Raw genomic sequence first — 54800 nt, 5'->3', positions numbered from 1 at the left:
TGAAAACCATTTGACATCCCTTTCCGGATATGAAGTTTAAAATCCATGGAAGTTTCGCAAAAAAAATGAAAGGGTATAGGATGAAAGCACTTGCCAGTGATTTTACACAAAAACTAGGACTTGACTTTTCATAGCCTCGATGAAGGACAGAAATCAGATTTACCGAAGGGATTTGTCTTTCATCACCCCGATGAAGGACAGAATTCAGACTTTCTGAAGGAAGTAGTCTTTCATAACCCGGATGAAGGACAGAATTCAAATTTACCGAAGGGATTTGTCTTTCATCACCCCGATGAAGGACAGAATTCAGATTTTCTGGAGGAAGTAGTCTTTCATAGCCTCGATGAAGGACAGAATTCAGATTTTCTGAAGGAAGTAGTCTTTCATCACCCCGATGAAGGACAGAATTCAGATTTACCGAAGGGATTTGTCTTTCATAGCCCCGATGAAGGACAGAATCCAGATTTTCTGAAGGGATTTGTCTTTCATAACCCGGATGAAGGACAGAATTCAGATTTACCGAAGGAAGTAGTCTTTCATAACCCGGATGAAGGACAGAATTCAAATTTACCGAAGGGATTTGTCTTTCATCACCCCGATGAAGGACAGAATTCAGATTTTCTGGAGGAAGTAGTCTTTCATCACCCGGATGAAGGACAGAATTCAAATTTACCCGAAGGAAGTAGTCTTTCATCACCCCGATGAAAGACAGAATTCAGATTTTCTGAAGGGATTTGTCTTTCATAGCCTCGATGAAGGACAGAATTCAAATTTACCGAAGGGATTTGTCTTTCATCACCCCGATGAAGGACAGAATTCAAATTTACTGAAGGAATTTGTCTTTCATAGCCTCGATGAAGGACAGAATTCAGATTTTCTGAAGGAAGTAGTCTTTCATAACCCGGATGAAGGACAGAATTCAAATTTACCGAAGAGATTTGTCTTTCATCACCCCGATGAAGGACAGAATCCAGATTTTCTGGAGGAAGTAGTCTTTCATCACCCCGATGAAAGACAGAATTCAGATTTTCTGAAGGGATTTGTCTTTCATCACCCCGATGAAGGACAGAATTCAGATTTTCTGAAGGGATTTGTCTTTCATCACCCCGAGGAAGGACAGAATTCAGATTTACCGAAGGAAGTGGTCTTTAATAGCATCTTGTGTAGCCAAACAAGGGCATTGGCGATTGAAATTGGTTGAATGGATTATTTTGAGCGGCCAATATGATTAAATGTATTTGAAATAACAACAGCCCCTGCCATTACAATCCTGCTTTCATTCAAACTATAAATCACCTCAAATTTACATACTCCAATAAATTTTCCTCCCTTGTGATTTACTCCGAGATTTCTTATGTGATAAAACACTAATTAACCTTAGAAATACAATAAAACAGCACATGTTATTCCCTAAGAGACATAGCGTGTGCTGTTTTATTGTTCATCCATTGTCTGCCCACTTTTTATGTACATTTCGTTAATTCCAAAAAGGGCCGTCTAATTGCAATTAATGTTGTAACAACAATAGTGTATGACACATAGCATAAATCATATAGCGTATGACATATAGTAGTAAAAATGAGGTGGGTGAATGAGTAATTTATTGAATTCATTAACGACAGAGCTTAGAAGAGGAACGTTGACATTAGCCGTTTTGAGTCAATTACGAACACCGCAGTATGGATATTCACTTGTTCAATTATTGGAGGAATCAGGTATTACGATAGAACAGAGTACCTTATATCCATTGCTTCGCAGATTAGAAAAACAGAACTTAGTGTCGAGCAGCTGGGATACATCTGAGAGCAGGCCCCGTAAGTATTATGTTTTAAGTGAATATGGGTTGGAAATATTCTTGCAGTTAAAAAGGGAATGGTTGAAGACATCTAAAGAGCTCCATGGCTTATTAAAAGGGGAGGAAGATGATGAATCTAATTGAGATTTATATATATGAAGTGACGCGGAGGCTGCCTGAAAAACATCGTGAGGATATTGCACTTGAACTGCGGTCGACGATTGAGGATATGCTTCCTGAGGATTACAGTGAAAAAGATATAAAGGCAGTCCTGGAGAAATTGGGGAATCCAGCAGTATTAGCCAGCGGATACCGGGATCAGCCGATGCACCTGATTGGCCAGCCTTATTTTGACGTATATGTTACGTTATTAAAAATGATTTTACCGATAGCTGCTGTTATTTCTTTAATCTCAACGATTGCTGCCTATTTTATTGGGTACAGTGGAGAGGCCAGCTTAATGAATGGCATTTTAAATATAATCGGTAAAGGAATAGCGGGAATGATTGAAACAGGGATTCAGGTCTTTTTTTGGCTGACCATTGTTTTCGCTATTGTTGAACGAACAGATAAAGGAAAAGATGGTAAACAATATACAAGGTTTCACAAATGGACACCTGATGATTTGAAAACCATCCCTTCTATTCCTAAGAAAAAAGCAATTAGAAAGTGTGAAGTATTTGGAAGTTTAATGTGGACGGCGATTTGGGCAGCACTTTACTTTCATGCGAATCATCTTGTAGGTATATATAAAGGCAGCGGGGAAGGACTTACATTCGTCACTCCAGCTTTCAATCATGAAGTTTTAGTGGGGTATTGGCCCATCGTTGTTGTGGTGATTGTATTAGAAATAGCATTTGCTTTATATAAATTAATCAAGAGACAGTGGACAAAAAGAATGGCCATTTGCAATGCGGTCCTCGAGCTTTTTGGAACGATTGTATTCATTGTTATAGTAAAAAATCCGACTATCATGACCCCAGAATTTATTACGTATATGGCTGATTTATTTACCATTACAGCTCAACAATTGAAAACATGGATCATTGGAGGCAGCCTTTTCATCTATATGTTATCGGCGGCAATGAATGTATTCGATGGCTTCCGCAAGGCCGGAAGTCACTAATTTGTTAAAAATAATTACTAGGATACTAGATATTAACTAACCTTCTCAACGAACAATAACCGAGACCTATTTTGTTTAACATTAAAATAAAAATTGTCCTAGTAAATGTTAGGGCAATTTTTAACTTTGATAAAACTTACATTTCTATAAATTCGGGTGGTGTCACAAGCTTAAGGTGGAATTTTTGTATGAAAAAGAAAGTGAGGATGGGAAGCCAGTCTATTTTTATGATCATGAATTGTCATCACGGTAGAAAGAATCAATAATGTGTTTTCCATCTAATCACCCTTTTTAGTTTTCTATTTTTAATTTTCTTATCACCTGTTTGTATTGCTTCAAAGAATGCAAGGTACCGATAAAACAATTCTTCATCTTGAAATCAGATGAAATAAATAGGATGGCTAGAGTGGGGAAAAATTTTTTTGTACGAAACCGAAGATCTTTCCAATAGATGAAGTAGCCATTCTTCCATGACCGAACAAATGGATAGGCATATTGGGTGCTGGAAAGAAAATCGGAAATGGAAGGATGTTTTTGGCTGTCTGAAACCAGTTCTGGGAAATCTATTTCTTTTGAAAAAGTATGTTCTACAGTTAGACTTCCGTCAGAATAAACCCCAAATAGAAAGTCTTCCTTTGTTTCGATTAAGATATCCCATTTAAACAGGGAAGTGCGCGGGATCAATTTAATCCGGATGGATCGGATAAAGTAGTACTCTAATTTTCTTTTTATCATAAAGGAGTAAAGTGTCCGGACACCAACATATAGGAACAGAAATAGATAGATGATAAGAAAGGTTTTGCCGGCTTCATAGAAAGGGAGCAGACAAAATCCCAGGATATGTACCAGTATAATGACCGGGTCAATTAAAGGGAGTGAATCAAAGGTAATCCACTTTTTTGAGAAAGGAAGCAAGACTTGAGTACCATGCACATTAAATAAGTCAAAAAAGACATGCAGCATAACGGCTAAGAAGGTCCAGAAGAATAGATGGGAAAAAGATGGGACTGTAAAAAGGGAATAAATAATACCTGAAATGGCGGCACTCCATATAGGTAATGCAAAAATGGAATGAGACCATGCTCTGTGGTTTCGATAGTAGCTGCCTTTTCCTTTCACAAGATAAAAAAGATCAAAATCAGGGGCATTGGAACCAATGACTGTCCCTAAAACAACGGCCTGTGTTAGAGAAGCATCATTGGCGATAACAGGATCCATTTGAGCAAGGGCCCCTATACCTGCTCCCGCTATGATGTGAGAAACTGTATCCATTTCATCACTCCTCCCATAATGTCGGCTTTCTTTAAAGTATATTAGAAGTTTGCTTCTTCATTATTAAACGAATGTAAAAAGTATATTGTGTTTTTGTAACGTAAAGTTTGTTTCACTGACTGTTTGAAGGGAATAAATGTCACTTCAACATGATTCAAAAATTTCGGTGTATTTTGTTTGTAAAAAATTAGCATAAATTAATTGAACAAGCGGCCCTTTTTTGCGTTATGATAGATAGGGAAAAACGAAATGAAAAAAGGTGACAAACATTGTCTGAAGAAAATAAGAGTGACAGCAAACAATACGACACATCTATTATTTATGATTATAAGGAGTATCCGGATATCCGTTCAGGCCGTTGTGATAACTGTGGCCACTCGCATTTTAAAAGCAGAGTGAAGGACTATGAATTTATTCGGGAATGCAGAAATTGCGGCATGAAAAAGTCTATTTAACTACATTTTAATATCTAATGGCGATGGTAAATAGAACCATCGCCTTTTTTGCGGTTTGACTCTGCAATGTCCTTTGGCTGCAGCTATTAGATCGAATAATGATCTGGAGAGAAAGAAAACAAAATATACCATCAAGTAAAGAGCTAAAAAATTCTTGCTTTTTGCTGTAAAGTTTCTTAGAATAATAATATCAAAACACTTTACTATATTAAAATATTAGAGAACTAAAAAGATGTGTGGGGGAAATTATGAAAAAGATTATTCCAATATTATTAACTGTTATTCTTGCAATGGTCCTTTCTGCTTGCGGCGGCAAGCAAAATATACCGGACTCTCCAAAAGACACACAAAGTGGAAAAGCAGACGGCGGTAACACATTAGCTGACATAAAAGAGAAAGGCGAGCTGACCATTGGTATGGATGATACACTGCCGCCAATGGAATATCGCAATGATAAAAATGAGTTAGTAGGATTTGATATTGATTTTGCCCAAGCACTTGCGAAAGAGCTTGGAGTCAAGGTGAAATTCGTTCCATCATCATGGGACGGAATCCTTCCAGGTCTAGATGCGAAACGGTTTGATATTATTCTATCTTCCATGAATGTAACGGAAGAAAGAGCAAAACAAGTCAATTTCGTACAATATTTTGGTGCAGGGCAAATTTTGGTTGTGAAAAAAGGAAATCCTTCCAACATCCAGACAGTTGATGATTTAAAAGGAAAAACAGTCGGGGTTCAATTGGGTTCTACTGGTGAAACAGCCGTGAATACTATCAAGGGGATTAAAGAAGTAAAAAAATATGATTTGACGACGGATGTATTAAACGACATGGGACTTGGCCGTGTAGATGCGGTCGTTGTTGGAGAAATGATCGGCCGTTATTATATGAAAGCCAAACCTGGCGTATTTGAAGTGGCAGGTACAGCATTCAATGTACAGCCTATGGGTATTGCAGTTCGGAAAAATGATACGGAGCTTCGAGATGCTTTAGATAAAGCATTAAAAGCAATTGAAGCCAATGGAACATTAAGCGATATAAGCAAAAAATGGTTTGGATCTGATATAACCAAACAGTAAAAGCACAGGGCACCCGCCTATCGGCGTATAGGCGGGCGCGCTCCGACTGAGATCAAGGAATTACGAAGAGCGTAAGCGTTCGATGATGACTTATCACAGGAAGAAGGGCTTAGCCGTCTCACCGATGGCGGCTGGAGCTAGACCATTCTCAACGAAAGCAGCAACATATGTCTTATTAAAATAAAGACCGACGGATAAAGCGGATAACCCTGTTTATCCGTTTTATTATTTTTCAGAGGAGAGAAGGAAATGAATGAATTTTTGTCTTTTGCTGTCACCTATTTACCTTACTTATTAAAAGGCGCATTAGTGACCATTGAAATCGCGGTAGTGGGAGTTATTTTTGGAAGTATACTAGGAATCTTTGTCGGCCTTGGCAGGGTTTCAAAGAACCCTCTTTTATCACAGATTAGCCGGTTTTATATTTGGGTTATACGAGGAACGCCTCTTTTGCTGCATTTATTTATTATTCACTTTGCGATTCCATCTGTATTTCCGTCTCTTACGATGCCGCCATTTGTTTCAGCTTGTATCGCGCTGTCCATCAACGCAGCAGCCTACATTGCTGAAATTGCAAGAGGTGCGATTCAATCCATCGATAAAGGGCAAATGGAAGCAGCACGATCTCTTGGGCTAAGTTCACGCCAGGCTATGAGACGTGTGATTATTCCTCAGGCCTTCCGCCGGATGCTGCCGCCTCTCGGAAACGAATTTATTGCGTTGATTAAAGAATCTTCTCTTGTATCAACAATCGCCTTATATGATTTACTGCGGACAGGTCAGCAAATCATCAGCAGTACGTACCGTTACATGGAGGTCTTTTTCTTAGTAGGGATCATTTACTTATTCTTAACCACCATCATGTCCTTTGTCGTAAGAAAAATTGAGAACAAAGTGGGTGCATATGAATGATTTCATGTGAAAATGTAGTGAAGTCTTTTAATCGTTTAGAAGTGTTAAAAGGGATCGATTTAGATGTATCTGCCGGTGAAGTAGTCGTTATGATTGGACCAAGCGGCTCGGGAAAGAGCACCTTTCTAAGGTGTATGAATCATTTAGAGACACCTGACAGCGGAACAATCACGATTAATGGAAGTGTAGTAGAACCAAAAGAATCTTCATTAAATAAACTTCGGCAGGACATCGGTATGGTTTTTCAGCAATTTAATTTATTTCCACATATGACCGTCATGGAAAATATCATCGAAGCACCAGTTTTGTTGAAAAAAATGACTAAAGACCAGGCAAAGAAAAAAGCCATGGAACTTCTGAAAAAAGTGGGATTATCCGAAAAAGCAGATGAGTATCCAAATCGATTGTCTGGAGGGCAAAAGCAGCGGGTCGCGATCGCTAGAGCCCTGGCTATGGAGCCAAAAGTCATGCTGTTTGATGAACCTACATCTGCCCTTGATCCAGAACTAGTAGGCGAGGTACTGGCTGTTATGAAACAATTGGCAAAAGAAGGAATGACCATGGTTGTCGTCACTCACGAAATGGGCTTTGCAAAGGATGTAGCCGACAGGGTCCTTTTTATGGATGGGGGAGTTATCGTCGAGGCAGGGTCACCAGAAGATATTTTTGAACATCCAAAGAACGAGAGAACAAAAGAATTTTTAGGACATTTAAAATAGGAGGGCTGGTCATGAACGGAGTTTCAAATCAAGAGCTTTCTAAATTAGTCGATGAAAAGGTAGAACAGTTATTTCCTAAACTGGTTGATATCAGAAGACATCTTCATATGAATCCCGAACTAAGTAATATGGAATTTGAAACAACCAAATTTATCAACCATCAGTTAAAGGAATTTCGAATCACTCAAATTCCGGCAGATGTAAAAACAGGGACAGCGGCTGAGATTACTGGGGGTGTTGGTCCGACAGTTGCTTTACGTGCCGACATTGATGCACTTCCCATTCTAGAAAAATCAAATCTTCCGTTTCGTTCAAAAGTGGACGGTGTCAGCCATATGTGCGGCCATGATGTTCATACAACGATTGCATTAGGCGCTGCGGTTGTTTTGCAGGAACTTCGCGAAAGCCTTCCAGGAAATGTACGAGTCATTTTCCAGCCGGCAGAAGAAACAGAGGGCGGGGCTACTTCCATCATTGCTGCAGGACTTTTAAATGGGGTAAAATCCATCATTGGTCTTCATAATTCTCCTGATATTCCAACAGGGACAATGGGAGTAAAAGCAGGGTTCTTAATGGCAAGTGTGGATGATTTCACCATTACGATCAAAGGCAAAGGCGGACATGCGGCCCAGCCTGAAAGAACCATTGATCCAATCGTGATCGGCACTGCTGTTGTCACCCAGCTCCAGACCATTGTGAGCCGCACCGTACCTGCTAAAGAATCGGCAGTCATCAGCATTGGTGCCTTTCAAGCGGGCGCAACCAATAATGTCATCCCTGATAAGGCAATTTTAAAAGGAACGGTCAGAACTTCAAATGAAGAAGTAAGACAACAAATTTATGAGACATTCAAAAAAATAGTCACGAATACCGTTACAGGACTCGGCGGAGAAGTCGAAATTGATTACCAATTTTTAATTCCCGCTGTTGTCAATGATGAAAAAATAACAAAAATCGTTCGTTCCGCTGCGACAGCGGTTGTCGGTGAAGAAAATACGCTTCTTCCAGAACCAACCATGGGGGGAGAAGATTTTTCACATTATCAAAAAGTAGTACCCAGCTGTTTTGTATGGCTAGGCTCAAGAAATGAAGAAAAAGGAATCATCCACGGCCTGCACCACCCTAAATTTATGGTCGATGAAGAAGCAATTAAAATAGGTGTAAAATGGATGGTCCAATCGGCGTTTATGCTGCTGCAGGAAGATTAAGGATTAACATCATACTATGTAAGTAAAGGCGGTTTTCTCCATTCTATGGTGAAAATCGCCTTTTTCAATATATAAAAATAATATGAGGGTGGAACTTACCTGACAAATGGAAATCATATCAGCAAATAAAGGAGTTGTTATGGAACAACACGAGGAATTACTAAAAGTATGGAAAGCCCTTTTTTAAGAAAAACAAGACCCTAGAGTCACATCAATGTAAGTGTTAAGAAGCTTGATTGAAAGAATTTGCTTCGAGTCAGCCTATCGACAAAAAGTAAACATCAAAAAACCATTGCAGAAAACGTATAAGCTCTGCAATGGTTTTAATAGAATCTCTTATTTTATAAATTACCAACCGACAAGTATTTTGTCTCCAGGTATGGTTCAATACCCTCGATGCCGCCTTCACGTCCAAGGCCGCTTTCCTTCATTCCTCCGAATGGGATATGAGCACCGGATGGGGCACCATCATTCCAGCCAATGATTCCAAAATCTAAATGATCATGCAGGTAAGTACCTGTTTTATAGTTATTTGTGAAGAAATAGGCTGCGAGTCCAAATGGGGTGCTATTGGCAATTTCTACAGCTTCTTCAAGGGTCTTAAAGGTAATGATAGGTGCAACAGGTCCGAAGGTTTCTTCCTGCATGATCACCATATCCTGCTTGACGTTGGTCAAAACGGTAGGGTAAACAAAGAAATAGCCTTGTTCTTTATCGGCGTTGTATTGATTTCCAACTAAAACTTCGGCTCCTTTTTCAACCGCATCCTGAATTTGGGCCACAATTTTGTCATAACCTTTTTCATTAATGATTGGTCCTACTTGGGTTTCTTGATCAAGACCATTCCCCACTTTTAATTTGCTGACCTCATCCGCAAATTTTTGCGAGAAGGCTTCGGCGATATTTTCATGGACAATAATCCGGTTCGCACATACACATGTTTGTCCAGCATTTCTAAACTTCGTGGCGATCGTTTGCTTAACGGCAAAATCAAGATCAGCGTCTTCGGCGACGATAAGGGGAGCGTGGCCGCCCAATTCCATTGTTACATGTTTTACCGTATTGGCACTTTCTTTTATTAATTGCTTTCCAATCGGAGTAGAGCCTGTAAACGTAATTTTTCTGATGTATTCACTGCTTGTAAAAATTCTGCCAACGACAGAGCCAGATCCATTGACACACTGGATGACATCCTCAGGAATACCTGCTTCATGTGCCAGCTCCACTAATCTTATAGTCGTTAAAGGTGTTTCTACAGCAGGTTTTACGATAAATGGACAGCCGGCTGCCAAAGCAGGAGCAGCTTTTCTTGTCATCATGGCTGCCGGGAAATTCCATGGTGTGATCGCTGCAACCAGCCCGATCGGCTGTTTGCTGACTACGATCCGCTTCGTTTCCGTTGAAGCAGGGACAGTACGCCCATAAATTCTTTTTGCTTCTTCCGCATACCAATCAATGTAACTTGCAGCATAATCAACTTCACCCAATGATTCATACAAAGGTTTTCCGTTCTCCAGTGTCATAATCTCAGCGATTTCTTCTTTATGTTCCTTAATGATTTGAGACCACTTGGATAATAAGCGGGAGCGTTCATGAGCATTGACTTTTGCCCATTTTTTAAAGCTGTCATGTCCTGCTTTTATTGCTTGATTGATTTCTTCTTCTGTATTGATTTGGACTTCTTTTACCACTTGGCCTGTCGCCGGATTTTTGACGAGTATTACATTCCCCATTTTTTTACCCTCCTATACGCATTTGGTATTATTGAAATGCTTTTTCTAGAATAGCAAGCCCTTTTTCTAATTCTTCATCTGTAATCACTAATGGAGCCAGGAATCGGATGACATTGCTCTTAATACCTGCAGTCAGCAGCAGGAGCCCATTTTCGTTTGCATATTTGGCAATTTCCGATGTTTTGGCTTTGTTTGGACGTTTGCTTGTACGGTCTTCAACGATTTCACAAGCAACCATTGCTCCTAAACGGCGGATATCCCCGATATAGTCATGTTTACCGGCCAATTCACGCAATTTTGCTTCAAACTTTTGACCAAGAATTTCAGCTTTTTCAACTAATTTTTCTTCTTCGATTACATCAATAACGGCTAGTGCTGCAGCACATGCAACCGGGTTTCCTGCATAGGTTCCCCCCAGTTCACCAGGTTCGGCAGCATTTAGAATTTCAGCTTTTCCTACAACCCCGCTTAGCGGAAGACCCGCAGCTAAAGACTTAGAAACCGTCATTAAGTCAGGGACAACATCAAAATGGTCAATCGCAAATAATGTACCTGTACGTCCAAAGCCTGTTTGAATTTCATCAGATACAAATACAATACCATGCTCTTTACAGAACTCATTTACAGCCTGCACAAATTTCTTCGGTGGAACAATAAATCCGCCTTCTCCTTGAACGGGTTCCATTACGACGCAGGCAACCATTTCAGGAGCTACTGTACTAATAAAGAAATCTTTAAAGTCTTCAATCACTTGGTCGACATAGGCTTCGTCCGTCATGCCGGCTGGTTTATGGTACATGTTAGGATATGGAGCTTGATAAATTTCCGGCGCAAAAGGGCCAAATCCAAATTTATATGGTTTGACTTTACTTGTCATTCCCATGGTTAAATTCGTTCTGCCGTGATAACCGCGGACAAATGATACGACCGCAGGTCTATTGGTATACCGCCGGGAAATTTTGATGGCATTTTCAACTGCTTCTGCTCCTGAATTAAAGAAAATCGCCATTTTATCAAAATCACCAGGTGTGATTTCACATAATTTTTCTGCTAGATTAATATAACCGTCATACATCATAACGTTGAAACCAGGATGTAAAAATTTATCTACTTGATTTTTTACTGCTTCCGTTACCTTTGGATGAGTATGGCCGACATTCAGCGTACCAATGGCACCGGCGAAGTCGATCCATTCTTTTCCGTCAATATCTGTAACAGTTGCACCGGAAGCATGAGCTGCAAAATTTAAATTGCCGTTGCTTACGCCTTTAGGGACATATTTTTTTCTCTTTTCTTGTAATTCCTTTGTGGATAAATAAGAAACTGTCATCACGAACCCACCCTTTTCAGATTTATAATAATGTTTTAATAATAGTATCCTGAAAGTCTGATATAATGAAAAGTACCAAAAAACAAAAAACTTTGGTACCAGAAAGATCAGAGGTGTTTGAAATGTTTATAAAAATAGACAGGAATACCGATTCTACTTATATTTACAAACAAATCTACCAGGGTATTAAGGAAAGTATTTTGAATGAAAAAATTCATTCGAATGAAAAATTACCTCCCAAAAGAGTGTTAGCTGACGAATTAAATGTAAGCGTTAACTCTGTATCTAATGCATATGAACAGCTGCTCGCCGAAGGATACATTTATACGGTTGAAAGAAAAGGCTACTATGTGGAAAATATTGCTCAATTTATTGAAAAAGAGGATGTTATCAAAAATAAATTACCTGATGATTTAAAAGAAGAATGGATGGATAAAAAGGGATGGCTTTCTTTATCCCATATGACGGCGGATATATCCATTTTTCCTTTTAAGGAATGGATGAAGCAGCAGCAGCAGGCAATCCAACAATACAAAAGAGAGTTATCGGAAATTACCCATCACCAGGGTCCCTATATAGTAAGAAAAACGATATGCCGCATGCTTGCCTTATCGCGGGGAGTCCATTGCGAGCCGGAACAAATTATTATTGGAGCAGGTACTCAGTTACTCGTTCGGCAGCTGATGGCGATACAGGATAAACAAAAAATTATCGCTATGGAAAATCCCGGCTATGCCCGTAATTATAATTTATTAAGGAATATGCATTTTAAGGTGCTTCCTATTCCATTAGATGAGCAGGGAATCAATATGGAAGAAGTAGAAGCATCAAACGCAAATTTTGTGTTTGTCACACCATCACACCAATTTCCAACCGGGAGAATTATGCCGATTTCAAGGCGTATCGAGCTGTTAAACTGGGCGATTCAAACGAATGACAGGTATATTGTTGAGGATGATTATGACAGTGAATTTAAATATGAGACCGACAATATTCCTTCCCTGCAAAGTTTAGACCGTCATCATCGTGTCATTTATATGGGGACTTTTTCGAAAACCATGCTGCCGGGTATGCGGGTTAGCTATATGGTATTACCCCCGGAATTATTAAGGGAATACCGGGAGAATTATCATGATTTAATGCAGCCCAGCAATTCGCTTATTTTATACACATTACACTATTTTATTGAAAGCGGTGAATATACAAAACATTTAAAGCGGATGAATCACCAATATGAAACGCGCAGAAAAATTTTAATCAAACATCTTCAAATGCGCTTTGGCAAAAAAGTCCAAATCGAAGATATTCCTGCAGGCCTGCATTTTCTTGCCCGTTTTCATTCTGAAAAAGGCTATCAGGAAATTGAAGAGAGAGCCAGGGAAATAAAGCTTGAAGTCTATTCCATGAGACGTTTTATGTTAAAAGATAACTTTGAAGAAAAAAATCGAATTGATTTGGTTCTGGGGTTTGCCAATATTAGTGAGGAAAACATCCCGGAGGCAGTTGAGCGGTTGTATCAGGTTTTTTGATAAACGTTTTGGCGGATGTCACGCTAGAAATTTTGGATATTCAAAAAGAGGAACAGAAATTTGCCGGAAAATATTAATTGAGTGCCAGGATCTGATTGAAGACTATTAAATTATTATCTGTAAGGTTAGGTGGGAAAATGGAGAAGTCTGAACTTCAAAAGATTGAACTTGATGCAATTGTAAAATTCTCGACGGATAACATTGTTATTACGGATGGAAATGGAATAGTGTTAAGAGCAAGTCCAAACAGCCTATCCATATATGGAACAGATTCTTCCTCTTTAATTGGAAAATCAGTGTTTGAACTTGAAAAAAGTAATATTTTTTCACCGTCCGTAACGATAGAAGTATTAAAGCAGCGAAAGCAAGTTCAGATCATGCAGAATACGACAACCAGACATACGGTGATGGCGACAGGTATTCCTGTATTCGATGAATTTGGGGAAATTATCCGGGTCATTAGTTTCTCACATGATTTAACGGAAATCCAAAATTTAAAAGAGGACTATGAAGAATTAAGTACAAAGATGGCAAAATATCAGTCAGAAATTCAACAGCTCCGAGAAAAAGAATTAAGTATGGAAAATATAGTCTTTCAAAGTAAATCGATGCAAAAGATTTGGCAGCTTATACAGCGTATAGCAAAAACTGACGCCAGCGTTGTTTTTCTTGGAGAATCCGGCGTCGGTAAAAATATATTTGCCCAGTCCCTTCACAAAGAAAGCCTTAGAAAAGAAGAAGCCTTTATTGAGGTCAACTGCGGGGCTATACCGGAGTCATTATTTGAATCAGAGATGTTCGGATTTGAAGCAGGATCATTTACAGGAGCGAATAACAAAGGAAAGCCTGGACTCATTGAGCTTGCAGATAAAGGAACCCTTTTTCTTGATGAAATTGGTGAGCTGCCTCTCTCTGTTCAGGCAAAGCTGCTGAAAGTATTGCAAGAGAAAAAAATAACTCGTGTAGGAGGGGTGAAATCAAAGAATATTGATTTTCGCTTAATCGCATCGACGAACCAGGACTTGGAGAAGATGGTTAAACAGGGAAAATTCCGCCAAGATCTTTTTTATCGTCTTAATGTGATCACCATTATCATTCCTCCATTAAGAGAAAGAAAAGAAGATATTGTCACGTTGTCCCATTTTTATTTAAATAAATTCAATGAAAAATATAAGACGAATAAATTTTTTCACCCAACAACGATTCACGAATTGGTCTCCTTTGACTGGCCGGGAAATGTCCGTGAACTTCAAAATATGATTGAGAGGCTGGTCATTACATCAGAAGGAAAAACCATTCTCCCTGATTCTCTGCCATTTTATTTTCAAAATGCACATCCGGAAACATTAGACAGCCTGCATATTGATGAATTGAAAGAAAGGGGGAAAACATTAAAAGAGGTACTAGAAGAAGTGGAAATCAGATGGTTAAAAAGGGCTTCCAGACAATGTAAAACAACTTACGAAATGGCAGCATATCTTGGCTTAAATCAGTCAAACGTTGTCAGGAAACTAAAAAAGTACAAAATTAATGAAAAAACGCATTAAAATGCAAAAACGCATTAATTATTTTTGGAAAATAATGCAACATTGCATTAGACCTCCTTTTTTTTTCTGAAGTTTCTGGCGTTTATTTTTGGCACGATTTTTGCAATAGATTAATATAGAAACTTTAAAAAATGGAGGTCCTCGTTATGTATCAACCAAAAGATTCATCTCAATCACCCCGATTTTGCGGTGTTCGCACCTTTATGCGATTAGAGCAAATTAAGACCACAAACGATGTGGATTTTGTTGTACTAGGTGTACCCTTCGATACAGCAGCTTCCAATCGTACAGGACAACGTTATGGCCCGCAGCACATCAGAAACTTTTCTGTCCTGCTCCGTCCCTATAATCCCGACATGGATATCAATATTTTTGATTACTGCTCTGGTGTGGATTACGGAGATATCGATGTCATTCCGGGGAATATTCATCGGACCTACGATAGAATGGGGGAGGAGCTTGAACCCATTCTTGAAAAAGGCATAACTCCTATTATTATGGGAGGAGACCATTCGATTTCGCTTGGAAATTTGCGTGCATTTCACAAACAATATGGTCCGGTAGCTCTGGTTCATTTTGATTCCCATGGTGATACCTGGGACCATTATTATGGTGAGAAATATATGCATGGGACACCATTCCGCCGGGCAGTAGAAGAAGGATTGCTGGATGTCGATCATTCTATTCAGATTGGTATGCGCGGCCCGCTATACAGTGCAGATGATATTGAGGATGCAAGAAAATTAGGGTTTGAAGTTATACCAATGAAAGAGGTTCGAAAAATTGGTTATTCAGAAGTCATTCGGAGAATCCATCAACGCGTAGGTGACCGTCCTGTCTTTGTCACATTTGATATTGATTTTGTTGATCCGGCTTATGCCCCAGGAACAGGAACACCTGAGATTGGCGGACCGACAAGCTATGAAGCATTGGAATATGTAAGAGGTTTAGATGGGCTCGATATAGTTGGGTTTGATTTAGTGGAGGTCCTTCCAACGTATGATAGCGGGGAAATTACGGCAGTTTTAGCTTCTGCAGTGATTTTCGAAATGATAACCCTGACCGCATTAAAGAAAAAACGTCAATTGTCATTAGTCAATACTTCATCAGATTCAGCTCGGTAACCAGGATAAAAATGGAGATGATCTATTTAAATGATCATCTCCATCTCTAGTTTTTTTGCAATCTTCTCTATTATATAAATATTACTTTAGAAATGATAGAAAGTGTCCAAAAGTTATTCAAAATAGATCATGATTTTCTAGAGGTTCAAATTTGTGGTATCTACATGGGCCATAAAGCTAATGAAACAAGTTCCAGAAATTATAAATTGGGAGGTTGGTAATTCGATGAATTTAATGGACGTTTTAATTATCCTTGTCTATTTTACAGTACTTATAGTTGTCGGAATTATTGGGGCCAAAAGGGCCAAAAGCTCAGAAGACTACATTTTAGCCGGTAGAAACCTTGGTTTCTTTATGTATTTTGGCTGTCTGGGCGCCGTTATTCTTGGGGGTGCTTCCACAATTGGAACAACATCACTCGGGTATAATTACGGTATTTCCGGTGTCTGGCTCGTTTTTATGTTAGGTTTTGGCATTATGCTTTTAGGTTTGTTTCTTATTAAGCGAATTACATCTTTCAAAGTAATGACCATTAGTGAGTTTTTAGGAAAACGTTTTAATTCACAATCACAGTTAATCAGTGCACTTGTTGCCGCCATTTATGACATGATGGTATCTGTGACTCAAGTCATTGGGATGGGAACCATTTTACACGTATTAGTAGGCTGGAATTTAACCACTTCGATGCTTGTAGGCGGAGGAATTGTTCTGTTCTATACCATTCTGGGCGGAATGTGGTCTGTTACGATGACAGATATCATACAATTTATCGTTATGACGGTTGGAGTTTTCTTCGTCATGATGCCGCTGGGAATCTCCAGTGCAGGAGGCTGGAGTGGACTTGCCTCAAAACTGCCGGAAGGCTATTTTAGTTTCACTAATATTGGTTTAAAACAAATTTTTCAATACTTTTTATTATTTGGTCTTGGAATGGTAGTGGCCCAGGATATTTGGCAGCGGGTGTTTACCGCAAAAACATTAAAGGTTGCCCGTACCGGAACTGTCTTTGCGGGAATATATAGTATTTTTTACGGGTTAGCTGTAAGTATAATCGGGATGTGTGCCTTTATTGTCCTCCCAGATCTTAAGGATTCTCAAAACGCTTTTGCCAGCATGGCATTAGAGATCCTTCCTAATGGGGTTCTTGGACTGGTACTTGCAGGTGTCATATCAGCACTGATGTCAACGGCTTCAGGCACATTGCTGGCCTCTTCCACATTGATTACCAATGACATTTTAAAGAAATATTATTTCAAAGATATAAATGAAAGGCAATTTTTAAAGCTCTCAAGGATCGTTACAACGATTATCGGGGTAGTTACCATCATCTTTGCACTTTGGATCCAGGACGTTCTTGTTGCTCTTGATGTGGCGTATGCTGTACTATCTGGTGCGATTTTTGTACCTATTGTTTTAGGTTTTTTCTGGAAAAGGGCGACGGCAAATGCTGCATTTTACTCTATCATTCTCAGTTCGATTACGATTCTTATCGGCCTCGCTTTCGAAGGGATTACATCCACAAATCCAATCCTTTACGGAATTGCTGTAAGTGTGGTTTCAATGGTAGTCATTTCATTATCCAGTCAAGCAAAGGAAAAGCAAGTATCTGATTATACTGGAGACGTGGGCAGCGAAACGAGCTATATTGATTCTGCAAAATAGCTGTGGGTGTCAGCACCACCCAGAAGTTTCCAAAAAGGGTGCCAGGCAATTCCCCAATCGCCTGGCACCCTTTCATTATTCAACTTGTAATTGAATCCCATATTTCCGGATACGTCTCATGAGCAGGGATTGGGTGACACCCAAAAATTTTGCTGCTTTTCGGGTCGAATTTTCTTTTTGTAACGCATCGAGAATCATCTTTTTTTCCATCGATTCCAGAAGGTGAGGCATAGAGGCATTTGACAGGGAGAGTTCCATTGAAATGGCTAAATTAGTGTTTTCCAGCATTTTATGCGGCAAATCGTTTTCATCTATTTCCTGTTCGGATAAAATGACCAGTCTTTCCATTAAGTTTTCCAGTTCCCGAACGTTTCCAGGCCAGTGATAGGTTTGAAAGATTTCCAAAACTTTAGGTGTAATGGTTTTTTTTACGTTATATTTTTCATTGTAATGCTGTAAAAAATACGAGGTGAAACTATTCATCTCTTCTTTTCGGTCCCTGAGCGGCGGCATTTTAATAGAAAGAACATTAAGCCGGTAAAACAAATCTGATCGGAATGAACCTTCTTCAACCATCTTCTCCAAATTTCTATTTGTAGCAGCAATCACGCGGACGTTTGCTTTATGATATTCTCTTGCACCAATTGGAAGGTATTCTTTTGTTTGCAAAAAGTGTAAGAGTTTTGCCTGGAGAGTTAATGGAATTTCTCCAATTTCGTCGAAGAATAATGTACCTCCGTCTGCCGCCCGAATTAATCCTTCCTTGCCGGCGGAATGGGCCCCTGTAAACGCACCTTTCGTATAGCCGAACAGCTCGGATTCTATTAAGGTTTCAGGTATGGAAGCACAGTTGATATGAATAAAGGGTCCCTTATGTTGTTTACTTAATAAATGGACTCTTTTAGCAACAACCGTTTTGCCTGTTCCAGTTTCGCCGATTATTAAAGCAGTTGCATCCACTTTTGCTATTTTTTCAATTAAATTTTCGATGGATGGGTCTAAAAGAAGACTTTTTTCCGCTGGGGTACTTTTTAATTCGGAATGGACTGTAAGCTTTCTAATTTCCTGACTGTATTTTTCAAGCAGTTCTTGTGTCTCTTTCAATTGGGATGTTGTTTTTACCGCTTCCGTTATATCACGGCCATGGGCAACAGCTGCAATCACTTCATCATTCTGGTCTTTAACCAGATGGCCTGAAGTGATATATTTCCCATCACCGACTTCCTGAACAGTACTTACAGTGCTGTTTGATTCTAAGGCAAGCCTGATCACGGAGGGGGTAAAAATTCCCTCCTTCTCCACTTCCTTTACATTCCTGCCTATTAATTTCTCCCTTGGAACTCGGCAAATTAACTCACTTGTATGGTTGATCCATAGAGTATTTCCGTATTTATCTGCAATATAAATGGAATCATTAATGGAATTGAGTATATCTAGAAAAAATTGAGGGTGACTTCCAGCCATTTTCAGTAATTGCTCCATTTATAGCCTCCTTTTTGAGTCTATTTCGATTCGGATTGATGAAAGCAGTGTTATTTTTTAGATAAATCTGAGTCGATACCAACTCGACTGAATCGATTTTAATTAAATTCTACCAAAATATTAATAAAATTTGCAATAGTAAAATAGGGTAATGCCGTTGTTTACGGCAATGAGCCTTGCGTATCATTTGGCACGATACTTGCATAATAGTTTGATAGAAGGGAGATGGCGGGGTGAAACAACAAGCAGATCGCATACATTCTGGGCGTTTGATGGCAACCATCGAAAAAAGTGCGGAAATTGGTATGCTCCCAAATGGCGGGCTTTGCAGACTTACATTAACAGATGAAGATAAAGAAATGAGAGATCTATTTTTCCAATGGATGAATGAAAGCGGTTTAGAGGTAAGGATTGATGATTTAGGCAATATGTATGGCCGCCGCGGAGGGAAGAATAATCGATTGGCTCCCGTTTTAATAGGTTCGCATTTGGATACACAGCCAAAAGGCGGAAAGTTTGATGGCATTTTAGGCGTTTTGGGCGCGCTGGAAGTGATCCGTTCATTAAATGATCATGGTATCGAAACGGAACGGCCGATTGAAATTGTCAATTTTACCAATGAGGAAGGCGCCAGATTTGAACCATCCATGCTGGGGTCAGGAGTCATCGCTCATGTTTTTAATAAGCAGTTGATGATGAATACGAAAGATCAAAATGGCTTTACCTTTGGGGAAGAATTAGCCCGAATAGGCTATCAAGGATCGATAGAAAACCGTCCAAAAGATATCTTTTGTTATCTGGAACTTCATATTGAACAAGGTGCTATTTTAGAGGATAACCATAAAACAATCGGTATCGTTACCGGCATTCAGGGGATGAATTGGCTGGAGGTTTCTGTTAATGGAAAGACGTCGCATACTGGCACAACCCCGATGCATAAAAGAAAGGATGCGGTTTTGCACACTGCAAAGTTAATCACTAAAATTTATGAACTAGCAGAGAAAGTTCCTGATTTGCTTATCGCTGTGGGCCGTATCAACGCTTCCCCAAATGTCATTAATTCAATCGCGGGAGCAACAGTGTTTTCTGTCGATATACGCCATCCCGATGATTTTGTGAGGGAACGTTTTACCACAATGCTGAAGGAATCATTGGCGACCATGACCTTTTTAGAAGAAATGGAAATCAGTATCAAGGAAATTAATAAAGAGGAAACGGAAGTTTTTTCCGAAGACATTCTAAAGATTACGGAAGAAGCTGCTAAAAAACATGGATATTCTTCTTTAAAAATGATGAGCGGAGCCGGGCATGATGCGAAATATTTAAACAGGCTGGCACCGACTGGAATGATCTTTATTCCGAGTGTAAACGGGGTAAGTCATTGCGAAGAAGAATATAGTACGTCCGATGATATCGATAAAGGTGTTCAGGTATTATTTGACACTGTTATTAGGTTAGCTAATAAAAAAGAATGGTAAGGAAGTGAGGAAAGGAAATGGAAAAGGTAAACCAAGATGTAACAAATGTAGTGCTAGAGAAAGTAGATGCTTTATGGGATGAGGAGGTTTCTTTTTTACAAAAGCTTTGTCAATTCCCCTCGACGCTTGGCAACGAAGCACCTATCCAACACTTTATCGCTGATTTTTTGGAAAAAGAGCTGGATTTATCTGTATCAAAAGTGATCCCCAATCCCGAAAAGCTATCCTCACATCCCGGTTACTCGGAACCCGAATGGTCATATGATGGCAGGCCTGTTGTCATTGGCGAATATCGTTCAGAAGGCGGCAAGAAAGGAAAAAGTATTATCTTTCAAGGGCATATAGACGTTGTCAGTCCAGAACCTGTTTCGTTTTGGCAGCATGATCCGTGGGGGGCCGAAATCGTAGGAAATAAAATGTACGGCCGTGGAACAGCTGATATGAAATCAGGTGTGGCTGCTATGATCTATGCGTTAAAAGCGGTGCGAGATGTCGGGATCAAGCTTTCATCCAACGTCATTATCAAAACAGTTACAGAAGAGGAATGTACGGGAAATGGCGCGCTTGCGGCGATAGAAGAAGGATTTAAAGCAGATGCGGCCCTTATTCCCGAACCTGTATTGGGACAAGTAGCACTGACCGCTCAAGTTGGCGTGATTTGGGTCAGGATAAAAGTTAAAGGTTTAGGTGCACATACAGAAAAGGCTGACCAAGCAGTAAACTCCATTATGGAAAGTTATAAAATGATCCAGGCTCTTTTGGATTATGAGAAAGAATTAAACAGCCGGAAAAGGCACAAGGATTTTGCTGAACACCCGCATCCATACAACATTAATATTGGGAAAATCCATTCAGGCGATTGGCCGTCAACTGTTCCTTCCGAATGTACGGTTGAAGCAAGAGTGGGATTTCCGCCGGGGGTGAACCCTCAGGATGTAAAGGATGAATTAAAGGCCTATTTGTTAGCTGCTGCAAAAAAGGATGAATGGTTAAGGGAAAATCCGCCGGAAATTTCATTTTACGGATTTCATGCGGAAGGATTTTCAATAGATCCGAATCAAGAGGTGTTTGATGTTTTAAACGAGGCACATATGGCCATTGAAGAAAAACCACTGGAATTTGGTTCTTTCACTGCTACAACGGATGCTAGATTTTATAACCTATACTATGACATTCCTGCCACTTGCTATGGCCCGACAGGAGAAGGGCTTCACGCGCCGAATGAATGGGTGGACCTTGACAGTGTCAAAAGGGTGACCAAAACATATGCAGCATTTCTGCTGAAGTGGTGCGGTTATAGTGAAGATAGTAAGAATATTAATGAAAGGGATGGTGAGAAAAGATGTCAACAGTTATAAATCACGATAGTCTTACTGAAGAACAGAGAAAGAAACTTGTTAGAAGAGCGGCCCTTGCCAGTGTAGTTGGAACGACCATTGAATGGTATGATTTCTATATTTATGGAACGATGGCAGCTTTGGTATTTCCACATTTGTTTTTTCCAGATTCAGATCCCTATATCGGGTTACTGCAATCCTTCACAACACTCTTTATAGGATTCCTTGCCCGGCCGCTTGGAGCCGCCTTTTTCGGTAATTTTGGCGATCGAATTGGACGAAAAGCCACACTAGTCACGACTCTTCTATTAATGGGGATCAGCAGTACGCTTATAGGATTATTGCCCTCATATGATAATGCAGGTATTATTGTAGCATTTTTGTTAGTATTTCTACGCTTTTGCCAAGGCTTTGGGGCCGGGGGTGAATGGGGAGGTTCCGTTGTACTCTCTGTTGAATGGAGTTCTAAGAAAAGCAGAGGCATAATGGGAAGCATGACGCAAATAGCATCCCCCATTGCACTGCTTCTGTCTTCAGGAGTGATCTCCCTTACAATCTTTTTAACTGGAGATCATTTTAATACTTGGGGATGGAGAATTCCCTTTCTAATTAGTCTTGTGCTTGTAATAGTCGGCTTTATTATCCGGCGTGGAGTGGTGGATTCTCCTCAATTTACAAAAATGAAGAAAGAAAATCGTCTAGCAAGTAAACCGGTTATAGAAGTGTTTAAAAAATATCCTAAAGCATTATTTTTGGTTGTTTTTGCAGGTTTAGCACAAGGAGTGCCTTTCTATATTTTTACTACCTTTGCAATAAGCTATGGGACAGAACAGCTGCATTTAGATAAACAGTTCCTAACGAATGCTATCTTGTTAGTAGCGATAGTCGAGATCATTGTGATTCTCTATGCGGCACATTTATCAGATAAATATAATAGGAAAATTGTATTTTTGGTTGGAAGTATATTGACCATATTGGTAGCATTCCCATTCTTCTGGCTGCTTGATACAAAAATAACAGTATTGGTTGTTCTAGGAATGTGCTTATCTATTATTGGTGCCGGAACAGTGTATGGACCTTTGGCGGCACTAATTGCAGAGTGTTTTCCAGCCAATCTTAGGTATAGCGGGACATCATTAGGTTATCAAATTTCAGCCGCAATCCAAGGTTTATCTCCATTATTATGTGTGTACTTATTAAATACTTTTAATAGCACGGTTCCTATCAGTATCTATCTTATTGTCGCTTGTCTTATTTCAATTGTGGCGGTTTCCATGTTAAAAAAGACACCCAATCAAATAGATATGGATAAAGCTAGTTAATTAAGCGCGCAAAAAGAAAGGTTTTCTGTATTCTTTATTTCATTAAATTTCTTTGTTATAACAGTTTCCATGAGAAGGCCTCTTTGTAAAATGTAGTTTGCCGCAAAAAAGCGTACATTTTATGATAGAGCGTCTTCTCTTTTTTTCATCAAACAGCTCCAAGAAATAGTATACACACCAGAATCTCTTCATTTCGTACCCTGAGCGGCGGCATTTAATGGCTCACAGTTCCTTCTACAACAAGATCAAAAACCTATCTATACCAATTGGATTTTTATGGTAAAGTAGTAAATGAGGGAGGAGATGTTTTGACTAAATTTCTAAAAATTACACTTGGTGCTGCGGGTGTTCTCGTATTAGGAATGGGACTGCTTGCAGCTGTCTTTGTACTAGAGATGAAGCCTGATCATGATGAAGAGGAAAAGATAAAGGTTCAAGCAGAGCAATATTTAAAAGGGCGGTATAATGATAACTTCGAAATCTATGACACGCTGTATGATAATATGGGGAACTTTGGATTTGAATATGCAGCCAAGGTGAGGGATAAGAAGAATGATATAGAATTTCTAGTTTATTATGATGATGAAACAGAACAAATGGTTGATACATACATTGCAGATAAATGGGCGGATGATGTAGAAACGGAGATACGTCCTTTTGTGAAAGAAAAGCTTGGAAAAGCGGCTGATTTCCATGTTACCTTTACCAATGATAAAATGGGGCAGGAATTGGGGATTAACCCTGTCCATCCTAAAAGCTATAAGGAATTTGATGTTGCACCGATCATCCGGATTACTGTTCCCCGAAAAAGAAGCGGCGGGGATGAAAAAATGGTGAATGAGTTCATATCTTTCTTAAAAAGCGAAAATCAATTGAAGCATGGTTCAGTTATGATGGAATATATCGATGAGAATGGTGTCATTTTAGATGATGAATGGGGGAAAGAGTTTTAATTCCTCTCATTACCAGCACAGCTGCTTAAGGGGTTTTTACTTGAATATGCACTGGTAATACTAAAAAAATCTCCCGAGAAGGAAGATTTTACTCTAAATCAGGATATCCCTGCTGGCGTAAAGCCTCATATACCAAAATGGCCGCTGTATTCGAAAGGTTTAGGGAACGAACATGATCATTCATCGGTATTCTTAAAAAGTGATCTTTATTTTTATCCATTAAATCTTTTGGTAAACCCGTTGTTTCTTTTCCAAACATAAAATAATGTTCCTTTGCTCCATCACTGAAATCAAAGGATGAATGTGTTTTTTCACCAAACGTCTCAATATAGTAAAACTCACCTTGATTTTTTGAAAAAAAGTCATCCAATGAATCATAATACGTGATGTTGACAGAATCCCAATAATCGATACCCGCTTGTTTTAGCATTTTTTCATCGGTTGAAAAGCCAAGCGGCCGGATTAAATGTAAGGCTGTATCGGTTGCGGCACAAGTAAGTGCAATATTTGCAGTATTAGATGGAATTTCTGGTTGATATAATACAACATGTATTGCCAAGAATGGTCACCTCTATCTTTATTTTCCCCTTCAAATTATAGCATACAGATTGTAAGGATGAGCACACACAGTGCAGAGAAAGAATATTCTTGGTTTTTGTTGCATATGCAACAAAAACTAGTTAAACTTAACATAAATCACTTTTATTGCAATTGCAACAAATTATGTGCCAAGGAGTTAATATGAAGGAAATTCTTCGAGAAATCGGGATGATCGCCAAGGCGCTAGATTCAATAAGTAATATAGAATTTAAAGAATACGACCTTACAAAAGGACAGTATTTGTACCTTGTGCGAATTTGTGAAAACCCGGGAATCATTCAAGAAAAGGCAGCTGAGATGATAAAAGTAGATCGAACGACAGCAGCTCGTGCAATCAAAAAGCTTGAAATTAATGGCTTTATTGAAAAAAAAGACGACCCGCATAACAAAAAAATCAAGAGGCTTTTTCCAACAGAGAAAGGGAATAATGTTTATCCTTTTATAAAAAGAGAACATGATTTTTCCAATAGCGTCGCATTAGCTGGATTTTCCGAAAGCGAAGCAGAAACCATTTTTAATCTTCTTCAAAGAGTAAGAAAAAATATAGAAAAAGACTGGGAATTTGTCAAAAAGGGAAACAAGAGGAATTATTGAAAGGAGCGGCCTGCTTAGATGACCATAAATATAAAAAAGTGCACCCTTGAAGATTTACCATTGCTTCAGGAAATGAGTTGTGAAACATTTCATGAGACATTTAAAAATCAGAATTCACCTGAAAATATGAATGCGTATTTGGAAAGAGCATTTAACTTAAAACAATTAGAAAAAGAAGTATCTAATCTTTCTTCACAATTCTTTTTTGTTTATTTTAACAGTGAAGCCGCTGGCTATTTAAAGCTCAATATCGATGATGCCCAGTCTGAAAAGATGGGGTATGAATCACTTGAAATCGAGAGGATTTATATAAAGAGCCCATTTCAAAAACAGGGGCTGGGCAAATATCTGCTAAATAAAGCGATAGAAATGGCGATGGAACACAATAAAAAGAAAATCTGGCTGGGCGTGTGGGAAAAAAATGAAAATGCCATTGCTTTTTATAAAAAATTAGGGTTTGTTCAGACTGGAGCCCACTCATTTTATATGGGGGATGAAGAACAAACGGACTTGATCATGACTAAAACACTCAGCTAAAAGGGGGATTATGATGTACATACCTAAACATTTTAAAATCGAGGATGAAGAAGTAATGTACGATGTGATTGAAAAATACGGCTTTGCCACTTTATTCTCTCAGCATAACGGGGAACCATACGCGACCCATCTGCCGCTAATATTAAATAAATCGGAACATGCATTATATGGCCATTTTGCCCGTCAAAACGAACAATGGAAGGATGTTGAAAACCAGCAGGTTCTAGTAGTTTTCCAAGGCCCGCACTGTTATATTTCACCTTCTTGGTACGAAACCATGAAAGCCGTGCCTACCTGGAATTATGTGGCCATCCATGTATATGGGAAGATGGAAATAATCGAAGATAAAAAAGTGATCTTCGATTCGTTAAATGACTTAGTTAATAAATATGAAAGTCCAGATAGTCCTTACCATTTAAATGAAGTGGAACCGAGTTTTCTCGAAGGAATGAATAAGGGAATTGTACCATTCAAAATAAACATCACAAAAATAGAAGCAAAAGCGAAATTAAGCCAAAATCACCCTGTGGAACGACAAGAGTTAGTTATCCAAAGCCTGGAAAACACGGCTCAACAGGATAACCTGGAAGTGGCAGCTCTGATGAGGAAGAATTTAAACAAGTAACATTTATTTAATGCGGCCTGTTTAGTCCCTGAGGGCACCGAAAGCGCAGAAGAGCTCTCTCGAACTTTCGAAAAAAATACCTGGAGTAGTAATCAATAGGGGCCGTTCAAGGTCAGGAATCTGACTTTTTTGCCAGCCCCATTTTTTGTATTGATTATTAATCTCTATTTTGATATTGATTGGATTGTTTGATTCCCATTTGGGTAAAATCAATTTGATCTATAGGGACCAATAAATCGCTTGATTTAATTTTCAATGGAATGATGGTGATCTTGTTGGAATAGATTATACGGCTTGCACCTAAAGAATAACCGGCTAAATCTGCAATTGGAGTTTGATTTTTCCCTGAATTAATCAATAATTCTTTAAAATTGACATCAAAAATATCATGATTTAGTCCGTTTGAAATAGCCAATTCTACATCTAATGATTGATCCGGATTCTTCTTAGACTTATAAAGTGAAACATCAATATCGTTTGTAAAAACTTTATTAAAGTAAAGAGCGTGATTTCCATTTACAAATCCATTCTTCACAAATTCTTCTCCGTATTTTTCGTTTAACAAAGGAATGAATTCCTTATTATATGCTTCCTGTACTTCGGAAGACTGGGAAATCTTCCAATCCTTATTAAATTTCTTCAAGTATAATTTTTGATCGGAGGATGAAAAATTCCTTTGATTATCGGAATGGATTGCAGTATATTCAAAAATACTAGCACCAATTACATCCTGTGTGCGGAATAAAATTTGGGTGTCTCTCTTTTCTTTTAATCCTTGATTAATTTTTGTTTTGAAAAAGTCAAAGTCTTGTGTAACAAGGGATTCATCCATTTTCGTATCATAAAGTGTTTTAAACTGCTCCCAATCATCGTTTTGAGCCGCTGAAAGAAGGTCATCATATACGTTATTTGCTATTTTAATAGCCTTTTGTTCTGAGACCTGTTCATTTGCCTGTTCAGTTACATTGCTGCCGGCAGTCTGCTTGGCTTTTGCTGCTGCAGCCGTAGAACTCTCCTTGTTACTCGCACATCCACTTAATAAGGATGCTAAAAGAACCAACGTCATTATTTTTTTCATGCCATCTTTTCCCCCAGTATGTATTCTAAAAAATCTAAAACAAATGTTGAGCCGCCGCTGAACCTTACCGCTTACAAACCACCACCTTTAAAGTATTGCAATGGGCACTCATTGTTCTTGGGACAATAACCATTTTTTAATGGGTCAAATGTACCATTTTTTTCTTACTAGATTATATTATGATAATTACTATTTAACAATAATATACAGAAAATAAAAGTATTGTCATCACTTATTTTAGGCAAAACAGAGCGGGCATCTTATGTCAAAATAGAAAGTTCCTAGCGATGTGAATGACAATTCGATGAGAAATTAGAGAAAGGATACAATTTTTATCATTTCCTATGATTGAAAAATAAAAATCCAGAAATTGCTTAAACTATACAACGAAGAGTATAGAAAAGCCTTTCTATATTTTTCATAACAAATCAATGGGAGGATGGCTATGTCAAATAATGAAGCAAATAAAACTGGTCTGAATGGTACTTCCAATAAGATGGGAAATGTTAGCGGGGCGGAGGGGATTCAAGCAGCAATGACTCCCAAAACCTCAAACTATGATGCGGAGTTTGCTTCTGAGTTTGACACAGATGCGATATCAGCGCAAACCAACTTCTATGCAGATCGGTACAGCAGAGCGTCCCAGCCGAATCAAAAAGGACCTGTAAGCGAACGAACTGAGTGGAATTAGGCTGATATTTGGCAGCTGTTCAAATCATTGAGATGGCGGGGCTAAAGAGAATAGGCTCTCTTTAGTCCCCATTTTATAAAAGAGATGCAATAGGAGTATCCCACTTCCCTCCAATACGCGTTAGGGGCTGTAGGGAAATTTTAAGTGTACTTGGTCCTCTCTTCAGTGCAGATAGAAGGAAAGAACCTCGTCCAAAGTACTCCCGTCTCCTCCTAAATATCTTTCACATAAAAAACCTTTGCAGCAGTCAGCATCAGTTCTAATATCTGTCTAGACATGTACTCAGGCGATTCGGGGAAAGCTTCTTCTATCCAGCGAATAATGACCCCTGCGATACCATGTGCACGGTAGACATACAGCCACTTTGTATCTAGTGATGATTCATCCTGGAGAACATACTCATATTCCTGGATAAACAATTGTTCTATTGCCTTCGCCATTTTATAACGAAAATCTACTTGAATATGATCACTTAATAATAATTTATATAGCTTTGCATTTTCTTGGATATCCGCGTAAACTCTGTTGCACCAGGAGCGATTGATACCCCAATGCTTCGCGGAGCATTAGAACAATTTGGCTTCACAGAAGAAGAATATGCACCACAGTTAAGCTTATTAAACCGCTTTGGCAAGGCATCAGAGATTGCACAGGCAAGCTTATGGTTAGCTTCTGATGCATCTTCCTATGTTACCGGCACCACTATTCATGTGGATGCAGGTTATACATCTCGTTAATTTTTTTCATGAAGCATTAGGACGGTTTTGGTACTTTCATTACTTAGTGTAAGGAAAGTGCGAGAGCCGTCTTTTTTTCATCCAAATCGCCCTTCTTTTCTCCAATATTCAACAATTAATTTTCCACTTTTTGCAGGACATGTAAGTTAAATGACGAATAAAAGATTCATAGTAAATACTGACTACTTATATTTATATATAAAAATGAACATATCAGGAGTGAAAATCTTGTACCAATTGAAGAAAAATGGCATCGAAGTAATTCCTATCATTGTTTCTGTTCCATCATCACTAAAAACGGTAAATTTTTTTCTATATAAAACTGAAGATTCACTGACTCTCATTGACGCTGGATTTGATAACGATGAATGCTGGAATGCCATACAGAATGTATTACATGACCATGGATGGAGTGTTCAGGATATAAACCGAATTCTCCTCACCCACCATCATATCGATCACGTTGGCCTGGTAAACCGAATAGTGAACGACCATCCAATTCCCGTTTATGCACACTCATTGGCCATTCCCCGTTTAAAAAGAGAAGAAGATTTTTTATCGATGCGAATTGAGTTTTTCTCTAAGCTTTATCAGGAAATGGGCTGCAAAGAGCAGGGGGAAAAACAAATCGCTTATTTGCAGAAAGCACTGCAAAAAAATAAGGATAAAAAAATAGAGGCTGCCATTTGTAAAATTGAAGGGAATCAGCTGTTTGATTTCGATGTGATTTACGTTCCTGGTCATGCACCTGATCAGATTGCGTTTTATCAAAAAGAATGCGGCTGGCTGTTCGGCGGCGACTTATTGCTGGAACATGTATCCAGCAATGCACTGGTGGAGCCGGATGCTGATGGGATTCGAATGTTGACCGTTTATGACCATTATCATTCATTGAAAAGGGTGCTGGGAATAGGCGCGGAACTAGTGTTACCGGGACATGGAAAGCTGATTGAAGATCCTAAGGCAGCGGCACAGATGAGGATGGACGAGGTTGAGCAAAAGGCGGATAAATTCTTAAAATTAATCCAAGCCGGCAGCACGACAGCTGCAGAGGTGGCAAAAGCTTATTATAATGAAACCTACTTAAAGGAATTCCCGCTGGTCATGTCCAGAGTCATTGGACATTTGGACTACTTGGAGGTGATAGGGAAGGTTCGCCGGGAAATGATTGATGGGGTTTGGCATTATTCGGCTGACTAATAAAAGTTCCATGTACCCGCCCCCATTTTAAAAAAGCTATCTTCTTGTTTTATGAAAGGTTGATGTAAATGAAGATTGTAATCGCATCTGATTCATTTAAAGGCAGTGCATCAAGTTTAGAAATAGCTGAGTTTATTGAAAAAGGAATTAGAAGAGTCCAATCAAATGCAGATGTTCTGAAGCTGCCGTTAGCGGATGGCGGGGAAGGAACGGTAGATGCTTTAGTCAATGCCTTAAATGGTCAATATGTTGAAAAAGTTGTAACAGGTCCGTTGGGAGAAAAAGTTAAAGCTAAATATGGAATTATCAATCAAGATATTGCAGTTATTGAAATGGCTGAAGCTTCCGGACTCACTCTTATTCCGAGTCATGAGAGAAATCCATTTAAGGCAACTACATATGGTACAGGGGAATTAATCAAATCGGCCCTGGATCATGGGGTAAAGGAGATTCTCATCGGTATTGGAGGAAGTGCCACGAATGATGCTGGTGCAGGGATGGCTCAGGCATTAGGGGTGGCTTTAGCAGACAATGAGCACCAAGAGATCGGCTATGGCGCAGAATCGGTTGCGAGGGTTGAAAAAATAGATACTTCGGCCATTGACCCCCGGATTAAAAATACCAAAATGACGATTCTCTCTGATGTAACGAATCCTTTATGCGGCGAAAATGGCGCATCCTATGTGTATGGACCGCAAAAAGGGGCATCATCAGAAGATGTTGTCAAACTGGATGCGATTTTAAAAAGGTTCGGAGAATTAGTGGAACGTACATTAGGTATTGAAATGATGAATAAAAAAGGTGCAGGAGCTGCGGGAGGACTAGGAGCAGGTTTGATGGCCTTTTGCAACGGACAGCTTCATTCAGGAATTGACCGGATTCTAGACATTATCAATCTAGAGGAACAGGTGAAAGAGGCAGATCTTGTTATAACAGGCGAAGGAATGATGGATTTTCAATCAGTGCAGGGGAAAGCACCCATAGGTGTTGCCAAAATAGCTAAAAAACATAACAAACCTGTTATCGCAATTGTAGGCAGTGAAGGATATCATGCCAATGAGGTTTATGAACACGGAATAGATTTAGTGATTGATATAATTAACAAGCCAATGAGTATCGAGGAAGCAATGAACCATGTTGGGGAACTTGCTGAAATAGCTGGAGAAAAAGCAATAAGGGCATTTTGCCTGCAAAAGAAATAAGCCGATAAAAAGTATGTATTTTAATAAGACTTTAAACAAGTGACGGAAAAGGCTGCTATCCTAAGCTCATGCTGGATGCAGCCTTTTCTGTTGATTGGGGGTAAAGGGTGAGGCTATTAATTGCGGACACCCATCAGGATAATTGGATTATACACAGGAATATGCACATTATGGGAGTATTGAACACAGGGTGATCTAATTATGCACTGGGATAGGCACTTAGGGAGTGCAATGAACCCAGGATTCTTGGGTTATACACAGAGATGTGCACATTCGGAGTTTCAATGAACGTCGGATTTTCTGGTTGTACACAAGGAAGTGCACATTGAGAGATTCAATAAAAGACGAATCATCGGTTATACACAGGAAAGTGCACACTAAGAATTTCTATTAACGTTAGATGCACGGGTTATGCACAAGAAGTACACATTAAGAGAATGAACGAACGTATGATTTTCCAATTATACACAGGATAGTGCACATTAAAGAGTTTAATAAACGTGAAACTTTAGTTATACACAAGTATTTGCGTATGTAAGGGTTCAGGATCATGGAATATCCTGATTATACACAGAAAAATGTATATAAAAGTTTGGGTTTCTGGTAAAAGTGATCTTTGGAGATGTTTGAGTGCAGATAGGTGGAGAGCTGCCGCACCAAAGTGCACTGGAGTGGTGCTCGAGTGCAGATAGAAGAAGAGCAGCTGCGCCAAAGTGCACTGGAGCAGCATCCGAGTGCAGAAAGAACGGGAACAGCCGAGCCAAAGAGCACCTGAAGTCAAGTCCGAGTGCAGAAAGTTGAAATCCTCCCAAAACAAAGTGCACTAAAGCCCCGCTATAGTGCACCACCTTACATTATAAAACAACGCAATCAATCGTCTAAAGACACTAACCTCAGCCAACCGCATTCTTCCCCTTGGATTTAACGTGATACATAGCGGTATCGGCATTTTTTAACAGGGTAGAGGGGGTATCGCCTGGTTGGGATGCAGCCATACCGATACTGGCTGAGACCTTCATACCATTTACATCCATCCGCAGTGCATTTAAAATATTTGCTGCAAGACTCTTTACATTCCCGCATGCTGCAGCTCCAGTGACCATCACAATAAACTCGTCCCCGCCAAGCCGGCTTGCAAAAGCAGAATTACTCGTAAAGGATTGTAATCGATTCGCTGCCACTTGCAGCAGCCGGTCCCCTTCTTCATGACCCAATGTATCATTTACCTTTTTAAAACCATCTAAATCAATGAACAAAAGGAAGACGGGTTCTTTATCCAGCATGGATTCGGATAACTTCTCCATAAAATACCGGCGGTTTGGCAGATTGGTTAAAGCATCATAGAGGGCAAGATGCTCCAGTTTTCGATTCAACGCCTGCAGCTGTACCTGCTTTTCAGTTAGCTTTTCCGATAATAATCCAACCCCGACAGAACATAAAAAGGTAACAACTGCAACCCCGACATGGAGGGATAATTCTACATCAATCATTTCTGCCAGGCGGATATATTTCTCGTAAATATACCAAAATAAATGATAGATATTCACGGTAACCGCTGTTAAAAGTCCGCCGCTAAATCCTAAATAATAGGAAAAAATATAGCAGGGTAACAATAATAAAAACCATATCATGTCATCGATATAATACATATCCAGCCTGGCGAGAAAACCTGGAATAATGGTAAAAACGATGCATAATCCTATTAGCAGTTTGGGAATCTTGTAAAAAGATTTCATATTGATACTTACCATCATCATTCCCCCCTCCCCAAACATTACTTTGGAGTATGAATTCTCTCTGCTGTATCCCTTCCGACAATAACAATACTCTCTAATTCTCCATTTTCATCAAGCACCGGGGTTCCTTTTGCTTCCACTTCAACCCAATGGCCGTCTGCGTGTTGATGGCGAAATGCTGCGAGGACAGGAACGTTAGAATGGCCAGCCTCCCAAAGCTTCCCCTGCAAATAAGAACGATCTTCTGGATGAACATAGTCAAATACGTCTGTTCCTTCAATCTCATCGGATGTGAATCCAACTATTTTTTCATGTGAAGGTGAGGCATATAAAAGGGCACCATTTGCATCAATGATCCTAATTAAGTCCGACATATTTTCTGCGATTAAACGGTATTTTGCTTCATTCATTTTTAAGGCTTCTTCAGCTTTTATTCGTTTTGTAATGTCAACAGAGGAGCCAATCACTTCTACTGCCTGTCCGCCTCTTAATACAGGACGCAGTGAAGTTAAATAATAGATTCCGTTTCGTTCTCGTTCAAACGTGACTCTGTCTCCGTCCCATGCTCTTTGATAATTAGCTGCCATTTCCTTTGCTTCTTCACCAAAAACAAATTCATAAAGATCTTTTCCGACAATTTGCTCGGGTACCAGCCCCAATTGATAAAGCAGATCCCCATCACATAAGGTATAAATAAACTGTCCGTCCTTTTTCTTGAATTTATAAGTCATGCCCTGCTGCTGGCTGATAGTATCTTGGAGTTCCTGCTGGGCTTTCTTTACTATGTCTGTCATCGATTTTTGATTTCGAATTTCTTGCGGAATGCCCAAGCGGTCAATCATTTGTTCCATCACATCGAAATTTTTAATGATGTCCCCAATTCTCATAGGCTGGCTGAACAAATAGCCCTGCCCCACATCACAAGCGTTACGCTGCAGGAAAACCAGCTGGTCTTTCGTTTCGATACCTTCAGCGACCACTTTCAAGTTTAACTGATGTGCCATCGCAATGATAGTTTTTACAATGGTTTCTTCATTTCGATCTGTTAGGCATTCGCGGACAAAAGACTGGTCTATTTTTATCGTATCAATGGGAAACTTTCTTAAATAGTGAAGAGAACTATATCCAGTGCCAAAGTCATCTAAACTAATTTTTACTCCTAATTTCTTTAAAGCACTGACAATTGTGAGAGCATGATGAGTATCAATCATCATGCTTTCTGTTATCTCCAGTTCCAAATATTCTGGTGATAGCCCTGTCTCCTCCAGGATAGACTGAATCATCTCCGTTAAATCGGGCTGAAAAAACTGCCGCAATGACAAATTAACGGCAATAGACATTGGTGGAAGTCCCGTTTGCTGAAGAGCTTTCATCTGCGTGCAGGCCTTTCTAATAATCCATTCTCCGATTGGGACAATCATGCCGGATTCTTCTGCCAGTGTAATAAATCGAGAAGGGTAGATTATACCTTTTCTAGGATGCTGCCAACGGATGAGAGCCTCCATTCCGGTGAATTGACCAGTTTGGATGTTAATTTGCGGCTGATAGCAGACCATAAATTCATCGTGTTCAATCGCTTTACGAAGATCCTTTTCCAGTTGGAATTTTTCATTTGTGTCCTCAATGGATTGGTTTTTGTAAAATTGGAAGTTGTTTTTTCCAAAACGCTTGGCTTGATACATCGCAAGGTCTGCTTTTTTAATTAGGATCTCAATTTCTTTACCATCCAGCGGATACAAACTAATCCCAATACTTGGGGTGATGTACATGTCATAATTTTTAATATGAAGGGTTTCGTTTAATTGGGTCAGGATTTGCTCTGCCATATTTTCAGCTCCAGCTTGATCCGCATTTGGCAGGAATAAAATAAATTCATCACCGCCAAGTCTTGCCAGGCAATCTTTCGGGCGGATGATGCTTTTCAGTTTTTTAGAAACTTCGATTAATAATAAATCCCCTATATCGTGTCCTAGTGTATCATTAATTAATTTGAAACGGTCTAAATCAAGAAAAAGAATGGCAGCAGTTTTTAATTCTTGCAATGATTTTGCTGTTTCGAAGCAGGAATTGAATTGGTTTCGGTTAGCAATACCTGTCAAGGCATCATGGTAGGCTAACTGGCGGATTTTTTCTTCCGCTCTTTTTTGTTTCGTAATATCTTTCAGAATCCCGTAAACACCAACAATTTTCCCCTCTATGATAATGGGGATATTGGTAACATTGCTTTCAATCCGCTCTCCTGAACTGTTATAGAATGCCGTTTCATAGTTTACGGCCGTTCCGTTTACTGCCTGATAAAAATTCTCTAAAGTCATATCGCGCAGTTCCGGCACAATATAAGAAACAAAAGAATGAAGCAATAGGTCTTCTTCGGTATATCCAAATGACTCCACCACTCGATTCATGCTGACAAATTGTCCCTTAGTGTTAAACGTAATGATTAAATCCGGATTGTTTTGAAATAATGACTGATAATACAGCTCATTGGTCTTCAGCTTTAGTGCCTGGCTGGTAAACTTTCCTTCGAAATAGGATGCGAATAAGACAATAAATAAAATGAGAATCGCAGCAGCCCCGACACTAAGCGCCAAAATCGTCATATCCACACTGATTTCTATGGTTGTATTGCCTTGCAAATGGTGCTGGGGGGAGGACATGGAACCATTAAACATAAGCATATAGTGAAATCCAGAAACACCTAATCCCATTGATGCCCCGCTTTTAAATCTTTGAAAAAAGGTATTACGATTCTTATCCATCATTTTCCCTGCCCAGTGAAAGGCCATACAGGATCCAGTGGATAAAATCAAAATGGAGGCGATAAAGTTTGGCAGCTGGTAGTGAAGCATTAATTCGTCGTGAATGGATTGGATACCGACCAAATGCATGGCCGCGGTTCCAGCCGTCATGATAAAGCCGCTTGAAAGGAAACGAAGCGTTCCATTTCCCTTTCGAAAATGGGCCAAGGAAAAAAATGAACCAGTTATCGAAATAAATAATGAACTCCATACGAAAAAGGGATCCAAGCTCATTTGATGGACGGGCGTATAGGCCAAAGTGCCAATGAAGTGCAGACACCAAATACCCAAACCAAGCACTATGGCACTGCTGGTTAAGCGGATGAGGCGATGCTGTTTATTTGCCAAAGCCTTGCGAAAATAGAGGTCAAAAGCCGTGTAAGAAGTTATCAGAACAATACTAATTGAAAAAATGATCAAATGTATATTAAAAGTGCCGCCAAGATGTTCCATCAATCCACCGTCCAGTTAAATTCATGCTGTTTATTATAAAATATAAAGCTATCAGCTCCTTGCCACAAGAAGTACTTATTGGTAAAAGGGAAAAAGATAAAAAAACGTTCCTAATAATTGTGATTTTTAGTCTATGTCGAAAAGAATAGAAGGTGTAGAAAATAGAATTATTTTCTGGGGAATATTGTTGTAATTTCTGCAGGAATTATAACAGAAATGGTAGTTTAAGTGACTTCTTATCGGTTTTAATGCAAATAAAAAGAATAGCTTGTCAATGATTTGTAAAAGTAGAGTCGGTATTAAAGATTGTCACACTTTAAGGTAGTTGATAGGAGAGTTAGAAGTCATAGCATGGAGGTGAATATAGAAGTCTAGAGCATAAACTAAATCATTTTTCGAACATTACTACCTTTCTAAATTAAAACTGCTAATCCTCATATGCATCCATCGCAGTTCCAAGAAAAACTACTAAAGAATTGAAAAAATACTTGCAATATTACAAACGTTTTCATATGATTATTTTAAAAGATACCTACTTTTTCACGAAAGGTAGTAACAATGTACTTGGTATTGAATACATACATAGAGAAGGTGTTTATCGTTGGCTAATTTTGAGGAGCTAGTTAAGTTAAATTCCCATATCCCCTTTTATCATGTAAGGGATACAGCTTTTCATCAATATGGGAAGATTATTCCGTCAAGTAATATTGAAGAAATAGAATCTTTTATGAATGATACGGAGATTCCACTGGGGGAAAATATCTATGTACCATCTATTAAGGAAATGGAACAGACTGCTTTTAAAGAGATGATTGAAACCACAGTTTATGGTGAAATGCCCATTCAAATTGGATATTGTAATGGAAGGAATTCGTTTCTCAACGGATTTGAATACCATAAAGGGAGCGAGATTAATATAGCCATTACAGATTTTGTCCTCCTGCTGGGAAGAGTACAAGATATAGAAGATAAACTTTTTTCAAGTGAGAATGTTGAAGCTTTCTTTATTCCAAAAGGCACCATGGTAGAGTTATATAGTACTACACTTCATTTTGCTCCATGTAAGGTTTCCGCAGAAGGATTTAAGGCTGTTGTTATTCTTTTGGCAGGAACAAACCAATCATTAGATGGTCCTGTGAAAAGAAGAACAGCAGAGGATGAACTTTTATTTATGAAGAATAAATGGTTAATTGCACACCCTGAACGAAAGCCTCTTATTGATAAAGGCGCTTATCCAGGTATAAAAGGAAAAAATATAGAAGTACAGTATTAGCCTGTTATTTACCATCACCCCCATTAAAGTAGAAGTATGGACATCCAAAGGGAGGATAAAGGAATGAACGCAGCTATTAATCAACACCTGGAATTGAACCTATTAAATGAAGGATTTGAAATCCTCTTTAATCAGAAAGTATTATTACGTCATACAGCTCAGCAGCCCATGATCTATGTGGGTTATGGAGAAGAAACAATTAAAATGTATCGAGGGAATTTTGATATTAAGGACTATTTAATTGAAAGAATTCCACTAAGATTTGCAAAGGTTGATGAACTGGAAAGTGAATTTCAGATTGAATTAGCAAAGTTTCAGGAATCCTATCCTTCTATTATTTTATCGGTAAAAATAGAAGATAGCAGATTGAAAGTTGAATTTAAACAAAATGAAAATCAGATTAACAGGGTTTGGATTCGTATTGCCGCTGACCAGGAGGAAAAAGTGTATGGCTGTGGTGAACAGCTGTCCTATTTTAATTTGCGCGGGAGGAATTTTCCACTATGGACTTCAGAACCTGGGGTTGGGAGAAATAAAAAAACGTATACTACCTGGCAGGCGGATGTAAAGGATCAAGCAGGAGGAGACTATTACAATACTAATTTCCCTCAGCCGACTTTTATTTCTACAAGAAAATATTTTTGTCATATGGAAACAACTGCATATGCTGACTTTGACTTCCGCAGTCCTGACTTTCATGAACTGCAGGTTTGGGAAATTCCGAAATATATTCTGTTTGATACAGCAGAGTCATACGTAGAATTAGTTGAAAAGATTACCAGCCTCTTTGGCAGACAGCCAGAACTTCCGGAATGGGTCTATAATGGAATCATTTTGGGGATTCAAGGCGGTACAAAAGTGGTTGAGGAGAAGCTTGATAAAGCATTAGAGTATGGGATTAAGGTGTCCGGTTTATGGTGTCAGGACTGGCAGGGGAAGAGGGTAACTTCTTTTGGCAGACGATTGATGTGGAATTGGCAATGGAGTGAGAATGACTATCCCGAGTTAGATAAAAAAATCCTGGAATGGAAAAAACGTGGAATCCGCTTCTTAGGGTACATCAATCCATATGTTGCAGTTGAAGGGAACTTATATAAAGAGGCTTATGAAAAAGGATATTTGGCATTAACGGAACAAGGTGATGTGTATACCGTTGATTTTGGCGAATTTTATTGCGGTGTAGTGGATTTTACAAATAAAGAAGCAGCGGATTGGTATAAGCAGGTTATTAAGGAGAATCTGATTGAGTTTGGCCTTGATGGATGGATGGCTGATTTTGGTGAATACCTGCCAACAGACGTCAAACTGTATAATGGTGCAGATGCAAAACTGATGCATAATGCTTGGCCGACAGAATGGGCAAAGATTAATTATGAAGCGGTATCGGAGTCCAATAAATTAGGCGAAATTCTTTACTTCATGCGTGCTGGTTTTACGGGTGTACAGAAATATAATACACTGCTTTGGGGCGGAGACCAGAGTGTGAACTGGTCTTTGGATGATGGCCTTGCCTCCGTGATTCCAGCAGCATTATCAGCAGGGATGATTGGCTGCGGTTTACATCATAGTGATATCGGTGGATATACCAGCCTTCACGGAAATAAACGATCAAAAGAATTGCTTTTGCGTTGGGTTGATTTCAGTACGTTCACTCCGGTCATGAGAACCCATGAAGGAAACCGTCCGGATGATTGTTTTCAGTTTGACGGCGATGACGAAACGTTGAAACATTTTGCCAGAATGACTACTATTTTCGTTACACTAAAGCCTTATACGAAATCACTTGTAAAAGAAAATGCAGAGAGAGGGATTCCGGTTCAACGTCCGTTATTTATGCATTATGAGGAAGATCCAAATGTATATGATATTCAATATCAATACTTATATGGAAAAGACTTGTTGGTTGCCCCTGTTCATCAAGAAAACCAAACAGATTGGGAAGTCTATTTGCCAGAGGATGAATGGGTTCATGTTTGGAGTGGGAAGACTTATAACGGCGGCACTGTAACAGTGGAGGCCCCGATAGGATATCCTCCAGTTTTCTACCGTAAACATTCAGAGTGGAAAGATTTATTTGCTGGTTTAGCTTCAATATAGTGTATCAACATGAAGGCAGCTGTTGAAGGATTTCAACAGCTCTCTTTGTTTAACATTTAAACCGTATGATTAACAGAGCTTCCACGGGTCTATTAAGGGGGAAGTACCGAAAAGATTTCGGCTTTATTTTAATTTTTAGATGATGTTGTAAACTATTTTGAAGCAAAAGGTAACAACCTAATGTAATATAGTAATGATGAATTGCTGGTTTAAAGTTAAAGGGGGTAAAAGGAAAAATGGGTGGAATAATTGATTCAAATAAAAATATAGCCCTTTATCTTCAAGTAAAGGATATACTTATAAATCGTATTCAAGAGAGAAAATGGCCTCCTAATACGTTAATTCCTACAGAGCAAGAACTGATGGATGAGTTTAATGTCAGCAGAACTACTATTCGACAGGCCATTTCTATTCTTGTTCAAGATGGAATTTTAGAGAAAAAACAAGGAAAGGGAACCATTGTAAAGGCACAATCCCTGATTGGGAATGGGAAACTGAAAGGATTTGCAGAAGAAGTAACAGAAAAAGGCTTAACCCCAAGGTCGAAGTTAATGCGCTATAGTTTTAGAAAGGATCTTTATCATGAAAAGCTGATGCTTGAGCTTGAAGATGATGAGGAGGAGATATTAGTCATTGAGCGGATTCGCTTTGCTGATTTAACGCCGATTGCCCTGGAAAAAACCTGCTGGCCTGCACATATTGGCAGGGTACTGATAGAGCATGATTTAAATACTGCAAAGTACTATGAAATTCTGGAAGAAAATAATATCTTTTTAAAAAGTGCAAAAGAGAAAATTTCTGCTGTGAATGCGACTATTTATGAGGCTGACTTGCTCGGAATCAGGGGAGGGGAAGCATTATTGAAAATGGAAAGACTAAGTTTTGGCTTGGATGATAAGCCTATTGAATTTACCACCACAAAATTCAGAGGGGATAAATACCAATATAATATTGAGTTAAAAAGATAAAACAAAGGGCTGCCGAGTGGCAGCCTTTGTTCTTATTTTATGGCTCTTTTCTAAAAGATTGTTGCTTTTTGCACCCTTTTTAAGATTCGTTCAAAAAATAGAGGTAGAAATTCCCGTTATTTAGGAAATTGGATGTTAATTAGCTGAAATAGACGGAGGAATTACCCTTATTTGATTTTAAACTGCTAAAATCGGGTGCTTTTCATTGAATAACGGAAAAAACTCCGCTTATTTTTTACTATTTAAGCTTAATTTTGCAAATAACGGGAAAACTTCCGCTTATTTTTTACTTCCAAGGGGGCTATCCTGTAATCCAGCTTTTTCGCAGAGTCCGCTTATTCCTAAATTGAATAAACCACCGCTTTTCTTGGCATAACAACATAGTTTACGAAAACAGCCTATTTTATTGATCCAGCCGTCATACCTGCAATAAAGTATCTTTGCATGAAAATGTATGCAAGAATCATTGGGATTGAAGCAATGATGACACCAGAGAATATCATCGGATAATTAGTTAAATATTGACCTTGGAAGCTAAGAAGGGCAATCGGCAGTGTTTTTACCTCAGTAGATTTTAATAAAAGCAATGGATATAAAAGATCGTTCCATACAATCACAAAGGCAAAAATCGTAACGGTTGCAATAGATGGCAGTGATAATGGCACTACTACCTTCGAATAAATCTTCCATTCACCGGCTCCATCAATTTTAGCTGCTTCAATTAATTCCTCTGGTAATGTCTTCATAAAGCCGGTAAGTATAAAGACCGCAATCGGGATGAGAGACCCTACGGTAACGAGAATGACTCCTAAACGGGTATCTAAAAGCCCTAATTTATTGATGAGCAAATAAATTGGAATCATATTTACTTGGGTAGGAACCATCATGCCGACTACGAAGAAACCAAAAAGGATATAGCCTATTTTTTTCGGCAGTCGGAAAATAGCATAGGCGATTAAGCTTGAAAGAAAGATAATAATCGCCACACTGGAAAGGGTAACGATGATACTATTCATAAAATAAGTTGACATCGATTCCTTCATAAATAAATCTTGATAATTTGTAAGTGACCAGGAGTCTGGCAGCCCCAGCGGATTCCTATATAGCTCTGGTGTAGTTTTAAAAGTCGTAAATAACACCATACTAAAAGGTAATAGGACAATTGCCGCATATATAATAAGAAGAGTATTTTTTGACAGACCTTTCACAAATATCCCCCTTTCGTATGTTTAGTATTTAACATCATCAGATTTAAGTAGTTTAAATTGTAATACGGTAATAACCGCAATAATAATCATAAAGATGACAGATGCTGCTGATGAATATCCAAATCTAAAATTAGTAAATGCTTCATGATATAAAAATGTTGAGAGAATTTCAGTTGAATGGGATGGACCCCCGCCAGTCATAGCAATGACTAAATCAAATGCTTTAAAACTCTGAATAGTTGTATAGGCAATTACAATCGTAGCGGACGGTGCAAGGAGCGGCCAAGTTATATGGCGGAATGTCTGCCATTTCGTTGCACCTTCTAAGCTGATAGCCTCATAAAGTTCTTTTGGAATGGCCTGTAAACCTGCAACAAAAATGATTAACACTTGACCAGTATGTGCCCAAAATTGAACAAATGCTAAACTATAAATCGCAATTTTTTGATTCCCTAACCAGGATTGTCCCAGCTGCTCCAGTCCAACCTTATTTAGTAAACTATTTATGACACCGATATTAGGATCGTACATGAACGTCCAAATAAACGCGATAGATACAGATGCTACAATCGTAGGAAAGAAGAAAATGGCACGAAAGAATACATTCTTCTTTGAATTTTTCGCAACTAGAATAGCAAAAAATAAACTAAGGATGGTTTGGAAGATGAGAACGGTTAAGGTAAACTTTAAGTTGTTCCCAAGAGACTGCGTGAAGATAGGGCTATCAGTCAGAAGTTCCTTATAATTAGACAGTCCTACAAAGTTATAGGCATCTGCAACCCCATTCCAGTCTGTAAAGCTCAAATACAGTGCAAATACGGTCGGCCCAGCATAAAAGATGCTATAGATTAAGAAACCCGGGAGTATAAACCAGAATAAAACAGTATTGACCTTCCGTTTTTTTGTCTTCGTTTGTAAGGAAGAATAGGGAGGGGTACCGAGATTACTCTCGATCACCTTCCCTGCACTATTATTTGATTGCACGGTCTACCTCTTCTTGTGCTTTCTTCGCAGCCTTTTCAGGTTCCACTCCCGATAGAACGTCTTGGACTGCAGTTTCAATCGCTTTACTTACCTGCTCTTTTTTAAGAGTATAACGCGGTTGGAACAGTGTTTTCTTATCCAGCCATTTAGCGGACTCCGTTAATTCTGGTGAATCATATTTCACGTCTTTTAATGTCAGCATTTGGCCGGTTCCATTGGCATATTCAGCTGCGATTTTTGGATCTGTTAAGAATTCAATGAATTTCTTTGCTTCTGCTTGATTTTTCGATTTGGCATTTACACCTAACATAAAGGTAGCTGTATGGATTCCTTCATATTTCATTTGGCTGGCATCAACTGTAATAGGAGATAGCAGACCTTGCTCAATATTTGGGTTCTGTTGTTTTACAGCAGACATCATATAAGATCCAAGTGCAAGAATGGCTCCCTTTTCCTGTGCAAATAAGGCAGCAGCGCCTTCTTTCTTTGTTCCCAGCGGATCTTTTTGGAAATAGCCTTTGTCATTTAGTTCTTTAATTTGAGAAAGTGTTTTTACAAACCAATCATTTGTTAGTTTTTCTTCACCCGTTTCCAGCTTTGGAAAGGCATCGTCTGTAGGTTCATTATTCATAACCATTGGGTTAATAAATTGGCTTGGACTTACATCCCCAGCAAATAAAATAGGGTCATAGCCATTGTCTTTTAACGTTTTACTCACTTTTAAGAAACTATTCCAGTCTTTTGGAACATCCAAGTTCAACTTTTTAAAAATCCCTTTATTATAAACCGGAATATTATAGACAAGCTGATAAGGAACGGCTAATTGCTTGCCATCACTTTTTCCTGCTTCAATCAGGCTCTCTGAAAATTTAGAAAGGAAGGATTCATTAGAGAGATCAGCATAGACCCCTGAATCCTGCAAAGCTTCGAACTGACTTCCTGGAAAACTAGCAAATACGTCTGATCCTTTACCAGATAACAAAGTGGCAGAGGCATTTGCTATATAAGAATCGGAAGGTAAAACATTCATCTCTACTTTAATATCAGGATTTGCCTTTTCAAATTCAGCGATAATTTTATTAAAAACCTCTGTATCCTCTCCACGCCAGTGCAGGAAGGTAATGGTATGTTTCGCTGAGTCTTTTGCATCTGTTGAAGAGTCCTTAGAACTACAGCCAGCCAAAGCCAGGCTTAAAACCATTGCCAATGTAAGTATTAGAGCTAGTTTCCTTTTCAAGTAAATTCCTCCTTATTTTTTATTGCCTTTTTTGCGTCGTAATGTCACATCCTATTGTAATAACATAGTGATGTTTACCTCCCTTAAAAAAGTAGTAACGATGGTTACCACTTTCATTTAAATTTTTTTATAGTAAAAAAGTAATCTCAGATTAATTAATTCATATTATACATAAAAATAAACCGTTTTCAATTGATTTTTTAGACTTTTTTAATTTTTTTCTATCTTGAAAAAATATTTTTATCTTTTAATAAACTTTCAATAGAGATGATTTCTCCTCTTTTAATAGATTCTTCTGCAGCTGCCCCAACAATAACAGACCAAAGTCCATCTTCAATTGAAGGAGTTTTGACAGAACACTTTTCGATTTGATTGACAAAATTTACGTGTTCATAAAAGGTTGCCCCTCCATGGCCGCTTTGTTCAATATGTGTTGGATAGCATGGAGTAGTTAGTTTCGTCGGCCTTTCTTCTCCACCATATATTTCTAACCTATTTCTATCCTGAGAAGTTGTAAGAAAATGATCATGTTCACTTGCCTTTAGTCTTCCTTGATCACCGCAAAGGACCATTTCCTCATAAAATGTAGGAGAGAACATACAAAGATTTAAATTGGCTTTTACTCCATTTTCATAGAGAACCGTGACGATGGCATGGTCAAGTATATCTGACTTTTCATGTTGATACTGGAAATCTTTGAAATTGACTGCCATATCTCCAACCGCCATAACCTGTACTGGCTTGGCCTGGGCAAAGAAATTCATTAAATCAAAGTAATGGCAGCATTTTTCTACCAGAGTACCACCTGAGTACTTGGAAAATTTATTCCACTGATTTACCTTATCAAGGAATGGCGGCCTATGTTCTGTGATACTAATCAGCTTAATGTCACCAATTGTTTTTCTCTCAAGCGCTTCATGGATGGATTCAAAATAAATGGACTTATAGCGATATTGCAAACCAATTTGAAATACTGATTCATAGTTTTGTGTAAGTTGTGTCAGCTCGTACGCGTCTTCTATGGTGGTAGCCATTGGTTTTTCCAGAAGGATATGTTTACCTGATTTTATCGCTTCTTTTACAATACTAAGATGTGTGTAATTAGGGGTACAGATGATTAATCCGTCCACTTTAGGATCATGGCATGCTTCTTGTAAAGTCTGATAGATTTCTAGTGATGAATCTGGTGATAATTCCTTAAATAGCTGGTGTGCATATTTTAGGCTGGACGGATTTGGATCATAGATTCCATGAATCACCGCTCTTTCTTCCATGAAAGTTACTTTCATATGCTCGCGGCCAATATTGCCGCAACCAATGAGATTAAACCGGTATTTTGGCTGACTTGATTTAGAAAGGTATCGATCCTGATCAGGTAAGTAATCAAATTTAGGATTACGTGAAATATACCGGTTTTTAAGTTTTTTGCCCAACTGACTCATCAAAGCACTCTCCTTTTTTAAGGGTATAAACATAATGATGAATACAAAAAAGATTACTACATAAGGACAAAATACCATACTTGTATTTTAAAGTAAACTGACAATTAGAATTAATCAGTAAATATATTAATTTTTTTTAGGAAAACCAGTGAACTTACTAGTTATGGGGCATTTGTGAATGAAAATATTTTTAAAAAATACTTGAAATTCTGAAATTGATTCCATATGATTGATACAAAAGGTAACTACTTTTAACGAAAACATAGTTACGTTATAAAACAAAAAATCATATTGGAGGTATTTACAGATGAAGTACTTTTTAGACAGTGCAAAGCTTGATGAAATTCGTTATGCGTATGAAAATTGGGCCATTGATGGAGTTACCACTAATCCCCGCCATGTCATGAACAGCGGCAAACCATTGGTTACATTATTGGATGAATTTGCAAGCGAATTCAGAGGGGTAAAGAATTTCCCGATTTCAGTGGAGATTAATCCACACCTTGATGATGCTAAGGAAATGGTCCGTGAAGGGCAGAAATTAGCAGCCTTATCTGATAACTTTGTCGTCAAAATTCCTTGTACGGAGCCTGGCTTAATCGCTGCTAAGGAATTGGAGAAGGAAGGAGTTCCAACCAACGTTACCCTTGTATTTTCTCCATCACAGGCATTACAGGCGGGAAGAATCGATGCTAAATTTGTGTCGCCATTCGTTGGATGGAAGGAAAACAGCGGGGATGACACTACGCAATATATTCAGGATATCGCGAGTATTTATAAGACCTATCAGTTTGATACTGAAATTATCGTGGCAGCCTTAAGAAATGGCAAACAGATCGTGGATGCTGCAAAAGCTGGAGCACATATTGTTACTTGCGGATTTGAAGTCTTTCAAAATAGTTTTTATCATGCCTTCACTGATTACGGTTTGAACGTATTCCGTAAGGCTTGGGATAGCACGGTTAAAGAGGAAACCGTTCGATAATTCTTCTATGAAACTATTTTCTCATTTTTTATATTTTTTTACATTAAAAGGTAACGATGTATGTTATTGTTATGGTGATGAATGAAATGGCGAAAAGGGGAACAAGCAATGTCAGAGAGTGTGGTTTTATACTTACCTATTGGAAGAAAAACTTTTGATTTAGAACCTGCAGAGGTATATCGCAAGCAAAGTGTAGAATGGCTGAATCAAACATGCGAAAAAGTTCTTGCACCAGAACAAATCATTACATCTGTTGAAGAATTGGATCAATATTTACGTACTATCCAATCTAATGAAATTGATGCTGTTGTATACCAAAGTGTCACATTTGCAGACGGAGAATTTGTCATCAAGGTTCTGGAGTATTTTAACGAACCGGTTATCGTTTGGTCAGTCCGCGAGCCAAGTATCGGGGGGCGTTTAAGGCTGAATTCCCTAACAGGGGGAAACAGTACCAGCAATGTTCTTAGAAACCACAGGCATCCATTTAGTTTTGTGTTTGGAAATCCTGATGAAGAGAAACTTCAAACACTTCTTTTGCAGCGGCTTGATGTCATGCGGGTAAAAAAGGCATTAAATCAGATGAAAATTGGTGTGGTAGGTGAATATCCTCCAGGCTTTTTCTTTTCAGATGCAGATGCAGATGAACTATATACCACTTTAGGTGTTGCCCTAAAGAAAATAGATTTACAGGAGGCATTTAAAGAATGTGTGGAGCTTCCTGAGAGTGAATGGATCGGAGAAGTGGAACGTGCAGAGAAACAAGTGATTGGATTAAATCGAAAAGATGAAACCGTTCAGAGGTTTGCACAGTTTACAGCCTATATGAAACAGCAAATTAATAAAGAGCATTTTCACTCTTTGTCAATGCGATGCTGGCCGGACTTCTTTAATGATCTTGGAGCAGCTCCTTGTTCCGTATTGTCCCAATTAACAGAAGATGGAGTAGTCACCTCCTGTGAATCGGATATCCACGGGTCCATTTCAATGTTTATTTTAAGAGAGTTAACAAATGGAAGTGCCCCTTATTTAGGAGACATGGTTCATGTCGATGAAGAAAAAAATTCCGTTGTCTTTTGGCATTGCGGTGCAGGGGCCTATTCTTTAGCCCATCCTAAGACAGGTGCGACAGCAGGGGTCCATCCGAATCGTAAAATTGGATTGGCAATGGATTTTGGATTGAAACCAGGTGAAGTAACCATCTTTCGTGTTGGTCATACCCCTGACGGCTATCGGTTATTAGTGATGAAGGGAAAGGCACTTGATACCGAAAAGCCTTTTACCGGTACATCTGTTGAAGTGGAATTAGCATCAGATGTTACTTCTGCCCTTTATGACTTAATGAACGCAGGTTATGAACCACATTATGCGCTTGTGTATGGAGATGTAACAGAACAGTTAAAAGAGCTTGGAAGAATTCTAGGCTTGAAAACAGATTTATTTATTTAAATGATCGTTTATACAGCTTTGTTGTTCTATAAAGGGGGCGAGTATAGTGGGTACTCTTGCAGGTTTCGATAAAAATATCCCGCTGTATATACAAGTGAAGGATATTCTTATCAGACGGATTCAAGATAAGGTATGGGCCCCAAATGCATTAATCCCAACTGAGCAGGAATTGATGAAGGAATTTAGCGTTAGCCGTACCACTATTCGCCAATCCATCTCGATCCTCGTAAAAGATGGTTTACTGGAAAAGAAACAAGGGAAAGGCACGATTGTTAGGCCTCGGCAGCTTACAGGCAGCTTAGGGATTTTGAAAGGATTTGCAGAAGAAGTAGCTGAAAGTGGGTTGGTGCCGGAATCTAAACTATTATCTGCTGAATTTAGCAGAGGATTTCTGAACGAGAAATCATACTTAAAGCTCCAAGAGGACGATCAGATATTAGTAGTGAAACGCATTCGTTTTGCTAATAAGCTGCCGGTTGCTTTAGAACAAACTTGCTGGCCGGCTTTTATCGGGAAGATATTGATAGACGAAGATTTAGAAGCAGCTAAGTTTTATGAAGTCCTTGAAAGAAATAAGATAGTCCTCCGTGAGGCAAATGAAAAGATTTCAGCTGTTAATGCCAGTATAGAGGAAGCAGATCTGCTTGGAATACGCGGCGGAGAAGCATTGATTAAAATGGAAAGATTAAGTTTTGACAGCAATCATCAGCCGATTGAATTTACGACAACCAAGTTTTGCAATGATAAATATCATTACACCATTGAACTTACTAGATAAATAAAACTAATGGAGAGTGAAAAACATGGCAGCAGTCGTTACAGGAAAACAATATGGTTTGTATATTGATGGGCAATGGCAGGAAACAGAAGAAAAGAGACCAGTATTAAATAAATACACGCAAGAGCCGGCAGCATGGATTTCAATTGCGCAAAAAGAGCATGCTGATGCAGCTGTTCAAAGTGCGAAAAAGGCATTTAAAGTACCGTTTGCTCCATATGCACGATATGAAGTGTTATTAAAAGCATCCCAGCTGTTATTAGAACGCGTAGAGAAATTTGCACAGGTTCTTGCTATAGAAATAGGAAAGCCAATCCGCGAATGCCGCGGCGAGGTTGAGCGGGCAGCACAGACTCTGGAAATCTCGGCGGAAGAAGCAAAACGAATTCACGGCGAAGGAATTCCAGTTGAAGCAGCTCCAGGATCTGAGAACCGCATGTCCTTTACCGTGCGTGTGCCAGTAGGGGTTATAGCAGCCATCACTCCGTTTAATGTTCCATTAAATCTGGTTTGCCATAAGGTGGGACCAGCACTTGCAGCAGGAAACACGGTTGTTTTAAAACCAGCTGAAGTGACATCCATTTGTGCGGTCATGCTTGCTGAAGTTTTAGAGGAGGCTGGCCTTCCAAAAGGACGTCTTCAGGTACTAACAGGCAGCGGTTCCGCCATTGGAAATTGGTTATTAAGCAATCCGGATGTGCAAATGTTTACCTTTACAGGAAGCCCTGTTGTCGGAAAGGATATCCGCGAAAAGGCAGGCTTGCGTAAGGTGGCTTTGGAATTAGGAAACAATTCCGCAACAATTGTTCACAAAGACGCTAATATCGAGCAGTCAGCCAACTTGATTGCCCAAAAAGGTTTTAATAATGCCGGCCAGGTTTGTATTTCGGTTCAGCGCGTATATGTGCACGAGGAGATTTTCGAGGCATTTCTTTCATCACTAAAAGAAAAGACAGAAGCATTTGTTGTGGGCGATCCACTAGATGAAAAGACAGAGATTGGGCCAATGATTAAAGAGAGTGAAGCTGTGCGTGTAGAAGCATGGGTAAATGAAGCAGTTGAGCAAGGGGCTGTCATTGAAACGGGCGGCAAACGCGATGGAGCTTTCTACTATCCAACCATTCTTTCCAATGTAAAGGAAGAAATGAAAGTATGCCGTCAAGAGGTATTCGGCCCGGTTTTATCTGTTGTTCCTTATAAAGAGCAGGATGAGGTTATTGCAAAAGTAAATGATTCTGATTATGGTCTTCAAGCAGGGTTATTTACAAATGATTTAAAATTTGCCATGAAAGCAGCACGTGAAATTGAGGTAGGGGGACTTATTATTAATGATGCTTCCGCTTACCGTGTGGATCATATGCCATATGGCGGGGTCAAAAACAGTGGAACAGGAAAAGAAGGCCCTAAATATGCAATAGAAGAAATGACAGAAGAGCGAATTGTGGTCTTAAACATATAGTTTTCCGACCCATCAACAGTGAATAAAACAGGAAGATAGGTGGTCACTTTGGGTTTCCTTCTTATCCTTACTCCGGTTCTTGGCATATTTTCCTTAGGTTTTATCGGAGAAAAAAAGATTGGGTTTGATACAAAAACGATTTCAACAATGGCTATATACTTAATGTCACCGGTTCTAGTATTCAGGACCTTCTATAAAACGGCATTAGATTCGAATTATTTGTATATGGCCATTTATACATTTGCTTTAGTTTTTAGCTTAATTTTAGTGGTGTATTTGGTTGCAAAGTTAAGAGGCTACTCCAATGCAGAAACATGTGGAATGGTGCTGGCCTCTTCCTTCATGAACAATGGGAATTATGGGACCCCGGTTGTGTTATTACTTTTCGGTTCAGCAGGCCTTGATTATGCTGTTATTTTAATGGTTATCCAACAGCTTGTGATGTGTACAATCGGAGTTTACTTTGCGGCAAAGGGCAGTCCAGGAGGAAATGGTGCTCGTGAAGCACTTCACGCCGTTCAACGAATGCCTATTGTTTATGGTGCGATGCTTGGGTTCATTTGTAAGAGCCTGCACATCCCATTAAGTGATTCAGTACTTCAAGCTGTGGATTTAGCTGCAAATGCTGCGATCCCCACTATTATGATAGTCCTAGGGATGCAGCTTGCTAAAATTTCAGTCAAAAAATTGGAAAAAGAAAAGGTTTCCTTTTCTTTACTGATCAAGTTAGCCATATCACCGGTTATTGCCTATATCCTGACCCTGTTTTTACCGGTCGATCCGATGATTAAACAGATTATGGTAATCATGGCGGCAATGCCGACCGCAGCTAATACGACCATGTACGCATTACAATTTAATACAGAGCCTGAATTTGTTTCCAGTGCAACACTTATAAGTACAGTGTTAAGTTTGGCGACTCTACCGATTATATTTTTAATCGTGATTTAAAAGATAGAAGGAGTAGGGTGGAAGTCCGGTACATGAGAAACTATTGATTACACATCCACAATACCATCTTTCGTATGCAAGGAAGGATTGTGGATTTTTCTTTGATTACTTTATATTCGGACGGTGAGTTACTGATGGAAAAATACATATTAGCACTAGATCAAGGAACGACCAGTTCAAGAGCTATTTTGTTTGATCGAGAGGGAAAAGCTGTTCACAAATCACAGGCTGAGATTACTCAATTATATCCAAATCCAGGCTGGGTTGAACAGAACCCAAACGAAATATGGGGCTCGATTTTATCAGTCATTAATGCCTGTTTAGCGGAGTACAACGTTACCCCCCGTCAGTTGGAAGGAATAGGAATTACCAACCAGAGGGAAACTTGCCTGATTTGGGATAAACAAACAGGACAGCCAATTTATAATGCTATCGTTTGGCAGTCCCGGCAAACGGAAAATATCTGTGAAAATTTAAGAGAAAAAGGATATGAAACTATTTTTACGGAAAAGACGGGATTATTAATAGATCCCTATTTTTCAGGAACAAAAGCCAAGTGGATTCTTGATCAGGTTGAGGGATCCAGGGAAAGAGCCAGGAATGGAGAACTGTTATTTGGCACCATCGATTCATGGCTTATATGGAAATTAACAGATGGAAAACTGCATATGACGGATTATTCCAATGCGTCCAGAACGTTAATGTATAATATTCATACATTAAACTGGGATGAGGAACTGCTTGGGGTTTTAGATGTTCCTATTCAAATGCTTCCGGAGGTTAAATCATCCTCTGAAGTGTATGCTTATACGGCAAAATTTCTATTTGGAGAAGAAATCCCCATTGCTGGTGCAGCCGGGGATCAGCAGGCCGCTTTATTCGGCCAAGGCTGTTTTACAAAAGGAATGGCGAAAAATACTTATGGAACTGGTTGTTTTATGCTCATGAACACCGGGGAAAATGCAGTATCCTCAAAGCATGGATTATTAACGACAATAGCCTGGGGATTACAAGGGAAAATAGAATATGCTTTAGAAGGCAGTGTATTTGTAGCGGGGGCAGCCATTCAATGGTTAAGAGACGGTCTTAGGATGATTAGGAATGCCTCAGACAGTGAGACGTATGCTGCAAAGTCAAAAAATACTGGCGGGGTATATGTAGTTCCGGCATTCGTTGGTCTTGGTACTCCATACTGGGACAGTGATGTAAGAGGGGCAGTATTTGGTTTAACCAGAGGGACTTCTAAAGAAGATTTTATTAGAGCCACATTGGAATCCCTTGCATACCAAACCAAGGATGTCGTGGACGCAATGGAGCAAGACTCTCAAATTAAGCTCGAAAAGCTGCGGGTTGACGGGGGGGCAGTGGAGAATTCCTTCCTGATGCAATTTCAAAGTGATATTTTAGATGTTCCTGTTGAACGGTCTGCTGTTAGTGAAACTACTGCTTTAGGTGCCGCTTATTTAGCAGGTCTTGCGGTAGGTTTCTGGTCTGATCAAGAAGAAATCTCTTTACAGTGTAATCTTAATCAGCCGTTTATACCTAATATGTCTGATGAAACAAGAGACCATCTCTATATCGGCTGGAAAAAAGCGGTGAAAGCAGCCAGCCTGTTTAAATAAAAGATAGGGGGAAACAGAATATGACATTTTCAAGTCTGGATCGTGAAAAGATGCTGGGTCAGATGGAAACTGAACATTATGATGTTCTTATCATTGGCGGCGGGATCACCGGGTGCGGGATTGCACTTGATGCGGTTACCCGCGGAATGAAAACAGCCTTAGTGGAGATGCAGGACTTTGGAGCAGGAACTTCCAGCCGTTCAACAAAACTAGTTCACGGCGGATTAAGGTATTTAAAACAATTTGAAGTAAAAATGGTTTCAGAGGTTGGGAAAGAACGAGCAATTGTCTATGAAAATGGCCCGCATGTCACCACACCGGAATGGATGCTTCTTCCTATTTATCAAGATGGGACATTTAGCATGTTTTCAACTTCCATTGGTTTACGGGTGTACGACTATTTGGCAGGAGTTAAACGGAATGAACGCCGTTCCATGTTAAGCCGGGAAGAGACGTTAAAGCTTGAGCCGTTATTGAAAACTTCAGCTTTAAGAGGCGGGGGATATTATGTGGAATACAAAACTGATGATGCCCGGCTGACAATTGAAGTGATAAAAGAAGCTGTGAAACATGGAACTGAGGCAGTAAACTATGCCAAGGTGGAGAGCTTTATTTATCAGAATAGGAAAGCCTGCGGGGTTGTAGTTGTGGATCAAATTTCCAATAAAAAGTATTCCATTTACGCTGATAAAATTGTAAATGCCTCAGGGCCTTGGGTCGATACCTTACGTGAAAAGGATCAATCATTGGGTAAAAAATCGATCCAATTAACAAAAGGAATTCATCTTGTTTTCGATCAAAGCCGTTTTCCACTTAAGCAAGCCATTTATTTTGATACTCCCGACGGACGGATGATTTTTGCAATTCCCAGGGAAGGAAAAACATATGTTGGAACTACCGATACCGTTTATAGCGGGGACATTGCCAATCCACGTATGACTAAAGCTGACCGTCAGTATGTTTTAGATGCCATTCAGTTTATGTTCCCAACTTTACACATTAAGGAGGAAGATATCGAATCCAGCTGGACGGGGCTGAGGCCGTTAATTAATGAAGAGGGGAAGAGTCCTTCCGAGATTTCCCGTAAAGATGAAATTTGGATTTCTGATTCTGGTTTGATCACCATTGCCGGCGGTAAGTTAACCGGATACCGTAAAATGGCGGAAATGGTCGTAGATCGATTAGTCACGCTATTTAAGGAAGAAGGAAAAACGTTTGGCAGCTGTCAAACCAAAACACTCCCGATCTCTGGGGGAAATATCGGCGGATCGAAAAATTTCCCGGCCTTTATGGATGAAAAAGTGAAGCAGGGTGTAAAAATGGGGCTGTCACGAGAGGAATCACTAAAATTAACAAAAAAATATGGCGCTAACGTGGACCAATTATATTCTTATATTACGAGCCATAGTGATGAAGCAAAAGAGAGCGGCCTTCCGCTTTGTGAATTCCTTCAGATCTTTTATGCGATTACGGAAGAAATGGCCGTGAAACCAATCGATTTCTTTTATAGACGGACCGGCGCCCTGTTATTCGATATCCATTGGGTAAGACAGTGGAAAGAAAAAGTAAACGCCTATATGTCATCTGTTTTCCAGTGGACTTGCGAACAAAAGGAAACCTATCAAAAAGAGTTAGATAGAGCAATATATGATGCAACAACCCCGGAAGACGAAAAAAAAGATGATGTGAAGGGGAAAGTAAGTTGAAAGAAATGAATAACGTATATTGGGTATTAGGGAAAACGTACAGGAATCATGTTGCCTGTGCGTTTTTTTATTTAGGCTGTTTTCGTAAATTATGTTGTTATGCCAAGAAAAGCGGTGGTTTATTCTATTTAGGAATAAGCGGACTCTGCGAAAAAGCTGGATTACAGGATAGCCCCCTTGGAAGTAAAAAATAAGCGGAGGTTTTCCCGTTATTTGCAAAATTAAGAATTCCTGTAGATAGTTCTTTTTACCGTTTGATAAAAATAGAGCCCCTCAGTAAGATGATTATACACACACAACACAAAATCAATCTTAGGAGGAAGCTCT

General features: G+C 39.1%; 48 protein-coding genes. 35 read left to right on the top strand and 13 right to left on the bottom strand.

Annotated features, from left to right (window positions below):
- Window positions 1-120 precede the first annotated feature (120 nt).
- From M3183_RS21195 to M3183_RS21180, 4 genes are all read left to right on the top strand, one after another.
- A complete protein-coding gene (locus M3183_RS21195) occupies window positions 121-705 on the top strand; it encodes a hypothetical protein (RefSeq protein WP_251472719.1) in 585 nt (194 codons plus the stop codon).
- Window positions 650-1201, top strand: a complete 552-nt coding sequence (locus tag M3183_RS21190) for a hypothetical protein (protein ID WP_251472718.1) — start codon at window positions 650-652, stop codon at window positions 1199-1201. Before M3183_RS21195 ends, M3183_RS21190 begins: the two co-directional genes overlap by 56 nt.
- 390 nt (window positions 1202-1591) lie before the next feature.
- Entirely contained in the window at window positions 1592-1939 is a 348-nt protein-coding gene (locus tag M3183_RS21185; protein ID WP_251472717.1) for a PadR family transcriptional regulator, read from the top strand.
- Window positions 1926-2921 carry an HAAS signaling domain-containing protein gene (locus tag M3183_RS21180; protein ID WP_251472725.1) on the top strand — a complete coding sequence of 332 codons (996 nt, stop codon included), beginning with the start codon at window positions 1926-1928 and terminating at the stop codon, window positions 2919-2921. The genes M3183_RS21185 and M3183_RS21180 overlap by 14 nt, the downstream gene beginning before the upstream one ends.
- Window positions 2922-3212: 291 nt before the next feature.
- Here the strand turns inward: M3183_RS21180 and M3183_RS21175 are convergent, their stop codons facing one another.
- On the bottom strand, window positions 3213-4193 hold the full coding sequence (locus M3183_RS21175; protein ID WP_251472716.1) for a metal-dependent hydrolase: 981 nt from the start codon (window positions 4191-4193) through the stop codon (window positions 3213-3215).
- A gap of 269 nt (window positions 4194-4462) precedes the next feature.
- Here M3183_RS21175 and M3183_RS21170 point away from each other — a divergent pair, with 269 nt between their 5' ends.
- The 5 genes from M3183_RS21170 (at window position 4463) to M3183_RS21150 (ending at window position 8566) form a co-directional block, all read left to right on the top strand.
- A complete protein-coding gene (locus tag M3183_RS21170) occupies window positions 4463-4648 on the top strand; it encodes a hypothetical protein (protein ID WP_251472715.1) in 186 nt (61 codons plus the stop codon).
- Between the two features lie 248 nt (window positions 4649-4896).
- The gene (locus M3183_RS21165) at window positions 4897-5727 is read left to right on the top strand and encodes an amino acid ABC transporter substrate-binding protein (RefSeq protein WP_251472714.1); all 831 of its coding nucleotides are present in this window, start codon (window positions 4897-4899) and stop codon (window positions 5725-5727) included.
- A gap of 249 nt (window positions 5728-5976) precedes the next feature.
- Window positions 5977-6639 (top strand): amino acid ABC transporter permease, encoded by a 663-nt coding sequence (locus tag M3183_RS21160; protein WP_251472713.1) that lies wholly within the window; start codon window positions 5977-5979, stop codon window positions 6637-6639.
- The gene (locus M3183_RS21155) at window positions 6636-7358 is read left to right on the top strand and encodes an amino acid ABC transporter ATP-binding protein (RefSeq protein ID WP_251472712.1); all 723 of its coding nucleotides are present in this window, start codon (window positions 6636-6638) and stop codon (window positions 7356-7358) included. Before M3183_RS21160 ends, M3183_RS21155 begins: the two co-directional genes overlap by 4 nt.
- Window positions 7359-7369: 11 nt before the next feature.
- Window positions 7370-8566 carry a M20 metallopeptidase family protein gene (locus M3183_RS21150; RefSeq protein WP_251472711.1) on the top strand — a complete coding sequence of 399 codons (1197 nt, stop codon included), beginning with the start codon at window positions 7370-7372 and terminating at the stop codon, window positions 8564-8566.
- A gap of 341 nt (window positions 8567-8907) precedes the next feature.
- On the opposite strand, the gene M3183_RS21145 is transcribed toward M3183_RS21150, so the two are convergent.
- Complete coding sequence (locus M3183_RS21145) at window positions 8908-10299, bottom strand: NAD-dependent succinate-semialdehyde dehydrogenase (RefSeq protein WP_251472710.1); 1392 nt, start codon at window positions 10297-10299, stop codon at window positions 8908-8910.
- Between the two features lie 28 nt (window positions 10300-10327).
- Complete coding sequence (gabT, locus tag M3183_RS21140) at window positions 10328-11629, bottom strand: 4-aminobutyrate--2-oxoglutarate transaminase (protein ID WP_251472709.1); 1302 nt, start codon at window positions 11627-11629, stop codon at window positions 10328-10330.
- Window positions 11630-11751: 122 nt separating this feature from the next.
- On the opposite strand from gabT, the gene gabR reads away from it, so the two are divergent.
- The 4 genes from gabR to M3183_RS21120 all read left to right on the top strand — a co-directional run bounded on the left by gabR (window position 11752) and on the right by M3183_RS21120 (window position 17491).
- The gene (gene gabR, locus M3183_RS21135) at window positions 11752-13158 is read left to right on the top strand and encodes a MocR-like transcriptional regulator GabR (protein ID WP_251472707.1); all 1407 of its coding nucleotides are present in this window, start codon (window positions 11752-11754) and stop codon (window positions 13156-13158) included.
- Between the two features lie 137 nt (window positions 13159-13295).
- Window positions 13296-14705, top strand: coding sequence for a sigma-54 interaction domain-containing protein (locus tag M3183_RS21130; protein WP_251472706.1), 1410 nt, complete (start codon window positions 13296-13298; stop codon window positions 14703-14705).
- A gap of 146 nt (window positions 14706-14851) precedes the next feature.
- A complete protein-coding gene (gene speB / locus M3183_RS21125; protein WP_251472705.1) occupies window positions 14852-15829 on the top strand; it encodes an agmatinase in 978 nt (325 codons plus the stop codon).
- 225 nt (window positions 15830-16054) lie between these two features.
- Window positions 16055-17491: a sodium:solute symporter family protein gene (locus M3183_RS21120; RefSeq protein ID WP_251472704.1), complete on the top strand. Its 1437-nt coding sequence runs from the start codon at window positions 16055-16057 to the stop codon at window positions 17489-17491.
- 75 nt (window positions 17492-17566) lie between these two features.
- Here the strand turns inward: M3183_RS21120 and M3183_RS21115 are convergent, their stop codons facing one another.
- Window positions 17567-18973, bottom strand: coding sequence for a sigma-54 interaction domain-containing protein (locus M3183_RS21115; protein WP_251472703.1), 1407 nt, complete (start codon window positions 18971-18973; stop codon window positions 17567-17569).
- Window positions 18974-19206: 233 nt separating this feature from the next.
- Between M3183_RS21115 and M3183_RS21110 the strand changes: the two genes are divergently transcribed.
- The 4 genes from M3183_RS21110 (at window position 19207) to M3183_RS21095 (ending at window position 24063) form a co-directional block, all read left to right on the top strand.
- Window positions 19207-20451 (top strand): M20 family metallo-hydrolase, encoded by a 1245-nt coding sequence (locus tag M3183_RS21110; protein ID WP_251472702.1) that lies wholly within the window; start codon window positions 19207-19209, stop codon window positions 20449-20451.
- A 17-nt stretch (window positions 20452-20468) separates the two neighbouring features.
- Window positions 20469-21809 carry an ArgE/DapE family deacylase gene (locus tag M3183_RS21105; RefSeq protein ID WP_251472701.1) on the top strand — a complete coding sequence of 447 codons (1341 nt, stop codon included), beginning with the start codon at window positions 20469-20471 and terminating at the stop codon, window positions 21807-21809.
- Window positions 21794-23110 (top strand): MFS transporter, encoded by a 1317-nt coding sequence (locus M3183_RS21100; RefSeq protein WP_251472699.1) that lies wholly within the window; start codon window positions 21794-21796, stop codon window positions 23108-23110. Before M3183_RS21105 ends, M3183_RS21100 begins: the two co-directional genes overlap by 16 nt.
- Before the next feature lie 308 nt (window positions 23111-23418).
- On the top strand, window positions 23419-24063 hold the full coding sequence (locus M3183_RS21095; protein WP_251472697.1) for a hypothetical protein: 645 nt from the start codon (window positions 23419-23421) through the stop codon (window positions 24061-24063).
- Between the two features lie 88 nt (window positions 24064-24151).
- Here M3183_RS21095 and trmL read toward each other — a convergent pair whose 3' ends face one another.
- The gene (gene trmL / locus M3183_RS21090; protein ID WP_251472696.1) at window positions 24152-24622 is read right to left on the bottom strand and encodes a tRNA (uridine(34)/cytosine(34)/5-carboxymethylaminomethyluridine(34)-2'-O)-methyltransferase TrmL; all 471 of its coding nucleotides are present in this window, start codon (window positions 24620-24622) and stop codon (window positions 24152-24154) included.
- A gap of 182 nt (window positions 24623-24804) precedes the next feature.
- On the opposite strand from trmL, the gene M3183_RS21085 reads away from it, so the two are divergent.
- The 3 genes from M3183_RS21085 to M3183_RS21075 are packed head-to-tail and all read left to right on the top strand — an operon-like array spanning window position 24805 to window position 26419.
- Window positions 24805-25257 (top strand): MarR family winged helix-turn-helix transcriptional regulator, encoded by a 453-nt coding sequence (locus M3183_RS21085; RefSeq protein WP_251472695.1) that lies wholly within the window; start codon window positions 24805-24807, stop codon window positions 25255-25257.
- 18 nt (window positions 25258-25275) lie between these two features.
- A complete protein-coding gene (gene paiA / locus M3183_RS21080; RefSeq protein ID WP_251472694.1) occupies window positions 25276-25794 on the top strand; it encodes a spermidine/spermine N(1)-acetyltransferase in 519 nt (172 codons plus the stop codon).
- 13 nt (window positions 25795-25807) lie between these two features.
- Complete coding sequence (locus M3183_RS21075; protein WP_251472693.1) at window positions 25808-26419, top strand: FMN-binding negative transcriptional regulator; 612 nt, start codon at window positions 25808-25810, stop codon at window positions 26417-26419.
- Window positions 26420-26576: 157 nt separating this feature from the next.
- Here M3183_RS21075 and M3183_RS21070 read toward each other — a convergent pair whose 3' ends face one another.
- Window positions 26577-27497 carry a hypothetical protein gene (locus M3183_RS21070; RefSeq protein ID WP_251472692.1) on the bottom strand — a complete coding sequence of 307 codons (921 nt, stop codon included), beginning with the start codon at window positions 27495-27497 and terminating at the stop codon, window positions 26577-26579.
- A gap of 445 nt (window positions 27498-27942) precedes the next feature.
- On the opposite strand from M3183_RS21070, the gene M3183_RS21065 reads away from it, so the two are divergent.
- Entirely contained in the window at window positions 27943-28188 is a 246-nt protein-coding gene (locus M3183_RS21065) for a hypothetical protein (protein WP_251472691.1), read from the top strand.
- 212 nt (window positions 28189-28400) lie between these two features.
- On the opposite strand, the gene M3183_RS21060 is transcribed toward M3183_RS21065, so the two are convergent.
- On the bottom strand, window positions 28401-28652 hold the full coding sequence (locus tag M3183_RS21060) for a TetR-like C-terminal domain-containing protein (protein ID WP_311315395.1): 252 nt from the start codon (window positions 28650-28652) through the stop codon (window positions 28401-28403).
- 39 nt (window positions 28653-28691) lie between these two features.
- Here M3183_RS21060 and M3183_RS21055 point away from each other — a divergent pair, with 39 nt between their 5' ends.
- The 3 genes from M3183_RS21055 (at window position 28692) to M3183_RS21045 (ending at window position 31327) form a co-directional block, all read left to right on the top strand.
- A complete protein-coding gene (locus M3183_RS21055) occupies window positions 28692-28925 on the top strand; it encodes an SDR family oxidoreductase (protein ID WP_251472690.1) in 234 nt (77 codons plus the stop codon).
- A gap of 219 nt (window positions 28926-29144) precedes the next feature.
- Window positions 29145-30125: an MBL fold metallo-hydrolase gene (locus M3183_RS21050; RefSeq protein WP_251472723.1), complete on the top strand. Its 981-nt coding sequence runs from the start codon at window positions 29145-29147 to the stop codon at window positions 30123-30125.
- Between the two features lie 68 nt (window positions 30126-30193).
- Complete coding sequence (locus tag M3183_RS21045; protein ID WP_251472688.1) at window positions 30194-31327, top strand: glycerate kinase; 1134 nt, start codon at window positions 30194-30196, stop codon at window positions 31325-31327.
- Between the two features lie 893 nt (window positions 31328-32220).
- Here the strand turns inward: M3183_RS21045 and M3183_RS21040 are convergent.
- Window positions 32221-33084: a GGDEF domain-containing protein gene (locus tag M3183_RS21040; RefSeq protein WP_251472686.1), complete on the bottom strand. Its 864-nt coding sequence runs from the start codon at window positions 33082-33084 to the stop codon at window positions 32221-32223.
- Between the two features lie 17 nt (window positions 33085-33101).
- Window positions 33102-36314: an EAL domain-containing protein gene (locus M3183_RS21035; protein WP_251472684.1), complete on the bottom strand. Its 3213-nt coding sequence runs from the start codon at window positions 36312-36314 to the stop codon at window positions 33102-33104.
- Between the two features lie 601 nt (window positions 36315-36915).
- Between M3183_RS21035 and M3183_RS21030 the strand changes: the two genes are divergently transcribed.
- From M3183_RS21030 to M3183_RS21020, 3 genes are all read left to right on the top strand, one after another.
- Window positions 36916-37587 (top strand): DUF4867 family protein, encoded by a 672-nt coding sequence (locus M3183_RS21030; protein WP_251472682.1) that lies wholly within the window; start codon window positions 36916-36918, stop codon window positions 37585-37587.
- Between the two features lie 63 nt (window positions 37588-37650).
- A complete protein-coding gene (locus M3183_RS21025) occupies window positions 37651-39684 on the top strand; it encodes an alpha-glucosidase (RefSeq protein ID WP_251472680.1) in 2034 nt (677 codons plus the stop codon).
- A gap of 236 nt (window positions 39685-39920) precedes the next feature.
- Complete coding sequence (locus M3183_RS21020) at window positions 39921-40652, top strand: GntR family transcriptional regulator (protein ID WP_251472678.1); 732 nt, start codon at window positions 39921-39923, stop codon at window positions 40650-40652.
- A 398-nt stretch (window positions 40653-41050) separates the two neighbouring features.
- Here the strand turns inward: M3183_RS21020 and M3183_RS21015 are convergent, their stop codons facing one another.
- From M3183_RS21015 to M3183_RS21000, 4 genes are all read right to left on the bottom strand, one after another.
- On the bottom strand, window positions 41051-41860 hold the full coding sequence (locus M3183_RS21015) for a carbohydrate ABC transporter permease (RefSeq protein ID WP_311315394.1): 810 nt from the start codon (window positions 41858-41860) through the stop codon (window positions 41051-41053).
- Window positions 41861-41881: 21 nt separating this feature from the next.
- The gene (locus tag M3183_RS21010) at window positions 41882-42727 is read right to left on the bottom strand and encodes a carbohydrate ABC transporter permease (protein ID WP_251472721.1); all 846 of its coding nucleotides are present in this window, start codon (window positions 42725-42727) and stop codon (window positions 41882-41884) included.
- 103 nt (window positions 42728-42830) lie between these two features.
- On the bottom strand, window positions 42831-44045 hold the full coding sequence (locus tag M3183_RS21005; RefSeq protein ID WP_251472720.1) for an ABC transporter substrate-binding protein: 1215 nt from the start codon (window positions 44043-44045) through the stop codon (window positions 42831-42833).
- Between the two features lie 257 nt (window positions 44046-44302).
- On the bottom strand, window positions 44303-45523 hold the full coding sequence (locus M3183_RS21000) for a Gfo/Idh/MocA family protein (RefSeq protein ID WP_251472676.1): 1221 nt from the start codon (window positions 45521-45523) through the stop codon (window positions 44303-44305).
- A gap of 307 nt (window positions 45524-45830) precedes the next feature.
- Between M3183_RS21000 and M3183_RS20995 the strand changes: the two genes are divergently transcribed.
- The 8 genes from M3183_RS20995 to M3183_RS20960 all read left to right on the top strand — a co-directional run bounded on the left by M3183_RS20995 (window position 45831) and on the right by M3183_RS20960 (window position 54667).
- Window positions 45831-46508 carry a transaldolase family protein gene (locus M3183_RS20995; protein WP_251472674.1) on the top strand — a complete coding sequence of 226 codons (678 nt, stop codon included), beginning with the start codon at window positions 45831-45833 and terminating at the stop codon, window positions 46506-46508.
- Window positions 46509-46616: 108 nt separating this feature from the next.
- Window positions 46617-47957, top strand: a complete 1341-nt coding sequence (sftI, locus tag M3183_RS20990) for a sulfoquinovose isomerase (RefSeq protein ID WP_251472673.1) — start codon at window positions 46617-46619, stop codon at window positions 47955-47957.
- Between the two features lie 46 nt (window positions 47958-48003).
- Window positions 48004-48735: a GntR family transcriptional regulator gene (locus M3183_RS20985; protein ID WP_251472672.1), complete on the top strand. Its 732-nt coding sequence runs from the start codon at window positions 48004-48006 to the stop codon at window positions 48733-48735.
- Between the two features lie 25 nt (window positions 48736-48760).
- The gene (locus M3183_RS20980) at window positions 48761-50194 is read left to right on the top strand and encodes an aldehyde dehydrogenase family protein (RefSeq protein WP_251472671.1); all 1434 of its coding nucleotides are present in this window, start codon (window positions 48761-48763) and stop codon (window positions 50192-50194) included.
- 48 nt (window positions 50195-50242) lie between these two features.
- On the top strand, window positions 50243-51145 hold the full coding sequence (locus M3183_RS20975; RefSeq protein ID WP_251472670.1) for an AEC family transporter: 903 nt from the start codon (window positions 50243-50245) through the stop codon (window positions 51143-51145).
- Window positions 51146-51279: 134 nt separating this feature from the next.
- Window positions 51280-52767 (top strand): glycerol kinase GlpK, encoded by a 1488-nt coding sequence (gene glpK, locus M3183_RS20970; protein ID WP_251472669.1) that lies wholly within the window; start codon window positions 51280-51282, stop codon window positions 52765-52767.
- Between the two features lie 20 nt (window positions 52768-52787).
- Window positions 52788-54473, top strand: a complete 1686-nt coding sequence (locus M3183_RS20965) for a glycerol-3-phosphate dehydrogenase/oxidase (RefSeq protein ID WP_251472668.1) — start codon at window positions 52788-52790, stop codon at window positions 54471-54473.
- Entirely contained in the window at window positions 54470-54667 is a 198-nt protein-coding gene (locus M3183_RS20960) for a hypothetical protein (protein WP_251472667.1), read from the top strand. Before M3183_RS20965 ends, M3183_RS20960 begins: the two co-directional genes overlap by 4 nt.
- Window positions 54668-54800 lie beyond the last annotated feature (133 nt).

Source organism: Neobacillus mesonae (assembly GCF_023715155.1).
GTDB classification, from domain to species: Bacteria; Bacillota; Bacilli; order Bacillales; family Cytobacillaceae; genus Neobacillus; species Neobacillus mesonae_A.
This window is presented reverse-complemented; position numbering and strand designations above follow the sequence as displayed.

Coding starts and splice junctions, on each gene's coding strand:
- M3183_RS21115 (WP_251472703.1), bottom strand. CDS start 18,973: ATGGAGCAATTACTGAAAATGGCTGGAAGTCACCCTCAATTTTTTCTA.
- M3183_RS21085 (WP_251472695.1), top strand. CDS start 24,805: ATGAAGGAAATTCTTCGAGAAATCGGGATGATCGCCAAGGCGCTAGAT.
- M3183_RS21040 (WP_251472686.1), bottom strand. CDS start 33,084: ATGATGATGGTAAGTATCAATATGAAATCTTTTTACAAGATTCCCAAA.
- M3183_RS21120 (WP_251472704.1), top strand. CDS start 16,055: ATGAATTTAATGGACGTTTTAATTATCCTTGTCTATTTTACAGTACTT.
- M3183_RS21180 (WP_251472725.1), top strand. CDS start 1,926: ATGAATCTAATTGAGATTTATATATATGAAGTGACGCGGAGGCTGCCT.
- M3183_RS21075 (WP_251472693.1), top strand. CDS start 25,808: ATGTACATACCTAAACATTTTAAAATCGAGGATGAAGAAGTAATGTAC.
- M3183_RS21150 (WP_251472711.1), top strand. CDS start 7,370: ATGAACGGAGTTTCAAATCAAGAGCTTTCTAAATTAGTCGATGAAAAG.
- M3183_RS21160 (WP_251472713.1), top strand. CDS start 5,977: ATGAATGAATTTTTGTCTTTTGCTGTCACCTATTTACCTTACTTATTA.
- M3183_RS21155 (WP_251472712.1), top strand. CDS start 6,636: ATGATTTCATGTGAAAATGTAGTGAAGTCTTTTAATCGTTTAGAAGTG.
- M3183_RS21185 (WP_251472717.1), top strand. CDS start 1,592: ATGAGTAATTTATTGAATTCATTAACGACAGAGCTTAGAAGAGGAACG.
- gabR (WP_251472707.1), top strand. CDS start 11,752: ATGTTTATAAAAATAGACAGGAATACCGATTCTACTTATATTTACAAA.
- M3183_RS21100 (WP_251472699.1), top strand. CDS start 21,794: ATGTCAACAGTTATAAATCACGATAGTCTTACTGAAGAACAGAGAAAG.
- M3183_RS20980 (WP_251472671.1), top strand. CDS start 48,761: ATGGCAGCAGTCGTTACAGGAAAACAATATGGTTTGTATATTGATGGG.
- M3183_RS20995 (WP_251472674.1), top strand. CDS start 45,831: ATGAAGTACTTTTTAGACAGTGCAAAGCTTGATGAAATTCGTTATGCG.
- M3183_RS21070 (WP_251472692.1), bottom strand. CDS start 27,497: ATGAAAAAAATAATGACGTTGGTTCTTTTAGCATCCTTATTAAGTGGA.
- M3183_RS21145 (WP_251472710.1), bottom strand. CDS start 10,299: ATGGGGAATGTAATACTCGTCAAAAATCCGGCGACAGGCCAAGTGGTA.
- M3183_RS21105 (WP_251472701.1), top strand. CDS start 20,469: ATGGAAAAGGTAAACCAAGATGTAACAAATGTAGTGCTAGAGAAAGTA.
- M3183_RS21130 (WP_251472706.1), top strand. CDS start 13,296: ATGGAGAAGTCTGAACTTCAAAAGATTGAACTTGATGCAATTGTAAAA.
- paiA (WP_251472694.1), top strand. CDS start 25,276: ATGACCATAAATATAAAAAAGTGCACCCTTGAAGATTTACCATTGCTT.
- M3183_RS21035 (WP_251472684.1), bottom strand. CDS start 36,314: ATGGAACATCTTGGCGGCACTTTTAATATACATTTGATCATTTTTTCA.
- M3183_RS21020 (WP_251472678.1), top strand. CDS start 39,921: ATGGGTGGAATAATTGATTCAAATAAAAATATAGCCCTTTATCTTCAA.
- glpK (WP_251472669.1), top strand. CDS start 51,280: ATGGAAAAATACATATTAGCACTAGATCAAGGAACGACCAGTTCAAGA.
- gabT (WP_251472709.1), bottom strand. CDS start 11,629: ATGACAGTTTCTTATTTATCCACAAAGGAATTACAAGAAAAGAGAAAA.
- M3183_RS20965 (WP_251472668.1), top strand. CDS start 52,788: ATGACATTTTCAAGTCTGGATCGTGAAAAGATGCTGGGTCAGATGGAA.
- sftI (WP_251472673.1), top strand. CDS start 46,617: ATGTCAGAGAGTGTGGTTTTATACTTACCTATTGGAAGAAAAACTTTT.
- M3183_RS21065 (WP_251472691.1), top strand. CDS start 27,943: ATGTCAAATAATGAAGCAAATAAAACTGGTCTGAATGGTACTTCCAAT.
- M3183_RS21005 (WP_251472720.1), bottom strand. CDS start 44,045: ATGGTTTTAAGCCTGGCTTTGGCTGGCTGTAGTTCTAAGGACTCTTCA.
- M3183_RS21000 (WP_251472676.1), bottom strand. CDS start 45,523: ATGAGTCAGTTGGGCAAAAAACTTAAAAACCGGTATATTTCACGTAAT.
- M3183_RS21190 (WP_251472718.1), top strand. CDS start 650: ATGAAGGACAGAATTCAAATTTACCCGAAGGAAGTAGTCTTTCATCAC.
- M3183_RS21045 (WP_251472688.1), top strand. CDS start 30,194: ATGAAGATTGTAATCGCATCTGATTCATTTAAAGGCAGTGCATCAAGT.
- speB (WP_251472705.1), top strand. CDS start 14,852: ATGTATCAACCAAAAGATTCATCTCAATCACCCCGATTTTGCGGTGTT.
- M3183_RS21175 (WP_251472716.1), bottom strand. CDS start 4,193: ATGGATACAGTTTCTCACATCATAGCGGGAGCAGGTATAGGGGCCCTT.
- M3183_RS21025 (WP_251472680.1), top strand. CDS start 37,651: ATGAACGCAGCTATTAATCAACACCTGGAATTGAACCTATTAAATGAA.
- M3183_RS21165 (WP_251472714.1), top strand. CDS start 4,897: ATGAAAAAGATTATTCCAATATTATTAACTGTTATTCTTGCAATGGTC.